The organism is Methylobacterium isbiliense (assembly GCF_022179325.1).
Classification (GTDB): domain Bacteria; phylum Pseudomonadota; class Alphaproteobacteria; order Rhizobiales; family Beijerinckiaceae; genus Methylobacterium; species Methylobacterium isbiliense.
This window is the reverse complement of record NZ_BPQQ01000070.1, coordinates 1-55057: the sequence shown is the minus strand read 5'-3', so window position 1 is coordinate 55057 and position 55057 is coordinate 1. Positions and strand designations below refer to the sequence as shown.

The following is a 55057-nucleotide window of genomic DNA, read 5'->3' as shown; positions in this document are numbered from 1 at the left end:
TGGCCGTCCTCCTCCAGCCAGCGCAGCATCCGGTTGTTCGGGATGTCGCTCCACAGGAGGTAGCCGCCGTCCCGGAAATAGACCGGCCCTTCCGCCCAGCGGAATCCGGTGGCGATCCGCTCGATGCCCGCATTGCCGATCTTGGCCTTGAAGCGGGGGTCGAGCGCCTCGATGCGCGGGTCGGGGTAGCGGGTGCCCGGCAGGGGGCCGAGCGGCAGCCCGCCGCCGAGGGCCTCCGGGCCGCCGGCCGCGAACGCGCCGGCTCCCGTCAGTACGTCGCGTCGGTTCATCGCTTCGCTCCCCTTGCGTGACGAAGGGGAATCTAGGACGACGGGCCCGGACGTCCCGCGGCCCGGGACCGCGCCGGGGCGGGCGACGCGCGCGGCCCCGGCTTGGTCCAGGATGAAGTCCACCGTGCTGCGCTGCGTGGCCATCCGTCCCTCCTGCCGTGACGCCGATCCCTCACAGGAGCCCGAGCGCGACGAGTTCCCGCCGCATCGCCTCGGGCATCGCCGCGAGATCCGCACCCGTCTGGCGGCCGAGATCGCGCGGGGCGTCCGCCGCCGCGAGATAGCGCCAGCCCTGGAACGGGCGGCAGGGGCGCGGCTCGACCGGGATCACGCCGGGGTCGAGGACCAGCCGGCAGCGGCCGATCCCCTCCGGATCCGTGAAGGAGCGGATCGCCAGGATCGGCTGGCGGCAGGCCACCAGCCCCTTGATCACCCAGTAGAGCGAGCCCGTCCCGGCGATCTCGTCGGCGCGCTTGGGGACCATCCGGGTGGTGTGGACCTGCTCGAAGGCCGCGCCCTCCCGCTCGGCCGCCTCCCGGCGCGCGGCGATCCACGTCTCCAGGTCGCCGATGGACTCGCAGCCGACGCAGAGCTTCAGGAGATGGAGGGGCATGGCGCGCGGTCTCTGGGGCCGCCGCTCTGTCGCGCGATCGTGGCGCGCGCGAGGCGGAGGATCAGCTGAACCGGCTCATCCGCTCCTGCACGCTGAGCCCGTCGAGGTCGGAGAAGACGCTCCCGAGCGGGATCGTCTCGCCTTCCCAGGCCTCTCCCTCGCAGGCCTCTCCCTCGCAAGCCTCTCCCTCGCAAGCCTCGCCCTCCGGGGTCTCGTCCGCGGCCTCGGCGGCCGGCACGAAGGCGAGGTCGTCGACCGGCAGCACCGGCTCGACCAGCGCGAGCCGGGGCGGACGCGGCTCGGCCTCCGCCGCGCTCGTCGCGATCATCGCGTCGACGTCGCTCTGGGCGAGGTCGGGGGTTGGCAGCACCGGGCCGGGGGACGGCGCCGGCTCGGCGGCGTCCGCGCCCCAGATCTCGATCATCGCCGTCAGGCGCTGTTCGAGGTAGCGCAGCGTGTGGACGATGCGGCTCGTGCGCTGGGCCGTCAGGTCCTGGAACGAGCAGGCGGTGTAGATCTGGGTGGCGTTGTGGTCGAGCGTGTCGCAGACGCGCGGGTCGGCCCCGCCCTCGCGCAGGGTCCAGGCGACCTCCTGCACCTCTTCGGCCGCCTGCAGGATGTCCGAGGTGGCGCGCTCGGTGGTGCGCACGATGGCGTCGAGCGCCTCGGAGGCGGCCTCCAGCCGGCTCTGGTCCTGGTCCGGGGCCTGGATCGCCGCGATCTCGGACTTGGTGCGGCTGATCGCCCTGACCATCTCCACGAGATCGACCCGCATCCGGTCGATCTCCGGCACCGGGCGCTCGGCCGTGAGCGTGGTCTCCAGCTTGGCGATCGCCCCGAGCAGCCGCTCGGTGTCGTCGCCCCGCTGGCGCCGGGCGAACTCGGACAGGAACCAGCGGCCCCGCCCCGTCTCCAGCAGGGCGGTCTCGATCGCCTCGTACTCGTCGATGCCGGTCGGCGTGAGCGGATGGAACTCTGCCATGGTCGCACGGTCCCGGGCTTGCGGACGCAGAACACTGAGAACGGCTTGACAGACCGGCGTTAACGTCGGCTTACGCGCGGTCCGGTCGATTCGGCGCCAGGTCGACGCAGCCCTGCCGACCCAGCTCCGTCGACCCAGCCCCGCCAGCCCAGCCCCATGTCCCCACCCGCCGCCTCTCCGGCCCTTCGCCTCGGCCTGCTCTACGCGGTGATCTTCGCCGGCATCGGCATCGCCATGCCGTTCATGCCGCTCTGGCTCGCCAGCCTGTCGCTGGAGCCGGGGCTGATCGGCGCCCTGGTGGCGCTGCCGATCGCCGTGAGGATCCTCGCCACCGCCCCGCTCACCGGCCTGATCGACCGCGGCGTCGGCCCCCGCACGCTGCTCGTGGCGGGCAGCCTCGGGCTCGCCCTCACGTACGCCCTGATGCCGGCGGCGGCGAGCCTCGGCTGGCCGCTGCTCGCCCTCGTCATCGCGCTGAACGCGGTGGCGGGCGCGCCGCTCGTGCCGGCGGTGGACGTGCTGAGCCTCGCGGCGGTGCGGCGCGATCCCCGCCTCGCCTATGCGCGCATCCGGCTCGGCGGCTCGCTGGGCTTCCTGGCGGCGGCGCTGAGCGGCGGCTGGCTGCTCGGCCTCGTCGGCGAGCGGGCGGGCGCCACCGCCTTCCTGGCCGGGCTCGGCCTCGTCTCGGCGGCGGGCTGCGCCGTGCTGGCGGCCCGCGAGCCGCAGCGCGACGCCGCCCCCGTCCGCGCCTCCGCCCGCCTTCCCCTGCCGGCGGCCCTGTGGCTCGCCATGGCGGCGGCGGCCCTGGTGCAGGCGAGCCACGCGGCGGTCTACGCCTTCGGCAGCATCCACTGGGCCGCCCTCGGGCTCTCGCCCGGGGCGATCGGCCTCGCCTGGGCGGTGGGGGTGGTGGCGGAGATCGCCTTCTTCGCCCTGGTGCCGCGGCTGTCGTCCTGGCGCGACGCGCCCTTCCGCCTCCTGGCGCTCGGGGCCGGCGCCGCGCTCCTGCGCTGGGCCGGGCTCGTCGCCCTGGCGGACCTGCCGGCGGCGGTGCTGCCGCTGCAGGTGCTGCACGGGCTCACCTTCGGGGCGACGCAGCTCGGCGCGATGGCGGCCCTGTCGCGCCTCGCCCCCGAGGGCGCGCGCGGGCGGGCCCAGGGCACCTACGGGGCGGTCGCGGCGCTGGGCTCCGCGGTCGCGACGCTCGCCTGCGGCGCGGCGGTCCGGGCCGGCGGCCCGGTGCTCGCCTTCGCGCTGATGCTGCCGCTCGCCGGAATCGGCCTCGCCCTCGTCGTGGCGGCCGCCCGCCGCGCCCGGCCCCCCACGGTCGGCTCCCAATGACGTGGAGGGCCGCTAGGACCGCGGTGGGCCGCGGCGCGAGCAATCGTTCACGTGGGAGTCTGGCCCATGAACTGGCCTTGATAGACCTTGTCCGGCATTCCCAAGGTCTGCTCGAAGATAAGCTGGCAGATGGGCATCCCCGGGGTAAGTTTTATCGGCAGAGGGCCGTGATTGACGATCTCAAGCTGTATCGAAGGCGCCTTGAATCCGGCGTGAATCGTCGGAGCGGTGACATGGACGGCCAGTCCGATCCGAGCCAGGGAGCTTTTGCCCTCCACCCGAGCTGCCACACGCCCGCGATCGTGCAGGGCAACGGCCTCCCTCGTCCAGCCCAGGATGAGGGTCTTCCCGGGGAGGACGTATCCGCTTTGCGAGAGATCCAGGGCATCGGTCTCGCGCTCGATCAGCCTCACCACGCTGTATCCCGGAACCATCGGGTCGATGGCTGAAGTCACGCCACCGTCTGCGGCTTGAACACCCTGATGATCGGGGCCAAAGTCAAATCGACGGAGGTCGAGGAGTACGACTCGGGTGCCGGCGTCGGGCTGATGTCGATCAGCCCGCTTGCCAGAGAATTCTTTATCTCACGATCGGTGAGGATCACGCCACGGCTCTTGCATCTCCGCCGGACGAATTCACGTCGCCCTTGGGTACCCAGACACGCCAGAATCCCCTGAACGTCTCGTTGGGTAGCTCCACGAGATAGTGCGTCTCGTCTTGGCCCACGGGCCATCCTATCTCAAGGGAAGAGCCTTGCGAAGAGTCTTGCGAAGAATCTTGCAAGGAGCGTCCGTCGACGGACAGCTCTTCCCGTCCGGTTTTCGTCTCTACGGCAACGACGACCTCGCTCGGATGCAGGCCGCCTCCGACTCGCTCGACCTTCACGCGCATCATCGTCGTGTCTCCGCTCTTCCACGTCCGTTAGACGCCACCGCCGTATCGGGGTTCCAGCGGCAAACGCCCTACGGCAGAGCTTATCCCCTGCGGACGCCGCCCGGCAGGACCATGTATGATCCGGGGCCGTATCGGGAACAAGCGGCGGGCCGAGGGCTTGCGGTCCGCTTCGACGGCGTGCGCGACGCGAGAGGGACCGCGGGTTTGCCGCCGGCCCGGCTCCGGCGCTATAAGCGCGCGTCAAGGGACGCTTCGCGAAGGATGGAGGGCCGGCCCGTGTCGACCGAGTCCGGCGTGCGGCTCGTGCCCGAGGATGCCTTGCCCGCAGGCGCCCTGCCCGAGAGCACCCTGCCCGAGAGCGCCTCCGCCACCCTGGTGCGCTTCCGCGACGGCGTGCAGGCGCGCCTGTCGGGGCGCTGGGTCGCCGCACACGCCCCCGCCGTCGAGGCGGCGGCCGGGCAGATCGCGGGCGCGGCGCGCGAGGGCGGGCGGGTGCAGATCGATCTGTCGGGCCTCGCCCGCCTCGACACGCTCGGGGCCTGGGTCCTGGAGCGCACGCGGGCCGAGATCGAGGCCGCGGGCCGGGCCGTGGACTACGCGGGCGCGCTCCCGGAGCACCGCATCCTGCTGCGCGAGGTCGCCTACCGGGAGACCGCTCCGGCGGGCGCGCGCCGCCGCGCCGGCCCCCTGGACGCCGTCGCGGCCCTCGGCGCGGGCGTGCGCCGGCTCGGGCGCGAGGTCGTGGCCTGGGTCGGCTTCCTCGGCGAGACCGTCGCCGCCTGCCTGCGGGTGCTGGCGCGCCCGCGCTCCTTCCGGGGCGCGGCCCTGGTCAACCAGATGGAGCAGATCGCCTTCCGGGGCGCGCCGATCATCATGCTGATCGCCTTCCTGGTCGGCTGCATCGTGACGCAGCAGGGCATCATCCAGCTGCAGCGCTTCGGGGCGCAGTCCTACGTCGTCAACATGATCGGCATCCTGACCCTGCGGGAACTCGGGGTGCTGCTCACCGCCATCATGGTGGCGGGCCGCTCGGGCTCGGCCTTCACGGCCGAGATCGGCTCGATGCGCATGCGCGAGGAGGTGGACGCGCTGCGCGTCATGGGCCTCGACCCGATCGAGATCCTGATCGTGCCGCGCATCCTCGCCCTGATGCTGGCGCTGCCGCTCCTCGCCTTCCTGGCCGACCTCGCGGCGCTGGCGGGCGGGGCGCTCACCTCCCTCCTCTACGGGGGCATGTCGATCGACGCCTTCCTGTCGCGGCTGCAGACCGCGGTCTCCTACCGCCACGCCGCCATCGGCCTCATCAAGGCCCCGTTCATGGCCCTGATCATCGGCGTCATCGCGACGAGCGAGGGCTTCGCCGTGGAGGGCTCGGCGGAATCGCTCGGCCGCCACGTCACCGCCTCAGTCGTCAAGTCAATCTTCATGGTCATCGTGCTGGATGGCGTCTTCGCCATCTTCTTCGCAGCCATCGACCTGTAGAGACGGCTTCCCGTGCCAGGCCAGAACCAGGGTCAGACGTCCGAGCGACGCGACGCGATCATCCGCGTGCGCGACCTCGTGGTCGGCTTCGGCGACCGCACGGTCCTCAAGGGGCTGAACCTCGACATCCGGCGCGGCGAGATCCTGGGCTTCGTCGGCCCCTCGGGCCAGGGCAAGTCGGTGCTCACCCGCACGCTGCTCGGCCTCGTGCCCAAGCGCGCCGGCAGCATCGAGGTCTTCGGCGAGGACGTCGATGCCCTCACCCCGGCCCGCCGCCGGGTGATCGAGCGGCGCTGGGGCGTGCTGTTCCAGCAGGGCGCGCTCTTCTCCGCGCTGACCGTCAAGCAGAACATCCAGGTGCCGATGCGCGAGCACCTGAACCTGTCCGAGCGGCTGCTCGACGAGTTCGCCCGGCTCAAGATCGAACTCGTCTGCCTGAAACCCGACGCCGCCGACAAGCTCCCCTCGGAACTCTCCGGCGGCATGATCAAGCGCGCGGCGCTGGCCCGGGCGCTGGCCCTCGACCCGGAGGTGCTCTTCCTCGACGAGCCGACCTCGGGCCTCGACCCGATCGGCGCGGGCGAGTTCGACGAACTCGTCGCCACGCTCCAGCGCACGCTGGGGCTCACCGTGTTCATGGTCACGCACGACCTCGACAGCCTCTACACCGCCTGCGACCGCATCGCGGCGCTCGGCGACGGCCAGATCATCGCGCACGGCCCGATCGAGGAGATGCTCGCCTCCGACCATCCCTGGCTGCGCTCCTACTTCCACGGCAAGCGCGCCCGGGCGATCGTCCCCGGCGAGGCACGGGCGGCCGCCCGATGATGTGCGCCGCCGCACCCTCCGCGCGCAGCGTGGCCGTTAAGCAGGGCCCCTGGGTCCGGGCCGCGCAGCCCCGTCCCGATGCCGGCGCCGCATCGGTCCCTTCGCCGGATGGCCGGACGTCCCGCCGCGGGTCGCCCCTGCGGCGCGCGACGACCCGCCGTCCCCCCGCCAGAGGAGCCGGTTGAGAGGCATGGAAACCCGCGCCAACAACGTGCTGATCGGGGCCTTCACGCTCGCGGTGATCGCGGCCGGCTTCCTGTTCGCCTACTGGATGCGCGGCAGCGTCTCCAACGAGGGCCGGCTGCCCCTGCGCATCGTGTTCTCGGGCGGCGTCGGCGGCCTCGCCAAGGGCTCGCTGGTGACCTTCAACGGCATCCGGGTCGGCGAGGCGGTGGACGTGCAGCTCCTGCCGCAGGACCCGCGCCGGGTGATGGCGGTGGTCGAGGTCGAGCGCACCACGCCTCTGCGCGCCGACACCCGGGCGCGCCTCGACATGACCATGCTCACCGGCGTCGCCTCGATCGCGCTCGTCGGCGGCAGCGCCGACGCGCCGGCCCTCAAGGCCCCGGAGGGGGACCGGATGGCGACGATCTTCGCCGATTCCTCCGACATCCAGGACCTGATGCAGAGCGCGCGCATGATCGCGCAGCGCGCCGACGACATGCTGCAGCGCCTCGACCGCGTGGTGGCCGGCAACGAGGGGGCGATCAACCGGACGCTCGCCAACGTCGAGCGCTTCTCCAAGACCCTCGGCGACAGCGCGCCGGCCCTCGACGCCCTGGTCAAGGCCGTGGACGGGCGCAAGCTCGGCAGCCTGATCGACAATGCCGACCGCTTCTCCGCCGCGCTCGCCTCCGCCTCCCCCGACATCGAGGCGGGCCTGCGCGACGCGCGGGCGCTCGCCGCCAAGCTCAACGCCTCCGCCGACCGCATCGACGCGGTGCTCAAGGGCGCCGAAGGCTTCCTCGGCTCCGCCTCGGGCGAGGAGGGCAGGAGCACCTTCGGGGAGATCCGCGAGGCGGCGGTGTCGATCCGCGAGGCCGGCCGCGCCTTCCGGACGATGTCGGAGAACCTCGACAAGCGCACCGCCAGCATCACCACCCAGTTCGGCCGCCTCTCGGGTGCCGGCCGGCGCGAGGTGCAGACCCTCTCGACGGAAGGCCAGCGCACCCTCAACAGCCTCAACAGCGCCGCCCGGACCCTGGAGCGCGACCCCTCGCAGGTGATCTTCGGCGGCAAGCCGACGTTGCCCGAATACAACGGGCGCTAGCTTTGTTGCGCCGCAACCCCAGACGGTGTGCGCTGCCGGGCGCCGGGCGGGCCGCCCGGAGGATGTCCCGTCAAGCTTCGGGGCCTATGTGTTGGCTCATCTCCCGGCTCGTGCCCGGGTCTCGCGCCTCCCGCTCCGCATCCCGCATGCCGACCCGTCCCCGCCTCCTCGCCGGCATCCCGCTCCTCGCCCTCGCCCTCGGGGCCTGCGGCGGCGCGGTGCCGACGACCTTCGATCTCACCGCCCTGCCGGGCGCGGCGCGCAGCGGCCCGGCGCGCCGCGCGCTGGTGGTCGCCGAGCCGGTCGGGCTGCAGCCCTTCGAGGCCGACCGCATCATCGTGCGCGAGCCCGGGGGCTCCCTGTCGTTCCTGGGCGGCGGCCAATGGGCCGACCGCCTGCCGCGCCTGATCCAGGCCCGCCTGCTTCAGAGCCTGGAGAATACCGGGCGCCTGCGCTCGGTGAGCCGCCCCGGCGACAAGGTCGCGGCCGACACGCTGCTCGTGACCGAGATCCGCGCCTTCGACATCGCGGCGGGCTCGCGCGAGGCGGTGGTGGACATCTCGGCCAAGCTCGTCGCCGACGCCACCGGCACGGTGGTGGCCGCCCGGGTGTTCCAGGCCCGCGTGCCGGTGGCCGAGGTCAATGCCGGGAGCGCCGCCAACGGGCTCGACCGGGCCCTGTCGGCGGTGCTCGCCGACATCGTGCGCTGGGTCGGCGCGGCGGCGTGACGGGCGGAGCGCCCTACTCCATCACCGCCGCCTTCATGATCACCACCATCGTGGCCCGCCCCGGCGCGGTGCCGGTGCAGCGCACGGTGTGGGGCCGGTCGCAGCGGTAGCGCAGGGTCTCGCCCGCCCTGGCGCGCTGGATCTCCCCGGCCACGTCGACCTCGAACTCGCCCTCCAGCACCGACAGGCACTCGACCGAGCCGCGCTGGTGGGCATCCGAATCGAGTTCGCCGCCCGGCTCGGCCGACAGGTCGTACCATTGCAGCCACTCGACGGTCTTGATCCAGCCGATGATCGCAAGCCGCATGCGGCCGTCGTCGGAGACCAGGATCGGCGTGTCGGCCCGGGACGACTTCTCGATGAACGGTTCCTCGTCGCCCGTTGCCAGCACCCGCTCGATCGAGACGTCGAGGGCCTGGCTCAGGCGCCAGATCGTGGCCAGCGTCGGGTTGGTCTCGTTGCGCTCGATCTGGCTGATGATCGACTTCGCCACCCCGGACTGCTCGGCCAGCTCCGAGAGCGACAGGTTGTAGGCCTTGCGCAGCCGCTGGATGGTCTTGCCGAGCTGCCCCGACAGCACCTGCGCGCCGGTCATCATGTCCTTGGCCCGCTCACGCCCCCGCTCGACACCCATCGCCCGCCCGCGCACTGTTTCGGATGAAGCCACGTCGTTCCGCATTCCGAACGACCGTACGCTCCATCAAACGCAATCGGCCCGGGCTGGCAAGCGGAAAGGCCGCCGCGGCGGCGGTTTCGTCGTCGGGGCGCGGCGGGTCGGCGATCGGCCGCGACGCCGAGCGCACGCCCGATATCTGCCGGGCGGCCTGCGAACCATCGGGCGAACGGGCTGCGTCCGCGCGCATCGGAGGCCGCGATGATCTCCGTGCGGTAGCGCCGCGCCCTCACCACACCGCGTGGAAATGGTGCACCGGCCCGTGTCCGTGCCCGATCGTCAGCCGCTCGGACGCGGCGAGCGCCGCCGCGAGGTAGTGTTTCGCGGCGCGGGCCGCCTCCTCCAGGGGCATCCCGCGGGCGAGGCCGGCGGCGAGGGCCGAGGACAGGGTGCAGCCGGTGCCGTGGGTGTTGCGGGTGGCGAGGCGCGGCCCGGGCAGGCGCAGCACCGCCTCGCCCGGGCCGACGAGCAGGTCGACGCTCTCGGGGCCGCCGGCATGCCCGCCCTTCATCAGCACGGCCCCCGGCCCGAGCGCGAGGAGGCGGCGCCCCTGCGCCAGCATCGCGGCCTCGTCGCGGGCCTCCGGCTCGCCGAGCAGCACCGCGGCCTCCGGCAGGTTCGGGGTGAGGACGCCGGCACGCGGCAGCAGGCGCTCGCGCAGGGCCGCCACCGCCGCGTCGGCGAGCAGCCGGTCGCCGCTCGTCGCCACCATCACCGGATCGAGCACCAGCGGCAGGCCCGGGGCGTGGGCGGCGAGCCCCTCCGCCACCGCCGCGATGGTGGCGGCGCGCGACAGCATCCCGACCTTCACGGCGCGCACCGCGAGGTCGGTGAAGACGCTGGCGATCTGCTGCGCCACGAAGTCCGGCGGCACGTCGTGCACGCCCTGGACGCCGCGCGTGTTCTGGGCGGTGAGCGCCGTGACCACGCTCGCCCCGTAGACGCCGAGCGCCGAGAAGGTCTTGAGGTCGGCCTGGATGCCGGCGCCGCCGCCCGAATCCGACCCCGCGATCGTGACGGCGATCGGGGTCACGCCGCCCCCCGGGCGGCCAGCGCCGCATCCACCACCCCGCGCAGGTCGCGCGCCCGCGCCTCCACCGCGTCGGGCGCCCCGAACAGGGCCGAGATCAGCGCGACGCCGTCCGCCCCAGCCCCGATCGCCGCCGCTGCGTTGCTGCGGTCGATCCCGGCGATCGCCCCGAGCGGCAGGCCGGCCCCGCGGGCGAGCCGCCCCCGGAAGACGATGCGGGCGAGCCCGTCGAGGCCCACCGGCGGGTCCGGGTTGTCCTTGCTCGTGGTGGCGAACACGCCGCCGATGCAGGCGTAGTCCACCGGCAGCCGGTAGAGCTCGTCGGCCTGCGCGCCGGTCTTGAGGGTGAGGCCGATGATCGCCGTCGGGCCGAGGATCCGGCGCGCATCGGCCGGGTGCAGGTCCTCCTGGCCGAGATGCACGCCCTCCACGCCGGCCGCCAGCGCGAGGTCCGCCCGGTCGTTGACGAGGAGCGGCACCCCGGTGCCGCGGAGCGCCGCATGGATCGCCCGCAGCCGCGCCACGCTCGCGCGGGCGTTGGCGATGCTCTTCTCGCGGTATTGCAGCAGGGTGCAGCCGCCGGCGGCCGCCTCGCGCGCCATCCGGGCGAGGCGATCGGGGTCGGGGCCGCTGAAGCCGATGTCGAGGATGCCGTAGAGCCGCAGGTCGACCGGCACGGTCGCGCAGGTGTCCACGGGCATGCGGGGTCTCCGGGCCGGACCGTCCGGCGCCCCCGAGTAAGCGCGCCCGCGCGCGGGCGTCAACAGGGGCACCGACAGGCAGGAGGCGCCGCCTCCCGCCCCGGAAGGGCCTGCGTTGAAGGGCCTTCGGGATCCCTGGGGCTCAGCCCGCCCGCGCGCCGCCGGCCGCCGCCTCCCGGGCGCGCTCCAGCACGAGGCGGCGCTCGCGCCAGACCGTGAACACGCCCGCCGCCGCCACGATCACGCCCCCGAGCGCCACCGCGGCCTGCGGCAGCTGCCCGAACACGAACCAGCCGATCAGCAGCGACCACAGCATCGTGGTGTACTCGAAGGGCGCGACCAGCGAGGCGTCGCCGTAGCGGTAGCTCTCGGTGAGCAGGATCTGGCCGATGCCGCCGAGGATGCCGACGAGGACGAACAGGCCGAATTCGGGCAGCGTCGGCATCCGCCAGCCCAGCACCAGGGTGGACAGGCCGAGCAGCGCCGTGAACAGGAAGAAGTAGAGCACGATCGCGCCGGTGCGCTCCGTCTGGGTCAGCCGCCGCACCTGAATGGTCGCCGCCGCCGTGCAGACCGCCGCCAGGCACGCGAACAGCACGCCGACCGAGCCCGAGGCCCCGCCCGATCCGAGATCGAGATGGGGCGCCAGCATGATCAGCACGCCGACGAAGCCCACCACCACGGCGGCCCAGCGGTAGCCCTGCACCCGCTCGCGCAGCACCAGGGCGGCCAGCACCACCACGAGGAGCGGCGAGGCGTAGCCGATCGCCACCGCGTCCGAGAGCGGCAGGAAGGACAGGCCGGCGAAGCCCGCGAACATGCCGGCCGCCCCGATGATGCTGCGCAGCACGTGCCCGCGCAGGTTGCGCGTGCGCACCGCCGCCGCCACCCCGCCCTGCCAGCCGAGCCAGAGGAGCAGCGGCAGGATCGCGAAGGCCGAGCGGAAGAAGACGATCTCGCCGGTGGGGAAGCGGTCCGCGAGGCTCTTCACCCCCGCCGACATCAGCGTGAAGGTCAGCGCCGACAGGACCTTGAGCCCGATGCCGAGATACGGCCGGCCCGCCGAGGCCGCGCACGCTCCCTCCCGGGGAGCGGGCCGCTGGGTGAGAACGCCGGGGGCTGGCATGATCTGCGCCGGATGACTGGGAGGACACGGCCCGGACGGGTCGCCGGAGAGGCACCAAGCACGCCCGCCACGGCCGAGCCAGCGGCCCCGGCGAGATGCTGCCCTGCAGCATCCGCATGCTCCGATTAACCGCCCCCTAACGACCGGCTGCCGATCCGGCCGGCGTCATCAAAGTGATACGCGAATGAGGTTTGGCTGGCGGGCGACGACGCCAAGGAGATGCCCGTGGCCGACGACGCCGACGCGCTTCGCGTGCGCACGCTCTTCCTGTCCGACATCCATCTCGGCACGAAGGGCTGCCAGGCCGAGCTGCTGCTCGACTTCCTGCGCGAGGTCGATGCCGACGAGATCTACCTCGTCGGCGACATCGTCGACGGCTGGAAGCTGCGCTCGGGCTGGTACTGGCCGCAGGCCCACAACGACGTGGTGCAGAAGCTGCTGCGCAAGGTCCGCAAGGGCTCGCGCCTCATCTACGTGCCGGGCAACCACGACGAGTTCCTGCGCGACTTCCTCGACATGCATTTCGGCGGCATCGAGGTGCAGGACCAAGTGCTGCACGAGGCCGCGGACGGGAGGCGCTACCTCGTCATCCACGGCGACCAGTTCGACCTCGTGATGCGGCACGCCAAGTGGCTGGCCTTCCTGGGCGACGGCGCCTACGAGGCGGCCCTGTTCGTGAACACCCATCTCAACCGGGTGCGCCGCCGGCTCGGCCTGACCTACTGGTCGCTCTCCGCCTGGGCCAAGCTCCGGGTCAAGAACGCCGTCAACTTCATCAGCCGCTTCGAGGAACTGCTCGCCGCCGAGGCCCGGCGGCTCGGGGCCGACGGGGTGATCTGCGGCCACATCCACCACGCGGCGAGCCGCGACATCGACGGACTGCACTACCTCAACACGGGCGACTGGGTGGAATCCTGCACCGCCATCGTCGAGCATTACGACGGGCGCATGGAGGTGATCCGCTTCACCGATCGGGCCGCCGCGGCGCCGCCCGTGCCGGCCGGAGCGCCCGAGCCGGCCGGGGCACGCGGCGCCCCCCCGGTGCTCGGCGCCCCCGCGGGCCGGCGGGCCGTGGCGTGAGGCTCCTCGTCGCCACCGACGCGTGGCACCCACAGGTGAACGGGGTGGTGCGCTCCCTGGAGCACATGGCGGAGGCGGGCCCGCACCTCGGCTGCACCCCGACGCTGCTCACCCCGCGCGCCTTCCGCTCGGTGCCGCTGCCCTTCTACCCCGAGATCCGGCTCTCGCTGGTGACCGCCCGGGGTGTGGCGGCGCGTTGGCCGGACCTCGCGCCCACCCATGTGCACATCGCCACCGAGGGACCGATCGGGCTCGCCACCCGCCGGGTCTGCCTCGCCCGCGGGCAGCCCTTCACCACGAGCTACCACACCCGCTTCCCCGAATACCTCGCCGCCCGGGCGCCGGTGCCGCCCGCATGGTCCTACGCCTGGCTGCGCCGCTTCCACGGAGCGGCGAGCGGCACGATGGTGAGCACGCCCTCCCTGGAGCGGGAACTCGCCGGCCGGGGCTTCTCGAACCTGATGCGCTGGACGCGCGGCGTCGACACCGAGCTGTTCCGGCCCCGCGACGAGCCGGTGGCGGCGCTCGCCGGCCTGCCCCGCCCGCTGTTCCTGTTCGTCGGGCGGCTGGCGGTGGAGAAGAACGTCGCGGCCTTCCTCAGCCTCGACCTGCCGGGCACCAAGGTGGTGGTCGGCGACGGTCCCGACCGGGCGCGGCTCGAAGCCCTCGCGCCGGCCGCGCGCTTCCTCGGCACCCGCACGGGCGAGGATCTGGCACGGATCTACGCGGCCTGCGACGCCTTCGTGTTCCCGAGCCTCACCGACACCTTCGGCATCGTGCTCCTCGAAGCCCTCGCCTGCGGCCTGCCGGTGGCGGCCTACCCGGTCACCGGTCCCCTCGACGTGGTGGGGGGCACCGGCGCGGGCGTGCTCGACGCCGACCTGCGCGCCGCGGCCCTCGCCAGCCTCGCGATCCCGCGCGAGGCGTGCCGGCAGGAGGCCCTGCGCTACACCTGGGCGGAGAGCGCCCGGCAGTTCTACGCCAACATCGAGACCGCCCACGCGCAGGCCGGCGTGCCGCGCCCGGTGCGTCGGTTCGGCCGCGCCCCCCTCGGCGTCGGCGCAGAGCCCCTCACGCGAACAGATCCACGATCCTGAACCCCCGCGCCGCCATCCGCTCGGCCAGCACCCGCCGGTGGCAGCGCTCCGGATCGCGCTCGAAGCACAGCAGGCAGGTCGGTGCGCGCGCGGCGAGCGCCGCGAGGCCGTCGAGGGCCTGCGCGCCCGTGCCCGTCTCCAGCACCTCCTCGCAGTAGATCCGGCGCATCAGCGCCGCATCGTCGGCCCGGGCCGCCTCGCGCCCGGCCTTCGGGGTGCCGAGCGCCCGCAGGTGCTCGTAGCAGATCCCCGCCTCCGCCAGCCGGTCGCGCAGGGCGCTCTTCGAGAAGCCGCGCTTGCGCGACAGCGCCACCGCCCGCACGTCCGCCAGCGTGGCCACGCCCGCACCCGCGAGCGCCGCCGCGAACCGCTCCGAATCCGCGCCTTCGTACCCGATGGTGAACAGAACCTTCTCCACATCGCCTCCCGGCCAAAGCCAAGCTGGTGCCGCCGCTTAGGCCTGACGGCCGAGGCCTTGCGCGCGGCCGCGGCCGCGCTCATGTGTCCCTGCCGCAACGCCTTCCGGAATTCGGCGCCGTTACCGTCAAGCCTTCATTAACCGGCCCCGCCGCATCGCTTAGCCATAGTGTTCTGCGTCTATTCAGGTCGCGCGTCGATGCCGCTGGAGCCGAAGTCCCTCCCCCTCGCCATGCGCGGTCTCGTCTGGGCGCGCCGCTCCGCCGCGGCCGCGAGCCTCGCCCTGCTCGCCGCCTGCGCGGGCACCGCCGACTTCTACCCCACCAAGGGCGACGTGAAGCCCCATCCGGGCGTCGCCCGCGCCAAGCAGCACCCGATCCACGGTATCGACGTGTCGAAGTGGCAGGGGCCGATCGACTGGGCCTCGGTGCGCAGCGCCGGCACGCAGTTCGCCTACATCAAGGCCACCGAGGGCGGCGACCATCTCGACGAGCGCTTCCACGAGAACTGGCACGGGGCGGGCCGGGCCGGCGTGCCGCGGGGCGCCTACCACTTCGTGTTCTGGTGCCGCTCCGCCCAGGAGCAGATGGACTGGTTCAAGCGCAACGTCCCGAACGACCCGACCGCGCTGCCCCCCGTCCTCGACGTCGAGTGGAACGGCCACTCGGCCAAGTGCCCCAAGAAGCTGCCGAAGGCCCAGGCGCTGGCGATGACGCAGTACATGCTGCGCGAGATGGAGGCCTACACGGGCAAGCGCCCGATCATCTACACCGACATCACCTTCCACAAGGACGTGCTGGAGGGCGAGCTGGAGGATTACCCGCACTGGGTCCGCTCCACGGCGGCCGAGCCGGAGCAGCGCTACGCCAACCGGCGCTGGATGCTCTGGCAGTTCACCTCCACCGGCCGCGTGCCCGGCGTGCGCGGCGACGTCGACCGCAACGCCTTCTACGGCACCAAGGCCGAGTGGGCCTCGTTCCTGGCCACCGACTGCGACCCGCGCCACCACCGCCAGCTCTCCGCCGCGGGCTTGTGCAGCGACAAGTGACCGGGCCCTTCGACCCGGCCGAGGCCGCCCGCTACCCGGTGGTGACCGGCTGCGACGAGGTCGGCCGCGGGGCGCTCTGCGGCCCCGTCATCGTGGCGGCGGTGCATTTCGATCCCGCCGCCCTGCCCCCGGACCTGCTCGCGGCCCTCGACGACAGCAAGCGCCTCGACGCCGCGACGCGCACGGCGCTGGCGCCGCGCATCCGCGCCTGCGCGGCCTACGCCTATGCGGGGGCCTCGCGGGGGCTGATCGACCGCATCAACGTGCGCGCCGCCACCCTCGACGCGATGCGCCGCAGTGTGCGCCGGCTCGGGCTCGGCGCGCCCGTGGCGGTGGACGGGCGCGACGTGCCGCCGGGCCTCGACGGGCCGGTGCGCGCGGTGATCGGCGGCGAGCGCCTCGTGCCCCAGATCGCCGCCGCCTCGATCCTCGCCAAGGTGCTGCGCGACCGGCTGATGGCCGTGCTGGCGGCCCGCCACCCGGCCTATGCCTGGGAGCGCAACGCCGGCTACGGCACCGCCCTGCACCGGGAGGCGATGCGCCGCCAGGGGCTCTCGCCCCACCACCGCCGCAGCTTCCGCCTCGCCGGCGGCGGGTGAGCCGGATCGTTTTCGGCCGGCGGGCCGTGGCGCGCCCTGCGTGAGCTGCGGTAAGCCTGCGCGCACGCGGCGCCGGCCGCGGCCCACACCAGCAACCGCCAACCGGGAGGCGCCCCCGATGACCCCGATGTCCCGCCGGGTGATGAACCTCGCCCATGCGCTCACGCAGGCGGCCGCGCGCCATCCCGACCGCATCGCCATCGACTGGGGCGGCCGGACCTGGACCTGGCGGGCGTTCGACGCGCGCGTGTCCCGGCTCGCCGGCGCGCTCGAGGCCCGCGGCATCGCCAAGGGCGACCGGCTCCTCGTGCATGCCCGCAACGGCAACCCGATCCTCGAGATCATGTACGCGGCCTTCCGGCTCGGCGCCGTGTTCGTGCCGACCAATCACCGCCTGATGCCGGACGACGTCGCCTACCTGGCGCAGCAATCGGGCGCCCGCGCCTTCCTGTGCCAGGCGGACAACCCGGCCCATGTGGCGGCGGTGCGGGCGGCCTGCCCGGATCTCGGCCTCGTCGTGACGCTCGGCGAGGGGCCGGCCGAGGGCGAGCCCTACGAGGGGCTGTTTGCCGGAGAGGGCGGGCCCGTGCCGAACGCCGCGGTCGAGTACGACGACCCGTGCTGGTTCTTCTACACCTCCGGCACCACCGGCAAGCCGAAGGCCGCGGTGCTCACCCACGGCCAGATGGCCTTCGTGATCACCAACCACCTCTGCGACCTGATGCCCGGCACGACCCCGGAGGGCGACGTCTCGCTCGTGGTGGCGCCGCTCTCGCACGGGGCGGGCATCCACGCGCTCACGCAGGTCGCCCGCGCGGTGACGACGGTGCTGCCGGAGGGCGAGCGCTTCGATGCCGGCGAGGTCTGGGCGCTGATCGAGCGGCACCGCGTCACCAACCTGTTCACGGTGCCCACCATCCTGAAGATGATGGTCGAGCATCCCGCCGTGGCGCGGCACGACCACGCCTCCCTGCGCTACGTGATCTATGCCGGGGCGCCGATGTACCGGGAGGACCAGAAGCGGGCGCTGCGCACGCTCGGCCCGGTGCTGGTGCAGTATTTCGGCCTCGGCGAGGTCACCGGGAACATCACGGTGCTGCCGCCCGCGCTGCACGACCCGGAGGACGGCCCGGGCGTGCGGGTCGGCACCTGCGGGATCGAGCGCACCGGCATGGAGGTGCAGATCCAGGATGCGGAGGGCCGCGAGGTCCCGGCCGGCACCCAGGGCGAGATCTGCGTCTGCGGCCCGGCCGTGTTCGCGGGCTACTGGAACAACCCCAAGGCCAATGCGGAGGCGTTCCGCGACGGCTGGTTCCGCACCGGCGACCTCGGCGTCCTCGACGACCAGCGCTTCCTCACCATCACGGGCCGCGCCTCCGACATGTACATCTCGGGCGGCTCGAACATCTACCCGCGGGAGATCGAGGAGAAGATCCTCACCCATCCGGCGGTGGCCGAGACGGCGGTGCTGGGCGTGTCCGATCCGACCTGGGGCGAGATCGGGATCGCGGTCCTCGTCCTGCGCGAGGGCGCGGCGCTGAGCGAGGAGGACCTGCTCGCCTACCTCGCCGACAAGGTCGCCCGCTACAAGCTGCCGCGGCGGGTCTTCCTGCGCCCCGCCCTGCCGAAATCCGGCTACGGCAAGATCACCAAGACAATGGTGCGCGAGGATCTGGAGGCGGCGGGCCTCCTGCCTCTCGCCTCTCCGCCCCTCGCCGGGAGGCCGTGAGCATGGGCCGCGCGCCGAGCCGCCTCGCCCAGCCCGGTCCGGCGCGGGCCGAGCGCTGGCTGTCCGCCGGGGGCGCGCCGGCGCGCCTCGCCTTCGCGCTGGCCGAGGGGCGCACCCTGCTCGATGCGGTGGCCGAGCCCCTGCGGGCGGCCGGCCTGCGCGGCGGCGTGGTGGAGCTCGCGGGCGGATCCTTCCGGCCCTTCGCCTACGTGATGCCGGCCCTCTCGGCCGACCCGCGCTTCGCCGCGTACTACAGCGAGACCTTCCGGCCCGCGGGCGAGACCCGGCTGGAGCGGGCGAGCGTCACCTACGGCGAGCGCGACGGCGCGCCGTTCCTGCACGTGCACGGGATCTGGACCGAGGCCGACGGGCGCCGCCGCGCCGGCCACCTGCTGCCCGCCGAGGTGGTGGTGCGCGCTCCCGCCCGGGCCGAGGCCTTCGCCACCCCCGACGCCGCGTGGCGGGTCGAGCCGGACGCCGAGACCAACTTCGCGCTCTTCACCCCGGCCGGCGGCCGGGAAGCGGGGCCGGGCTGCCTCCTCCTCAAGCTCCAGCCCAACCAGGAGGTCTTCGCCGCCATCGAGGCGGCCTGCCGGACGCACGGCCTTCCGGCCGCGCGCGTGCGCGGCCTCGGCAGCATCGTGCGCCCGGTCTTCGCCGACGGACGGGTGATCCCGACCGACGCCAGCGAGGTGCTGATCCGCGACGGCGCGGTGCGGCCCGGGCCGGACGGGGCGCCGGTGGCCCGGCTCGACATCGCGGTGGTGGACGTCGACGGCGTCATCCACGAGGGCGTGCTCGCGCGCGGCGCCAACGCGGCCTGCATCACCTTCGAGCTGTGCCTGGAGGCGGTGCCGGCCTGAGGCGCGCGGCGCGGTCGAACCCGTCGCGCCCTCAGCAGAGTGCGCAGACGCGGTGGCCGGTTCCGCGACGAGATTCTGCGCCACGACAAGGGTTCCAAACGGACTCAGAAGAGGCAGCCCTGCGCCCCCTCCCGCCCCGGCACCGCGAAGAGGTCGGTGCGCAGGGCCGGGCGCGCCTCTTCGAAGCCGAGGCGTCGCGCGGTCTGCCGGACGCGGTCGGAGAGCAGGGTCGCGTAGGGGCCGGTGCCGGTGAAGCGGGTGCCGAAGGCGGCGTCGTAGACCCGGCCCCCGCGGGTCTCGGCAAGGAGCGCGAAGGCGCGGGCGGCGCGCGCGGGGTAGTGCTCGGAGAACCAGTCGCGCATCAGGTCCGCGAGTTCGTGCGGCAGGCGCAGGAGCACGCTGCCGGCCGCGCCCGCGCCGGCCTCCCGGGCGCGGGCGAGCACCGCCTCGATCTCGTGGTCGTTGAGGCCCGGGATCACCGGCGCCATCAGCACCATCGCGGGCACGCCGGCCGCCGTCAGGCCCCGGATCGCCGCGAGGCGCTTCTCGGGCCGCGGCGCGCGCGGCTCCATGCGGCGCGCCAGCACGGGATCGAGGGTCGTGACCGACACCGCGACCTGCACGAGGCCCCGCGCCGCCATCGGCGCCAGCAGGTCGAGGTCGCGCAGCACGAGGTCGGACTTGGTGACGATCCCGACCGGGTGGTTGAAGCGGGCGAGCACCTCCAGCACCGCCCGGGTGAGGCGGTGGCGCCGCTCGATCGGCTGGTAGGGATCGGTGGCGGTGCCGAGCGCGATCACCCGCGGGCGGTAGCCCTTCGCCGAGAGTTCGCGCTCCAGGAGCGCGGCGGCGTTCGGCTTGGCAAACAGCTTCGTCTCGAAGTCGAGCCCCGGCGACAGCCCCGCATAGGCGTGGTTCGGCCGGGCGAAGCAGTAGACGCAGCCGTGCTCGCAGCCGCGATAGGGATTGATCGAGCGGTCGAAGCCGATGTCGGGCGAGTCGTTGCGGGTGATGATGCGGCGGGCCTGCTCCGCCGTCACCTCCGTGCGCAGGGGCGGCAGATCCTCCTCGCGCTCCCAGCCGTCCGCGAAGGCTTCGCGGCGGGCCGTCTCGAAGCGACCGCTCGGGTTGGCGGTGGCCCCGCGTCCGCGGCGGCGCTCGGGGCGCGGGGTGGCGGCCGCGAGGCGCGGACCGGTGCCGTCCGTGTCCTTGGCTGCCACCAAACCCCCTCCCCGCCCTGGAAACGGCGGCGAAGCTTGGAACAAAATAGGAACATTGGCAAGTGCCGCCGATCGAGGCAGGACGGACTGTCCCGCTTGCGCTAAGGGCGCCGCATGATCACGGCGGTCGTGCACGTCACGGGAGCGGAGGCACCCGGCGCCATCGAGGCGCTGGCCGACACCCTGTCGGCCCTGGTGGCCGGCGTTGCGGCCGGATTGGTGGGCGATGCGGTGATCGTGGCCGCCGATCCCGCCGATCCGGAACTCGCCGTGATGGCCGACAGCACCGGGGCGGCGCTGGCGGCGCGGGGAGCGGACCCCTGGGCCTCCGCCGCGGCCCTGGCGCGGCGGCCCTGGCTCTTCTGCCTGGAGGCCGGCGACGTGCCGGCCGAGGGCTGGATCCGCACCCTCGACCGCTTCACCGGGACCGCACCGCCCGAGGTGGCGCTGGGCCGCCTGCCGCGCCCGCACGCGCCCTGGACCGCCCGCCTCGCCGCCCGGGTCGAGGCCGCGCGCGGCAGCACCCGGCGGGTGCGGCCCGGGGACGTGGTGCGGCGCGAGGCCCTGGTCGGCTTTTCGCCGGGGCGGGCGCTGCGGGTCCGGCGGCTCGGCGGCACTCTCGCCTGCGCGTGAGCCGCGGGCCGGGTCCGCCGCGGCGTCAGGCGCCCCGCTTCAGGTGCTCGTCGAGGCGCGGCATGATCTCGACGAAATTGCAGGGGCGGTGGCGGTAGTCGAGCTGGGCCGCCAGGATGCCGTCCCAGGCGTCGCGGCAGGCGCCCGGCGAGCCCGGCAGCACGAAGACGTAGGTCGCCCCCGCGACGCCCGCGGTCGCCCGCGACTGCAGGGTCGAGGTGCCGATCTTGTCGTAGGAGATGCGGTGGAAGATCGCCGAGAAGCCGTCCATGCGCTTCTCGAACAGCGGCTCCAGCGCCTCGGGCGTCACGTCGCGTCCGGTGAAGCCGGTGCCGCCGGTGGTGATCACCACGTCGATGCCGGGATCCGCGATCCAGGCCTGCACCTGCCCGCGGATCGCCGCGACCTCGTCCGGCACGATCGCGCGCGCGGCGAGCGCGTGGCCCGCCTCGCTCAGGCGCGCGGCCAGCGTGTCGCCCGAGCGGTCGTCCGCGAGCGTGCGGGTGTCCGAGACGGTGAGCACCGCGATCCTGAGCGGGATGAAGGGGCGGGCGGTGTCGAGGGGCATGATGGGCTCCTTGGCGGGCGCCTTACAGCTGCGCCGCCCGGAACGTGTCGCAGGACTGCGTCTGGCCGCTGCGGTAGCCGGTCTGGAACCAGCGCATGCGCTGGGCCGAGGAGCCGTGGGTGAAGGAATCCGGCACGGCGTAGCCCTGGCTCTGCTTCTGCAGCCGGTCGTCGCCGATGGCGCTCGCGGCCTGCATGGCCTCCTCGATGTCGCCGGGTTCGAGGGCGTTGAAGCGCTCATCCGAGTTCTTGGCCCAGACGCCCGCGAGACAATCGGCCATCAGCTCGACCCGCACCGAGAGGCGGTTCGACTCGCGCTCGTCTACCTGCTGCTGGCGCCGCTGCACCTTGGGCAGGATGCCGAGTACGTCCTGGATGTGGTGGCCGACCTCGTGGGCGATCACGTACGCGTAGGCGAAGTCACCCTTGACCTTGAACTTCTGCTCCATCTCCTTGAAGAAGGAGGTGTCGAGATAGACCTTCTTGTCGAGCGGGCAGTAGAACGGACCCATCGCGGCCCGCGCCATGCCGCAGCCGCTGCGGGTGCCGCCCTGGTAGAGCACCATGGTGGTCGGCGTGTACTGGCGCCCGGTCTGGTTCGGCAGCACCTGCTTCCACACGTCCTCGGTGTTGCCGAGGATCGCGGCGGCGAATCGCCCCGACTGGTCGGTGGGCGGGCCGGTGCGGCGCTGCGCCCCGTCCGGGGCCTGCCGCTCCTCCTGGCGGGGACGGTTCACCATCTCGGCGCCGCCGATCAGGATCGCCGGGTTGATGCCCGTGACCCAGCCGATGATGCACAGGATCACGATGGTGCCGATGCCGAGGCCGCCCGCCCCGCCGCCCGGAAAGCCGAAGCCGCCGCCGCCCTCGCCGCGCCGGTCTTCCACGTTCTCGGAGGCCCGAAAGTCTTCCCAGCGCATCGTCGTCCACCCGTCTCACACGCCCACGGCTACGCGCGCCGCCCCGCGGGCTCAAGAGTAATCGACGCCGCCCCGCACGGTTCCGCTTGGAGCGGGGATCCTGGAGCGGGGACGAGGAACGGCCTCGCCGGGGGCGGTCCCGCTTCAGGCCCCCGCGTCCAGCGCCGCCCGCAGCGCCCGGAAGTCGCGCCACGCGAGGCGCTTCTGCAGGGGCTGGCGCAGCAGGTAGGCCGGATGCAGCGTGGCCAGGAGCCGGATCTCGCGCGTGCCCGTCCGGTAGGGGAAGAACCGCCCGCGCGACTTCAGGATGCCGTCCTTGGTGCCGGCGAGCGCCTGGGTCGCCACGCCGCCGAGGCAGACCAGGATGTCGGGGTCGGCGAGCGCGATCTGCCGCTCGATGAACGGCTTGCAGATCGCGATCTCCTGGGGCGTCGGGCTGCGGTTGCCCGGCGGGCGCCAGGGCACGACGTTGCCCACGTAGGCGTTGGTCCGGTCGAGGCCGATCGCCGCCATCATCCGGTCGAGGAGCTGCCCCGAGCGGCCCATGAAGGGCTTGCCGACCCGGTCCTCGTCGGCGCCGGGCGCTTCCCCGACGAACATCACCCGGGCCTCGGGGTTGCCGTCCGCAAAGACGAGGTTCTTGGCGGTGAAGCGCAGCGGGCAGCTCTCGAAGCGCGCGAGCAGCGCCTCCAGCGCATCGAGGGAGGCGGCCGTGCGGGCGAGGTCGCGGGCATCCCCGGCCGCCTCGTCGGGCGCGGCGGCGGCGGAGCGGCCGAAGGTGCTGGCGCGCGCGGCCGGCGCGGGCTGGGAGGGCGCGGGCCGCGCGAGCGGCGGCCGCGCGGAGTCCGGCCGCCGCAGGGGCTCGGGCGCGGCGGGCTCGGGCGTGGGCTCCTGCGCGGCCGGCGCCGGCCGCAGGCTCTCGGCGAAGCGGTCGTGCGGGGCCTCATCGAGCACCGCGTCCACGCCGGCCGCGACGTGGAAGTCGAGGTAGGAGAGCAGGTCGCGGCGGTCGGTCTCGTCGGTCATGGGGGTGATGTGGCGAGGATCGGGCCTGTGGACAATCGCCGGGCGGGTCCGCGCGCTGCGGCACGGGCGCCCGGCGGCCCGTTCGGGGTGCTTGCGCCCGGGGACATGCCGTCGCACGGTCGCCAGATGGGAACCGCTTGAGCGTGCCCTAGATCGTTTATATGTGAACGATCGGGATCGGCCATCGGGGCCCGGCACGGGCGCGGCGTCAGGGAGGAAGCGGATGGAGTTGCCGGAACGCGAGGCGATGGACTTCGACGTGGTCGTCGTCGGGGCAGGACCGGCCGGGCTCGCGGCCGCCATCCACCTGAAGCAGCTCGCCGCGGAGGCCGGCGCCGAGGTCTCGGTGGTCGTGGTGGAGAAGGGCGGCGAGGTCGGCGCGCACATCCTGTCGGGCGCGGTCATCGACCCGATCGGCCTCGACAGGCTGATGCCGGAGTGGCGCCAGGATCCCGACCGTCCGCTGAAGACCGAGGTGGTCAAGGACGAGTTCATGTTCCTCGGCCCGGCCGGGGGCATCGCCCTCCCCAACGTCGCCTTCCCGCGGCTGATGTCGAACCACGGCAACTTCGTGGGCTCGCTCTCGAACGTGACGAAGTATCTCGGCCGCAAGGCGGAGGAGCTCGGGGTCGAGATCTATCCGGGCTTCCCGGCCGCGGAGGTGCTCTACCGCGAGGACGGCGCGGTGGCGGGCGTGGCCACCGGCGACCTCGGCGTCGCGCGCAGCGGCGAGCCGCGCGACGACTTCACCCGCGGCATGGAGCTGCGCGCCCGCTACACGGTGTTCGCCGAGGGCGCGCGCGGCTCGCTGACCAAGCGCGTCATCGACCGCTACAAGCTCAACCAGTACTCCGACCACCAGAAGTACGGGCTCGGCGTCAAGGAGCTGTGGCAGGTCAAGCCGGACAAGTTCCGGCCCGGGCTGGTGCAGCACACGATGGGCTGGCCGCTGCCGAACAAGGCCGGCGGCGGCTCCTGGCTCTACCACTTCGACGACCACCTCGTGTCGGTGGGCTTCGTCACGCACCTGAACTACGAGAACCCGACCCTGTCGCCGTTCGAGGAGTTCCAGCGCTTCAAGACCCACCCGATGATCCGCGAGGTGTTCGAGGGGGCCAAGCGCATCGGCTACGGCGCGCGGGCGATCATGGAGGGCGGCTGGCAGTCGGTGCCCAAGGTCGTCTTCCCGGGCGGCTGCCTCGTGGGCGATTCCGCCGGCTTCCTGAACGTGCCCCGCATCAAGGGCTCGCACAACGCGGTGCTGTCGGGGATGCTTGCCGCCAAGGCCATCCATGCCGCGCTGGGCGCGGGGCGCGGCCACGACGAGGTCGCCGAGTACGAGGCGGGCTGGCGCGACAGCGAGATCGGCTACGACCTCAAGCGCGTGCGCAACGTCAAGCCGCTGTGGTCGCGCTACGGCACGCTGGTCGGCGTGGGCCTGGGCGGCATCGACATGTGGCTCAACGAGCTCGCCGGCCTGTCGCTGTTCGGCACCCTGAAGCACGGCAAGCCGGACTACGCCTGCACCAAGCCCCTCAAGGACGTGACGCCGATCAAATACCCCAAGCCCGACGGGGTGCTCACCTTCGACCGGCTCTCCTCGGTCTACCTGTCGAACACCAACCACGAGGAGGACCAGCCGGTCCACCTGCAGGTGAAGGACCCGGACCTGCAGAAGCGCTCGGAGCACGACGTGTTCGGCGGTCCCTCCGCCCGCTACTGCCCGGCCGGCGTCTACGAGTGGATCGAGGACGGGGGCGCCCCGCGCTACCAGATCAACGCGCAGAACTGCGTCCACTGCAAGACCTGCGACATCAAGGATCCCAACCAGAACATCAACTGGGTGACCCCGGAGGGGCCGGGCGGTCCGAACTACGTCAACATGTGACCCGCGGCGCCGCCCTCAGGCGGCGCGCACCCCCGCCAGGAACCGCGCCACCTCGTCGGTCAGCCGCGCGGAATGTCTGGGCGACGCGGATCGATACGAGGGCGATCGATGCTGTCGGGGTGATCGGGCGCGGCGGCCGGCGTGAGCGCCGGCGCACCGACCGGGCTTCTCCCGCGTGCCGCGAGGGGCGCGGCCACATCACCGCCCCTGTTTGGTCTTGCCGCTGCCCCCGGCCCGGTCCAATGTCGCGGCCGATTGCCCGCCGGCCGGCTCGATTGGCCGTAGGGCCGATGGAGCCGTCGCTTTGGTGCCCACGACCCGATTCCACCCGCTCCGCCGCGGGGCCGTCCTCCCGCTCCGCCGCGGCGCTGCCCTTCCGCTCCGTCGCGGGGCGCTCCTCGCCCTCGCCCTGCTCGTCGCGGCACCCACCCCCGTGCTCGCGGCCCGGCTGTCGCCCCGCGACGTCGCCACGCCCGCCTACGAGCCGGCGGATTCCCTCGAAGGCAACTTCCTGGCCGCCTACATCGCGGGCGCGTCCCGCGACACCGCCGCCGCCGCCACCTACTACCGCGAGGCGGTGAAGGGCGATCCTCGCAATGCCGAGTTGCTGGAGCGCTCCTTCGTGGCGCTGCTCGCGGACGGCGCGGTGCAGGAGGCGTTCCGGGCCGCCGAGCGGCTGACCGCCCGCGACGCCTCGAACGGCCTCGCCCAGCTCACCCTCGGCGTGCAGAAGCTCAAGGCCAAGCAATACGCCGCCGCGCGCCAGAACCTGCAGCGCGGCGGGCGCGGCGCGGCCGCCGACCTGACCTCGACGCTGCTCACCGCGTGGTCGTACGCGGGCGAGAACCAGGGGCGGAAGGCGTTCGAGACCATCAACCGGCTGCGCGGCGAGCGCTACTACAACGTCTTCCGCGACTACCATGCCGGCCTGATCGCCGTGCTGGTCGGGGACAAGGCGGAGGCCGAGCGCCGGCTCAAGGCCGCCTACGAGGCGGACCGCAACACCCTGCGCATCGTCGACGCCTATGCGCGCTTCGAGGCCGATTCCGGCCGGCCCGACCTCGCGGTCGCGGCCTACGAGGCCTTCGACGCGATCCTGCCCCGCCACCCGATCGTGCGCGACGCCCTCGACAAGCTCAAGGCCGGCAAGACGCTCGGCCCGCTCATCGCGACCGCCCAGGAGGGCGCCGCCGAGGTGCTGTACGGCCTCGGCTCGGCCGGGACCTCGCAGGGCGACGAGTTGCCCGCCGTGGTCTACCTGCGGCTCGCCCTTTATCTCGCCCCCGAACACCCGCTGGCGATCCTGACGCTCGCCGACACGCTGGAGCGCATGAAGCGGCCCGAGCGCGCCAATGAGATCTTCGCGCGCATGCCGGCCGGGTCGCCCCTCAAGCTCAACGCCGACATCCAGATCGGCCTCAACCTCGAGCAGATGGGCAAGGGCGACGAGGCCATCGCGCATCTCGACCAAGTCGCCAAGACCTACCCGAACGACATCGACGTGGTCTCGGCGCTGGGCAGCGTGCAGCGCTCGCGCAAGAAATACGCGGAATCGGCCGAGACCTACTCCAAGGCGATCTCGCTGATCGGCAAGGAGCCCGAGCGCAACCACTGGACGCTCTACTACTATCGCGGCACCGCCTACGAGCGGGCCAAGCAGTGGCCGAAGGCCGAGGCCGACTTGAAGAAGGCCCTCGACCTGGTGCCGGCGACCCAGCCCAACGGCCGCGCCCAGGTGCTGAACTACCTCGCGTATTCCTGGGTCGACCAGAACGCCAACATCGACGAGGCGTTCCGCATGCTCAAGCAGGCGGTGGACCTCCAGCCCCGCGACGGCATGATCATCGACAGCCTCGGCTGGGCCTATTACCGGCTCGGCCGCTGGGACGACGCGGTGCGCGAACTGGAGAAGGCGGTCGACCTGAAGCCGGGCGATCCCACCATCAACGACCATCTCGGCGACGCCTACTGGCGCAGCGGCCGGCGGCTCGAAGCGAAGTTCCAGTGGCAGCACGCCAAGGACCTCAACCCCGAGCCGGAAGACCTCGCCAAGATCGACGAGAAGCTCAAGAGCGGCCTGCCCGAGCCCGACAAGCCCGCCGCCACCGCGGAGGGCCGCCCGACCCCCGACCAGCCCGAGATGCCCAAGGGCGCCCCGGCGCCGAGCGATCCGCCGGCGATGGGAACGGAGTCGAAGGGCGGGGGCTAAAGCGGCCCGGAGCAGCCCGCGCGCGCTTTGTGAACCCCTTGCAAGCCCCTCTCCGGCCCGGGAGAGGGGCTTTCGTCCGTCTGACAGAACCAGGTCTCCGGTGTCTCCCCTCGTCACCCGCGCGCCCGCCAAGATCAACCTGACCCTGCACGTCCTCGGCCGGCGGTCCGGGGACGGCTACCATGCCCTCGAGAGCCTCGTGGTGTTCGCGGGCGTCGGCGACAGCCTGCGCCTCGACCCCGGCCCCGCCCTCGACCTCGCGGTCTCGGGGCCGACCGCCGGTCCGGCCGGCCCGGCCGGCGACAACCTCGTGCTCAAGGCCGCCTGCCGCCTCGCGGAGGCCGTGCCGGGCCTCGCGGTGGGGCGCTTCTCGCTCCACAAGCGCCTGCCGGTGGCGGCCGGCATCGGCGGCGGCTCGTCGGATGCGGCCGGCGCGCTGCGGCTGCTTGCGCGCCTCAACGCGCTCGCCCCCGACCACCCGGCCCTGCTCGCGGCCGCGCGCGCCACCGGGGCGGACGTGCCGGTCTGCCTCGACCCCCGCGCCCGGATGATGCGCGGCGCGGGCGAGGCTGTGGGGCCGGCGCTCCCGCTGCCCGCCCTGCCCGCCGTGCTGATCAACCCGGGCGTGCCGGTCGAGACGGCGCCGGTGTTCCGGGCGCTCGGCCTCGCGGTCGGCGAGACGAACCCGGCTGCCGCCGTGCCGCATCCCGAGGTCGAGGGCGTGCGCGATCCGTCCGACCTCCTCGACCGGATCGGCCCGGCCCGCAACGACCTCGAAGCCCCGGCCCTCACGGTGGCGCCGGTGATCGGTGAGACTCTGGCGGCGCTGCGCGCGCAGGCGGGCTGCCGGCTCGCCCGGATGTCGGGCTCGGGCGCCACCGTGTTCGGGCTCTTCGGCCATCGCAGCCAAGCCGCCCGCGCCGCCCGCGCCATCGCGGCCGCCTCGCCCGGCTGGTGGGTGCGCGCGACGATGCTGCGGTGAGGCGGTGCAGGATGTGGTGGACGGCGGCTTGATGTCGGGGCACCCGTGCCCTTAGTATAGCGTGAAGACTCGGCCGTTCCCCTTGGGCGAGTTCTCTTGGGCGAGCCACTCTGGAAGGTAGGGACCATCATGTCGGGCTGGACCATCATCATCAAGTGACATCCACGGCGCCGTGCGTGGCGCCGGCCGGTTCGGTCCTTACAGTTCGGCTTTCAGCTGCATCGCCAGTCCCTGCAGCTCGTCCTGAAGGTCGAACGGAATTCTCACGATCGCCAGCTTCTTGGTGTACGGCAGGGACGTGAAGTCCTCGGTCCGCATGTAGGCGACGACATCGTCGATCAGCCGCGATCGCGCGTCGAACATGATGATGCGGCGAGCCACGTACGGATCGATGTACGAAATGTCGTCCGTCAAGTTGCCAATGACGACATGCTCACCCGACGAGAAGATCGTTACCCTGTAGTTCGCATCCCTCTTGATGGCTTCTTCGAGGAATCTGCGCGTGTCCTGAGTGTAGGTTCTGGCGTGCATGTCGGAAGTCAGCGTGACTTCGATCTTCAGTGCACTTCTCAGTCGCCGTCTCTTGCGATAGGAATTCCAGATCGCGACCGCGACTGCGGACGCGATGGCGACTTCGATCTTGACGATGGCGTCCGCGCTCAGGATCTTCTCGGGGAGACCGAAGAGGAAGCTGGGATCGAGCTGTGCAAGTTGCATGAGATGCCGGAGCTGACCGCAGAGCGCAGCGGCATCCCACCTTAAATTTTACATGACCTTGGGGCAAGTGCGGGACGGGGGCCGGCGGTTTGCTGTGCCGCCGCTCCGGCCCGCCTCAGCCGATCCGCCCGCCCCCCTTGCGGGTGAGCGCCACCACGGCCGGACGCGGCGGGCGGCCTTCCGCGAAGTCGGGCCAGCGGGTCGCGGGCGTCTCGTAGGTCGAGGGCGCGGCGGGGTCGTCCGACTCGCCGGGATGCTGCACGGCGACGAACAGGGTCTCGTCGTCGGGCGTGAAGCAGGGCCCGCACAGCTCGGCCCCCACCGGCACCCGGAAGAAGTGCCGCGAGGTGCCCCGGCGCGGTCCCTCGGTCTCGATCGCCCACAGCCCGTCCGCCCGGCCGGTGGAGCGGCGGGAATTGCCGTCGGTGCTGATCCAGAGCCGGCCGCGGGCATCGACCGCGCAATTGTCCGGCATGCCGAAATAACCGTCCGGCGTGGTCGCGGCCGAGAAGGTGGCGCCGGATTCCGGCAGGCCGCAGCGCACCAGCACCTCCCAGCGGAAGCGGGCCTGCGCGTGGTCGCCGCCCTCGGGGGCGATCTCGATGATGTGCCCGAACAGGTTCCTGGCCCGCGGGTTGGCCGGGTCGGTCTCCTCGGGCTTGCGGCCCGGATTGCCGGTGAGCATGACGTAGACGCGGTTCGTCGCCGGGTTCGCCTCGATGTCCTCCGGGCGGTCCATCCGGGTCGCGCCGACGCGGCGCGCCGCGCGGCGGGTCTCGATCAGCACGTCGGCCTGGCTCGCGAAGCCCGCGGCCGCGTCGAGCCCGCCCTCGCCGTGCACCAGCGGCAGCCAGCACCCGGTGCCGTCCGCGTCGAAGCGGGCGACCGACAGGGTGCCGGTATCGAGCAGGTCGCGGTTGGCGGCCCGGTCCGCCGGATCGACCCGCCCCTCGCTCACGAAGCGGTAGACGTGCTCGAAGCGCTCGTCGTCGCCGAGATAGACCACGTAGCGCCCGTCGCGGTTGACGAGGCCGGCCGCGCCCTCGTGCTTCATCCGCCCGAGCGCCGTGCGCTTCTTCGGCACCGAGAGCGGGTCGTGGGGATCGATCTCCACCACCCAGCCGAAGCGGTTCGGCTCGTGGGGCGTGCGCGCGAGATCGAAGCGGGGATGCTCGCGGCCCCAGCCGTAGAGCGGGGTGCCCATGCCGTAGAGCGCGGCGTTGCGGGCCTCGGCATGGCCCTCGGGCAGCTGGCCGAGGAAGTAGTAGTGGATGTTCTCCTCGCCCGAGAGCCACGTGCCCCACGGGGTGACGCCGCCCGAGCAGTTGTTGATCATGCCGCGCACCTGCCGGCCGCTCGGGTCCTCAGCCGTCTGCAGGCGCGGGTGGCCGGCGGCCGGGCCGGTGAGCGTCATCGGGGTCTCGGCGGTGATGCGCCGCGTGTAGGGCGAGCCGAGGATCGGGCGCCAGCGCCCGCCCTCGCGCACGATCTCGACCACGCTGCCGCCGTGGGCGGCCATCTCCACCGCCACCTGCGCGGGGCTGAGCGCCACCGGCCCGGACCGGCGGTTGATCGCCCCGAGGCCAGGGAACATCAGTTCGACGTTCGTGTATTCGTGGTTCACCACGAGCAGCCCCCGCCCCTCGCCGAGCGGGATGAAGCCCACGAAGTCGTTGTTGTAGCCGAATTGCCGTGCCTGGGCGGCGGCGCTCTGGTTCTGCGGGTCGAAGGGCGGGCTGTCGGGAAACAGCGGGTCGCCCCAGCGCAGCAGGATCTCGGCCGCGTAGCCCTCCGCGACGTGGTGCGTGGCATCGACGCCCGCCGCGAGTTCAGGGAAGTCGAAGGCGCCGGCCGCCGGGGTGTCGGCCTGCGCGGGGGACAGCCCGAGGGCCGAGAGCGCGGCGGCGGCGAGCGGCCCGCGCATCAGGTCGCGGCGGCTCAGGCGCCGGGCGATGATCTCGCCCATGGTCGGGCCGGGTGACGGGTCGGACATGGCGGGCAAGCCCTCGGACGATCGCACGCGGCAGGCCGGGCGGCCCGCCCGCTCGGGCGAGGCCGCGTCACGGGGCGACGCCGCGCCGCCCTGCATAGCCGGCTTTGGTGGCGTCCGCGTGACGGCGCGTCAATGTGCCCGGGCGATGCAGAAATCCACCGCCTGGAGCAGCGCCCGCTTCATCGGCGCGTCGGGAAACAGGGCCAGCGCGTCGCGGGCGATCGCCCCGTAATGGCGGGCGCGCTCGATCGTGTCCTCCAGCGCCCGGTGGCGGCGCATGATGCCGATGGCCGTGTCGAGGTCGCGGGCCTCGTCGATCTCGCCCCGCTCCAGGGTGCGGCGCCAGAACTCCCGCTCCTCGGCGGTGCCGCGGCGGAAGGACAGCACGATCGGCAGGGTGATCTTGCCCTCGCGAAAATCGTCGCCGACGTTCTTGCCGAGGTCGGCGCTGGTGCCGCCGTAATCGAGGGCGTCGTCCACGAGCTGGAAGGCGATGCCGAGGTTCATGCCGTAGCTGCGGCAGGCGGCGGCCTCGGATTTCGGGCGCCCGGCCAGCACCGGCCCGACCTCGCAGGCGGCGGCGAACAGTTCGGCCGTCTTGGCGCGGATCACCGCGAGGTACTCGTCCTCGGTCGTCTCGGTGTTCTTGGCCGCGCCGAGCTGCATCACCTCGCCCTCGGCGATCACGGCGGCGGCCGAGGAGAGGATGTCGAGGGCGCGCAGGGACCCCACCTCGACCATCATCTTGAAGGCTTGGCCGAGCAGGAAGTCGCCGACGAGCACGCTCGCCTGGTTGCCCCACTTGATGCGGGCCGCCACCCGGCCGCGGCGCATGTCGCTCTCGTCCACCACGTCGTCGTGGAGCAGCGTCGCCGTGTGCATGAACTCGACGCTCGCCGCGAGCTTCACGTCGCCGTCCCGGCCGCTCTCCGCGGCGCGGCCGCCCTCCGCCGCGGCGTAGCCGCAGAGCTGCGCGGTGGCGAGGGTCAGGATCGGCCGCAGGCGCTTGCCGCCCGAGGCGATGAGGTGGTTGGCGACCTCCGGGATCATCGCGACCTCGGAGCCGGTGCGCGACAGGATCATCGCGTTCACCCGGTCCATGCCGCCCGCCACCAGCGCGACGAGGTCGTTGAGGCTCGCCTCCGGGTCGGAGGGTTTCTCTTCGAAGGGAAGGACGACGCCCACGCGCGCGCTCTCTCCTGGTTGCCAGCGGCCGCCGGCCACGATCCGGGGCGTGAGGCCCCCTTTGCACGCGTTCCGCTGCCGCGGCAACACGCAAGCTTGCCGCAAGGACGAGAGGTCTCAAGCCGCCCGCAGGCCCGCGAGCAGGAAGGCGGTCATCTGCTCGAGGGTGGGACCGGCCTCGTCGGCGCATTGGGCGATCAGGGCCGGATGGCAGAAGCGCACGATCGCCGCGTGGACGCAGCGCGCGGCCACCATCGGGTCCTCCACGGCGAACTCGCCGGACTGCGCCCCCTCGGCCACGAGGCGGCAGAGCAGGCGGTCGACGCCCTCGATGTGGCGGTGGATCACCTCCCAGCTCTCCGCCATCGCCACCTCCACCATCTCGTGCATGCGGCGGTTGGCGGTGAATTGCTGTTCGCTCATCCGGTGGAGGGCGGCCACGAAGGTGCGCAGGCGCTCGGCCGCCGGCACGTCGGCCTGCGCGACGATCCGCTCCAGCTCCGCCTCGATGTCGCCGAGCAGCCGGTCGGCCACCGCCTCGTTGAGCGCCTTCTTCGAGGGGAAGAACCGGTAGACGTTGCCGGGGCTCATGCGCAGCACCGAGGCGATGTCCGCCACGGTGGTCTTGCGGTAGCCCATGTCGCGAAAAAGGCGCTCCGCGATGGCGAGGATGCGGCAGCGCAGGTCGCTGCCGGCGGAGGCCGTCGTGTCCCGGGTGGGGGTCTGCATCGTCATGGCCAACGAACCATTCGGCAGGGCAACGGCTGGGCGGGTCGATGCGTCGTCATTCGGCTGCGATCGCCAACGGCACCACAGTGTGACGCACCTCCTCAGGTTGTCCACCCTCGTCCAGGCGGCGGCGATACCACCACGCGTAGAGTGCCGGGAAGAAGAACAGGGTCAGGAAGGTCGCGACGAACAGGCCCCCCATGATGGTGATCGCCATCGGCCCCCAGAAGGCCGAGCGGGTGAGCGGGATCATCGCCAGGATCGCGGCGAGCGCGGTGAGCACCACGGGCCGCGCGCGCCGCACGGTGGCCTCCACGATCGCCTCGCCGCGCGCGTGATGGCCGGCGGCGACGTCGGCCTCGATCTGGTCGACGAGGATCACGGCGTTGCGCATGATCATGCCGGCGAGCGCGATCAGGCCGAGCAGCGCCACGAAGCCGAAGGGCATCCCCGCGAGGTTGAGGCCGAGCGAGGCGCCGATCAGCCCGAGCGGGGCGGTCAGGAAGACGAGGATCAGGCGCGAGAAGCTCTGGAGCTGGATCATCAGGAGCGTCAGCATCGCCAGGATCATCACCGGGAAGAGGATGAACAGCGAGGCGTTGGCCTTGGTGGATTCCTCCACCGCGCCGCCGATCTCCAGGCGGTAGCCGGGCGCCAGCCCGTCCCGGATCGGCTTGAGGGTGGGCCAGATCGCCCCCGTCACGTCGGGCGGCTGCACGCCGTCGACCACGTCCGCCCGCACGGTGATGGCCATGTCGCGGTTGCGCCGCCACAGGATCGGCTCCTCGTGCGTGGTGTCGAGGCGCGCCACCTGCGCCACCGGCACCGCCACGCCGCCGCGGGCGAGCACCGTGAGATCCCCGATGCGGCCGAGGTCGAGCCGCTCGCCCGGCACCGCGCGGGCCACGACGCCCACCTGCTCGATCCCGTCGCGCACCGTCGTCACGGTGACGCCCGAGAGCAGCGTCTGGAGCGTCTGCGACACGTCCTGCACGTTGAGCCCGAAGGCCCGCGCCCGCTCCTGGTCGACGACGAGGCGCAGCGACGGCGTCATCTCGTTCCAGTCGAGCTGCGCCTCCACGATCGAGCCGTTGCGCCGCACCGCGTCGCGGACCTGATAGGCGATCTCGCGCACCCGCATCGGGTCGGGGCCGACGACGCGGAACTGCACGGGGAAGCCCACCGGCGGGCCGAAGTTGAACCGGTCGACCCGCACCCGCGCCTGGGACAGCGCGCCCGCGGCCACCGCCTTCTCGATCCGCGCCTTGACCCGCTCGCGCGCGGCGACGCCGCGGGCGACGATCACGATCTCCGCATAGGCCTCGTTCGGCAGTTCCGGGTTGAGGCCGAGCCAGAAGCGGGGGCTCCCCTGCCCGACATAGGCCGTGTAGGTGGCGATGTCGGGATCGTCCCGGCCGAGCAGCGCCTCGGCCTCGCGCACCACCGCCCCCGTCGTGCCGATGGCGCTGCCTTGCGGTAGCCGCAGCTGCAGGAAGAGTTCGGGCCGCTCGGAGAGCGGGAAGAACTGCTGCTGCACGTGGCCGAAGCCCACCACCGCCGCCGCGAAGATGCCCAGGGTGGCCCCGATGGTGGCGAGCCGCCGCCGCGTGCAGGCGCGGATCAGGCGGCGCAGGATCCGGTAGGTGCGGGTGTCGTAGAGCGCGTCCGGATCGGCGTGCGCGCCGTGCCCCTTCGCGTGCCCTCTGGCGAGGTCCTTCGGCAGCAGCAGCACGCCGAGGTACGGGGTGAAGATCACCGCCACGAACCACGAGGCGACGAGCGCGATCGCCACCACCCAGAAGATGCCGCCCGCATACTCGCCCACCGCCGAGTTGGCGAAGCCCACCGGCAGGAAGCCCGCCACCGTCACGAGCGTGCCGGTGAGCATCGGGAAGGCGGTGGAGTCCCAGGCGAAGGCCGCGGCGCGCAGGCGGTCGACGCCCTGCTCCATCTTCACCACCATCATCTCCACGGCGATGATCGCGTCGTCGACGAGGAGCCCGAGCGCGATGATGAGCGCGCCCAGCGTGATGCGGTGGAGGTCGATGCCGAGCGCCTGCATCACCACGAAGGTCAGCGCCAGCACGAGCGGAACCGACAGCGCCACCACGATGCCGGTGCGCCAGCCGAGCGACAGGAAGCTCACCGCGAGCACGATCACCAGCGCTTCGAGGAACGAGCGCTCGAACTCGGACAGGGCCTCCGCCACCACCTTCGGCTGGTCGGCGATCTGCGTCAGGTCGATGCCCTGCGGCACCGCCCCCATGAACTCGCGCGCGGCCGCCCCCACCTCCGCGCCGAAGGCCGTGATGTTGGCGCCCCGCGCCATGACGACGCCGACGCCGAGCGCCGGACGGCCCGTCTGGCGCACGAGGAAGTCCGGCGGGTCGACGAAGCCGCGGGTCACGCGCGCGACGTCCCCGAGCCGGAAGGTGCGCCCGCCCGCCTCCACGGGCGTCTCGGCCACCGCCCGCACGCCGTCGAGGGCGCCGGTGACGCGCAGCGGAATGCGCTGCGCCGCCGTCTCGACGGTGCCGGCCGGCGTCACGGCGTTCTGCCGCGCGAGCGCCTCGAACAGGGTCTGGGGCGTGATGCCGAGCGTCGCCAGCTTGGCGTGGCTGAACTCGACGAAGATGCGCTCGTCCTGCACCCCGTAGAGGTTCACCTTGACGACGCCGTCGGCCTTGAGCAGGCGCTGGCGCAGGCCCTCCGCCACCTTCTTCAGCTGCGCGTAGTCGGCCCCCTCCCCGGTCAGCATGTAGAGGATCGAATCGACGTCCCCGTACTCGTCGTTGACGTTCGGGCCGATCAGACCGGCGGGCAACTCGCCGCGCACGTCGTCGATCTTCTTGCGGATCTGGTAGAACAGGGCCGGCACCTGCCCGGCCGGGGTGTTGTCCCGGAAGGTGACCTGCATCGCCGCGAAGCTCGGCTTGGAGAAGGTGACGACCTTCTCGAAGTAGGGCAGCGTCTGGAGCTTCTTCTCGATGCGGTCGGCGACCTGATCCTGCATCTCGCGGGCGGTGGCGCCCGGCCAGATCGCCGTCACCACCGCGACCTTGATGGTGAAGTTCGGGTCCTCCGCCCGGCCGAGCCGCAGGAACGCCAGGGTGCCGCTCGCGGCCACCGCCAGGATCAGGAACAGCACCACGGCCCGGTGACGGACGGCCCATTCGGAGAGGTTGAGGCGCTTCATCGGACCGTCCTCCCGGCACTCATCAGAACTGGAGTGCGTCGACGACCCGCACGCGCTGGGCGGCGTCGAGCTTCTGCACGCCGAGGCGCACGATGCGCTCGCCCTCTGCGAGGCCGCCGCTCACCAGCGCGTCCTGCGCCTCGTAGGCCGCCACCGTCACGGGTTTGAGCGTCAGGGCGCCCTCCCCGTCCACGGTCCAGACCGAGGCGCCGCCGCCCTGGTTGAACAGGGCCGAGAGCGGCACCCGCACCACCCGTTCGGTCTTCGCGCCGGTCAGCGTCACGGTCGCGGTCATGCCGAGCTGGACCGATGCGTCCGCCTGCGGCAGCGAGAAGCGCGCCAGATAGGTGCGGGTCATGGCGTCGGCCGCGGGCGCGAGTTCGCGCAGGGTGGCGCGGTAGCGCACCCCCGGCTGCGACCACAGCCCGACGCTCGCCTCGCCCTCGCGGGCCTGCGCCACCAGGGATTCGGGGATGGCGATCACCGCCTCCTTCTCGGCGGTGCGCGCGAGCCGGATCGCCGCCTGCCCCGGGGCCACGACCTGGCCGGGCTCGACGAGGGCGGCGGTCACGACGCCGTCGGCATCCGCGGCGAGCACCGCGTACGAGACGGCATTGCGCGCGAGCAGCAGCGCCCGCTCGGCCCGCAGCAGGCGCCCGCGCGCCTCCTCCGCCACGGCCTTCTGGCGATCCACCGTGGAGGCCGCGCTCCAGCCCTGGCCGGCGAGCGTCAGGGTGCGCTTGAGGTCGGCGTCGGCCTGGGCGAGGGAGGCGGTGGCGGCGCTCAGCTCGGCCTCCGCCTGCTCGGTCTGGAGGCGCAGGTCGACCACGTCGAGGGTCGCGAGCGGCTGGCCCGCCGTCACCGCATCGCCCACGTTGACGAGGCGCTTCTCCACCTTGCCCTGGACCCGGAAGCCGAGGTCGCTCTCGATGCGCGGCCGGATGGTTCCGACGAAGCTGCGCGCCGGCACCCGATCCTCGAAGGCGACGCGCTGCACCAGCACGGGCCGGCCCGCCACCTCGCCTGGGCCGGCGGCGGGCTCCTCCTTGCAACCAGCGGCGAGGAGTGACGCTGCGATCACCAGCGTTGCGTTAACCGGGAGTGAGGACTTGCGTGCCATCAGATCGGCTCCGGCCGGATCGAGCGCCGCCGCCGGGGCTGCCCCCGACCGTCGCATCTCCACGATAACCGGAAATTGACGATTGTCAACAATCGTCAATTTCAAGGATTCGACGATGGCCGCGGACTGGCGCGGCGGCCCGCCCCGGGGCATGACGGGGCATGGTCGAGATCCTCCGCACCAACGACATCGTGCTGATCGGCTTCGCGCAGTCTCTCCTCGAGGTGGCTGCGATCCCGGTCCTCGTCGCCGATGCGCATATCAGCGCGCTGGAGGGCATGATCGGCGCCTTCCCGCGCCGCCTCCTGGTGCCCGGCGATCATGCCGCGCAGGCGCGGCGCCTCCTCACGGATGCGGGCTTGGCCCACGAGCTGCGCGATGCCGCCGGCTCCTGAGACGGCACCGTCCCCCGGGACGGCACCGGCCCTTGGGCCGGCACCGGCCCTTGGGCCGGCGCAGGAGTGGCTCGGCGGTCGGCTGCGCCTGCATCACCCGGCCCGCGGGGCGCATCGGGCGGGGACGGACGCGGTCCTGCTCGCGGCGGCGGCGGGGGCGCCGGAGGGCCTCGTCTACGACCTCGGGGCCGGCACCGGGGCGGTGGGGCTCGCGGTGGCGCAGGCCGCCCCGCGGAGCCGGGTCGTCCTCGTGGAGCGCGATCCCGAGGCCGCGGCGCTGGCGCGCGCCAACGCCGCGCTGAACGGGCTCGCCGACCGGACCTGCGTGCTGGAGGCCGACGTCACGGCGCCCGCCGCCCTGCGGCGCGCGCAAGGGCTGCTGCCGGACGGGGCCGATCTCGTGCTCACCAACCCGCCCTTCTTCGAGGGAGCCGGCCACCGCCCCTCGCCGGTGGCCGCGCGGGCGGCCGCCCACGCCCTGCCGGAGGGCGGGCTGGAGGCGTGGCTGCGCACCTGCGCCGACCTCCTGCGCCCGCGGGGCCGGCTGGTCCTGATCCACCGGGCGGATGCCCTGCCGGCCTGCCTCGCGGCCGTGCGCGGCCGCTTCGGCGGGCTCGCGGTGCGGCCCGTCCACGCCCGGGCGGAGGCGCCGGCGATCCGGGTGCTGATCGAGGGCGTGCGCGGCAGCCGCGCGGCCTTCGCCTTGCGCCCGGCCCTGGTGCTGCACGGTCCGGACGGGCGCTTCACGCCTCAGGCCGAGGCGCTGCATCGCGGCGCGACGGGGCTGTGACGCGAAACGGGCGCCCCGAGGGCGCCCGCAGCGAGCCGGATCCGGCCGGTCAGAAGCCGATGTAGAACCGCGGCCGGTAGTACGGGCGGCGGTAGTACGGGCGGTAGTAGTAGCGGCGGTAGGGGCGGTAGCCGTAGTAGCGCCGGTAAGGCCGGTAGCCGTAAGAGCGATAGGGCCGGTAGTAGCGGCGGCGGTAGTAGTACTGAGCCTGCTCCGCGATGAGCTCGCGCACGATGTCGCCGGCCGCCGTCGCGCCCGCGGTCGGCAGCGCCGCCGCCTCGCTGCGCGTGACGCCGAGGCCGAGCCCGGCGACGAACACTGTCAGGACCACCGTAACCCAACGAAGGACACGCATCCACGCTCTCCCTTCCGTCGCTCCGGGGCACGCTGTCCGGCATGCCGCGGGACCAGAGACCAAGACCTGAGCGCCCGCTTGAGGCACCCGCGAGACGGCCGCCCCGGACCGTCCGAGACCGCAACAGCCAAAACTAGGTTCGGCCGGATCCGGTTCAATCGATGCGACTGAGAAAGTCCCGGAAAACTCTGCGGAAGAGAACGTAGACTCGCGCCCGCCGGGCCCCGGCTTGCCGCCGGCCGCGGCGGCGGCTACGTCCCGGCCGTTCACGGGAGATCCCCATCCGCATGCCGCTCGCGTTCCGGACCGCCTCGCGTGCCCTCTGGCGCAGCCTCCTGCCCGAGCGGTACCGCCGCACGCACCCGGTGGTGCCCGTCGTGCGCCTCAGCGGCCCGATCGGGGCGGTCTCGCCCCTGCGCCAGGGCCTGTCGCTCGGGGCCTGCGCGCCCGCGCTGGAGCGCGCCTTCACGATGAAGGAGATCGCCGCGGTGGCGCTGGTGATCAACTCGCCGGGCGGCTCGGCGGCGCAGTCGCACCTGATCCACCGTCGCATTCGTGCGCTCGCGGCCGAGGCCAAGGTGCCGGTGATCGCCTTCGTGGAGGACGTGGCGGCGTCCGGCGGCTACATGATCGCCTGTGCGGCCGACGAGATCGTGGCCGACCCCTCCTCCCTGGTGGGCTCGATCGGGGTCGTCTCGGCCGGGTTCGGCTTCCAGGGGCTGCTCGAGCGCCTGGGCGTCGAGCGGCGCGTCTACACGACCGGCCCGGCCAAGGCGATGCTCGATCCCTTCCGTCCCGAGAATCCGGCCGACATCGCCCGGCTGAAGGACATCCAGAGCGACATCCAGGCGCTGTTCACCGAGCTCGTGCGCAGCCGCCGGCCGCGCCTGTCGGGGGACCCGGACGACCTGTTCTCCGGGGCGGTGTGGAGCGGGCGCCAGGGCCTCGCGCTCGGCCTCGTCGACGCGCTCGGGGACGTGCGCGGCACGCTGCGGGCGCGCTTCGGCGACACGGTGAAGATCCAGCTCGTCGAGCAGGTCCGCGGCGGGCTGCTCGCCCGGCTGCTGCGCCGCAAGGAGCCCGGCATCGAGGCGCTGGCGGCGCTGGAGGGCGCGGTCGCCCTCTTGGAGGAGCGGGCGGCCTGGGCGCGCTTCGGGCTTTGAGTCTCGCCTTCGGGAGGGCGGCACCGGGGCTCCACCGCGCGGGCCTGCCGGTCAGAGGCGGACGAGCTGGAGCGTCGCGGCGAGGCTCGCGAACTCTGCCGGACGCTCGACGCCCGCCTTCGCCAGGATCCGGCGCATGTGGGTCTTGACCGTGTTGATGCTGATCCCGAGCGAGCCGGCGATGGCCGCGTAGGAGCGCCCCTGCGCGAGTTCCGCCGCGACCCGGGCCTCCGCGGGCGTGAGGTCGTAGAGGCGCATCATCGTCCGGGGGTCGGCGGGCGGGGGCGGACCGGCGCTCACGAACACCGCCGCGGCGGCGCAGCGCAGGCCCTCGTCATCCAGGATCCCGGCCATGCGCCCGCGCAGCGGCGCGACCAGCGCGAAGGCCGTGCGGGCGCCGCCGGGATCGGTCAGCCGCACCGCGCCGCCCGCGCGGCCCTCCGCCACCGCGCGCAGCCGGGCGTGCAGCGCCGCCGCGTCCCCCGGCACGAGGGCGGTGAGGGTGCCGTCCTTGAGCAGGATCGGCCCGCCCGCCGCGTGGAGCGCGCGGGCGGCCTCGTTGGCGAACAGCACCGCACCGGTGCGGTCGAGCACCACGACCCCCATGGCGAGGCAGTCCAGCACCGCGAACTGCGCCCCGGCCAGCGCCTCGTGCGCCTCGACGCGCAGCTGCAGCTGCATCGCGCGCTTGAGATGCGGCACGATCCACCCCAGCACCGCGCGGTCGCGCTCCGCGAACGGCCCCTGCCCGGGGGTGCGCAGGATGTTGAAGGCGCTCTGGAAATGACCGGACCGGGTGACCGGCACCATCGCGTTCCGGATCAGGCCCTGCGGGCGCAGGATGTCGTGCCGGAATTCGGTGCCGACGAGGTCCGCCTCCGGCAGGATCTCGTCCGAGAACACGATGCTGCCCGCCGGCTTGTGCATCATCACCCGCGACCAGACGTTCTGGATGTGGCGCTGCTCGTGCACGCGATGGCTCTCGGGATCGAGCCGTGCGTCATAGGTGAAGTGCACGCGTTTGCGGGCGATCGAGAGGCCGAACAGCACGCCGCCCTCGCTGCCCAGCAAGTCGGCGATCGCCGCGATCACCCGGGGCCACAGCGCCGCCTCCGTGGCGGCGTCGTAGATCAGGTCGATCAGGGTGTCCGGAACCGGCTGCGGCACCGCGCTCCCCTCCCCGCCGCTCAGCCGGACGCCCGCGGCGCGGCGGCGCATCGGCGGCGGTGCAGCGTCAGCAGCACCACGGCGACACAGAAGGCCGTGTTGAGGGCGAAGATGGCGCTCATGGCCGCGTCGCCGAGCACCAGCAGCGCGTAGAACACCGTCGAGGCGTTCGAGACCGTGAACAGCACCCAGGTGGCGCAGGAGATCCCGGCCGCGCCGCTGCGGTCCTGCACCAGCGTCAGGATCTGCGGCAGATAGGCGAAGATCCGCGCGCCGTTGCACAGGGTGAACAAGGTCAGGGCGATATCGGCGGGCGTTGCGAAGGGCATGCCTGACTCCCGTGCCGGTTCTCGTGCAGGAAGACGTGCGTGACGGGTCCGGATCGATGACGAACTCTCGGCTCGTCTGTGGAGGAACGGACGGAATGACCGTCTACATCGGATGCTGGACTGCGACGTCATCCGAACGCATGAGGCGTCTGCACGCAATGCGTGCATCGGCGCGGCAGGCCCTGCGGTTGACTGGCGCGGGGGCCCGCGTAAACGGGCCGGGCTTCCCCACGAGACCCGCCATGTCCGTCCCCAGCATGTCCGTCCCCAGCATGTCCGCCCCCAGCCTGACCGCCGCCGACGACGCCCTGCGGCCGACGCGCTCCTTCCAGGGGCTGATCCTGACGCTGCAGCGGTTCTGGGCGGCCCAGGGCTGCGTGATCCTGCAGCCCTACGACATGGAGGTCGGCGCCGGCACCTTCCATCCCGCCACCACGCTGCGGGCGCTCGGGCCGAAGCCGTGGAAGGCCGCCTACGTGCAGCCCTCGCGCCGGCCCAAGGACGGGCGCTACGGCGAGAACCCGAACCGGCTCCAGCACTACTACCAGTTCCAGGTCATCCTGAAGCCGAACCCGCCGAACCTGCAGGAGCTCTACCTCGCCTCGCTCGCCGCGATCGGCGTCGACCTCGCGCTCCACGACATCCGCTTCGTCGAGGACGACTGGGAGAGCCCGACGCTGGGTGCCTGGGGCCTGGGCTGGGAGTGCTGGTGCGACGGCATGGAGGTGAGCCAGTTCACCTATTTCCAGCAGGTCGCGGGCTTCGAATGCGCCCCGGTCGCGGGCGAGCTGACCTACGGGCTGGAGCGCCTCGCCATGTACGTGCAGGGCGTCGAGAACGTCTACGATCTGAACTTCAACGGCCGCGAGGGCGACGAGAAGGTCACCTACGGCGACGTCTTCCTGCAGGCCGAGCAGGAGTATTCCCGCCACAACTTCGAGGCGGCCGACACCGAGATGCTGTTCCGCCACTTCCGCGACGCGGAGGCCGCCTGCCGCCGCTACCTGGAGGCGGGCGAGGCCGGCGCCGGCGCGCGCCACCGCATGGTGCAGCCGGCCTACGACCAGTGCATCAAGGCGAGCCACGTCTTCAACCTGCTCGACGCGCGCGGGGTGATCTCGGTGACCGAGCGCCAGAGCTACATCCTGCGGGTGCGCGACCTCGCCAAGGCCTGCGGCGCGGCGTGGCTGCGCACGGAGGCCGGCGGGGCCTGAGCCTCGACTCGCGTCGGGCGCGACCTTAGCCTGGTGCGGCCCGCGCGGCAGACGCGGGGACCAGGAGGGATGCCATGAGATCCGCCATTCCGCTCGCCGCCGCTGCGGCGGGCCTTTTCGCCCTGGCCGGTGCGGCGGGCGCCCAGCCGGCGCCGACCGAGATCCCGGTCTCGCGCTGGGGCGCGGAGGACGAGATCGGCGCCGCCAACCACCTCTCGCCCGCCAAGGTGCTGGAGGCGATGCGGCTCGTCACCACCGGCAAGACCTACGCGCTCGGCATCCCGGTCGACCGCGGGACCCCCGCCTTCCCGCCGCGCAGCATCGCCGTGACCGTGATGGCGCCCAACCAGCCCGAGGGCGTCACCTTCGGGTCGAACAAGATGAGCTACCTCGACGACATGGTGACGGGCTGGCTCGGGGTCGGCACCCAGATCGACGGGCTCGCGCATCTCGGCACGGATTCGACCTTCTACAACCGCAACCGGATGAAGGACATCTTCGACACCACCGGCGTGAAGAAGCTCGGGGTACACAAGATCCCGCCGATCGTCACGCGCGGCGTCCTCCTCGACGTGGCCAAGGCCAAGGGCAAGGAGCGGCTCGTCGAGGGCGACCTCGTCACCGTCGACGACATCAAGGCCGCCGAGACAGCCGCGGGCGTGAGCCCGGGCAAGGGCGACGTGGTGGTGCTGCACACCGGCTGGCTCTCGATGCTGGGCGAGGACGCCAAGCGCTTCGGGGCCGGCGAGCCCGGCATCGACGCCGAGGGCGCACGCTATCTCGCCTCCAAGGAGGTGGTCGCGGTCGGGGCCGACACCTGGGGCATCGAGGCGGTGCCGTTCCGCGGCGACCGGGTCTGGGAGGGCCACCAGATCCTGCTCGCCCATAACGGCATCTACATCCTGGAGACCCTCGACACCCGGGGGCTGATCCGCGACGGGGTGAGGGAGTTCCTGTTCGTGCTCGGCGCGCCCCGCTACACCGGGTCGATCCAGGCGATCGTCAACCCGGTGGCGATCCGGTAGCGGCGGGCTTCGGGCCGGTAGCGCTCGGCGCCCGCGGGCGCTACACCCGCGCCTCGCCGAACCGCACACGGGTCCTCCGGCCGGAGGACCCTCAAGGCCGCCCGATGCCCGATCTCCTGCTCGAACTCTTCTCCGAGGAAATCCCCGCGCGCATGCAGCGCCGGGCCGCGGAGGACCTGCGCAAGCTCGTGACCGACGCCCTGGTGGAGCGCGGCTTCCTGTACGAAGGCGCCAAGGCCTTCTCGACCCCGCGCCGCCTCGCGCTCCACGTCGCGGGCCTGCCGCCGCGGGGCAAGGACGTGCGCGAGGAGCGCAAGGGCCCGCGCGTCGGCGCGCCGGACGCCGCCGTGCAGGGCTTCCTCAAGAGCGCGGGGCTCGCGAGCCTCGACGCGGCGAGGATCGTCTCCGACCCGAAGAAGGGCGAGTTCTACGTCGCGGTGATCGAGCGGCCGGGCCGCGACACCCTCGACGTGCTGGCCGAGATCCTGCCCGCGATCATCCGCGGCTTCCCCTGGCCGAAATCGATGCGCTGGGGCTCCGCCTCGGCGGAGCCGGGCTCCCTGCGCTGGGTGCGCCCGCTCCACGCCATCGTGGCGAGCTTCGGCCCGGAGACCGAGACGCCCGAGCGGGTGCCCTTCGCGGTGGACGGCATCGCGGCCGGATTCACCACCTACGGCCACCGCTTCCTCAGCCCCGGCCCGATCGAGGTGCGCCGCTTTGCCGACTACCTGCCGGCCCTGGAGCGCGCGGGTGTCGTGCTCGACCCGGACCGGCGCCGCGACATCATCCTGCACGACGCGCGCGACCTCGCCTTCGCGCGCGGCCTCGACCTCGTGGAGGACGAGGGGTTGCTGGAGGAGGTGGCGGGCCTCGTCGAATGGCCCGTGACCCTGCTGGGCTCCTTCGACGAGAGCTTCCTTGCCATCCCGCCCGAGGTGATCCGCGCGACCATCCGGGCGAACCAGAAGTGCTTCGTGCTGCGCGCGCCCGCCGCGGACGGTACCGAGCGGCTCGCCAACGCCTTCATCCTGGTCTCGAACCTCGTCGCCTCGGACGGCGGCGCGGCGATCGTGGCGGGCAACGAGCGGGTGGTCCGCGCCCGGCTCTCGGACGCCAAGTTCTTCTGGGAGACGGACCGGAAGGTGAAGCTGGAGGAGCGGCTGCCGAAGCTCGACAGCATCGTCTTCCACGAGAGGCTCGGCACGCAGGGTGAGCGCGTCGCGCGCCTCGCCGCGCTGGCGCGGGACCTCGCGCCGATCGTCGGCGCCGACCCGGATCTGGCCGCGCGCGCCGCGCGCCTCGCCAAGGCCGACCTCGTCACCGAGATGGTGGGCGAGTTCCCCGAGCTGCAGGGCCTGATGGGCCGCTACTACGCCGCGCTCCAGGGCGAGCCGGCGGAGGTCGCCGCGGCGATCGAGGAGCATTACAAGCCGCTCGGCCCGGGCGACCGGGTGCCGACCGCGCCGGTCTCGGTGGCGGTGGCGCTCGCCGACAAGCTCGACACGCTGGTGGGGTTCTGGTCGATCGACGAGACGCCCACGGGGAGCAAGGATCCGTACGCGCTGCGGCGGGCGGCGCTCGGGGTGATCCGGCTCGTCCTGTCGAGCGAGGCGCGCCTGCCCCTGCTCGGGCCGGTCGGGCGGGCCGCGGCCGGCCACGGCGTCGGGGCCGATGCCTTCGCGCCCGACCTCCTCGCCTTCTTCGCCGACCGCCTGAAGGTCTACCTGCGCGACCAGGGCGCCCGCCACGACCTGATCGACGCGGTCTTCGCCCTGCCCGGCCAGGACGACCTGCTGATGGTGGTGCGCCGGGTCGAGGCGCTCGGGCGCTTCCTCGACACCGAGGACGGACGGAACCTGCTCGCGGGCTACCGGCGCGCGGCCAACATCCTGCGCATCGAGGAGAAGAAGGACGGGCGCGCCCACGACGCCGCCCCCGACCCCGCCCTGTTCGCGCTGCCCGAGGAGACGGCGCTGGCGCGCGCCCTCGATGCGGCGGCGGCCGAGGCCGCCCGCGCCGTCGCGGCGGAGGATTTCGAGGGGGCGATGCGGGCGCTGGCATCCCTGCGCGCGCCGGTGGACGCCTTCTTCGACACGGTCACGGTCAACGCCGAGGAGCCGGCCCTGCGCGCCAACCGCCTCGCCCTCCTCAACGCCCTGCGCAGCGCCACCCGGACGGTGGCCGACTTCTCGCGCATCGAGGGCTGAGCGGGATGGCACGATGCGAGTCCGCGTGTTCGCCGCCGGACCGGTGGCCGCGTCGAGCGGTGTCCCGATCACCGGCAGCGCTACCGCGGCCTGCAGCGCGAAGGCGGTGCCGGCGGGCGGCCCGGCTGATCTGGCCGCGGCGCGGACCGAGATCGGCATCGTGGTGAAGAAGCCCGAGAACCAGCCGCAGCCCGCGTACCGACCGGCGCTGGTCACCGTGAGGTCGTGCTGCCATTAGCGCCGGCCCGCAGGGCAACGGCGCCAGGGGCCAGAGCAGCACCGGCACGCAGGGCGGGTCGCTCCGGTTGTGGAACGGCGGCGGCACGCCAGGGTCTGCCCGTGCGGTGATGAGGTCGCGCCCGATCGGGCGGCCCGTGATCCAGCGGCCGCCGCGCGGCCCGGTTCAGGCCGCGCTCGGCAGCCGCATCTCGGCCGGCCGGCCGGCGGGCAAGGTCTCGTGCCCCGAGGTCTCATGCCCCCAGGCCAGAAACAGGTAGAAGCCGTTCCAGCGCGACGATTGCCGCGCGGCATCCGCCAGGAAGCCCTTCGGCATGCCGGCCTCGCTCAGGACATCGACGAAGCGCCACGCGGGCATCCGGACGAACGACGGGACCGGCGCGCATACCTGCACTGCACAATAAAGATCTTCTTTATGTGCATTGCGGAATAGATTGTACGGGACTGATACTTGTGACACGTCCCCCTCCCGCCCCCCGTTCTTGACCGCTTCGTACTTTGGTCGAATGGGCGATGTCAAGAAATTCTGGGGCGGATCTTGGCCACTGCTTCGGAATCGCGCGCCGGGAGGCGGGCGGGGCGCATCGGAGGAGGCGCGCGCGCGATTCGGAGTGACGCGAGTCCGGCGCGGGGCCGTGGCCCGCCCCGGCACGGGAGGCGGGCCGCCCCGGTCTCGGCGGCTCTCAGCGCCGCGGCACCGTGAGCTCGACCACCCGCGCCGCACCCGCGCGGTAGCTGACGGGCCGGATCCCTTCGGCCGGCCGGGCCGTGTCGCTGCGCCTGCCGGAGCCGGCGGGGTCCCTGCCGATTCGCCGGGCCGGCGGCGCGGCCCGCTCGGACTCCACGCCGTGGATGACGTAGACCACCGGGTCGGCCCGCGGCGGGGCCGGGATGCCGGCAACCGTCGGGATGCCGTAGGTGCCGTAGCCCCAGGCCGCCGGAACCAGCTCCTCCGGGCTCGGCAGGGTCAGGAAGGGCTCGACGGGCGCTGCGGCCGCGGGTGCGCCCGCGACCACGCCGGCATAGCCGAGCGGCAGGCCGTAGCCGTAGCCGTAGCCGGAGTGCCGGCGGAAGCCGGCGCGGTGGCCGGGATGGTGCGGGCCGCGGGGATAGCCGGCGACGGCCCCCCGGGCGGGCGCGGGCCTGAAGCCCCCATGCGGGGCCCCCGCCTGCGGGGCGCCGACCGGTCCGGCGGCGGCCGGGACGGTGCACAGGGCCAGGGCGCCGAGCCCGAGGCCGATCAGGTCGCGACGCATGGGTCTCTTTCGCCTCCGGACGGGATCCTGAGCATCATTCGCCGACGGGGTCGCCGATTCGGCGACGACGCAGCGGACGCACGATTCTCGGCGGAGCTGCGCCAAGCAGAGCCGCCGAGCGTCGAACGCCCACGGTTCATCCTCGTTCCCGGCCGGATCGGGCGCCAGCCGGGGCAGACTGCGCAGGCGCGGCCCCGCGCGCAGGCGCGGCCCCGCGCCCTGGCGCGGCCCTACGGAAGTCTCACGACCTAAGTCGGACGACGAATTGAGAATTGGGTCTCGCCCGGGCGTGGATTAACCGTTGGGCTGCGCTCGTGTCGGGAGACGCCGCGGCGGCCGGAGAACCGGCCCCGACCCCTCCCGCACGGCGGCGATCGTGCGGCGGCCTGCGGGCGGCCGCCCGGTCCGGCGAGGCGGAACGGCGCCCAGCGGACCGCGAGAAGGCCCGCACAACGGAGGAACGCCATCATGGCATCAGGAACCGCAGTCGGCCGGGCGATGGAAGCGCCGCGCCCGATGACCGGGGAGGAGAAGCGGGTGATTCTCGCCTCCTCGCTCGGCACCGTCTTCGAGTGGTACGACTTCTACCTCTACGGCTCGCTCGCGGTGATCATCGGGGCGCAGTTCTTCTCCGCCTTCGATCCGGCGACCCGCAACGTCTTCGCGCTCCTCGCCTTCGCGGCGGGCTTCCTGGTGCGCCCGTTCGGCGCGCTGGTGTTCGGCCGCATCGGCGACCTCGTCGGGCGCAAGTACACCTTCCTGATCACCATCCTGATCATGGGCCTGTCGACCTTCTGCGTCGGCCTGCTGCCCTCCTACGACCAGATCGGCTGGATCGCCCCGGTCATCCTGATCGTGCTGCGCATGGCGCAGGGCCTCGCGCTCGGCGGCGAGTACGGCGGCGCCGCGGTCTACGTGGCCGAGCACGCGCCGGTCGGGCGCCGCGGCTTCTACACCAGTTGGATCCAGACCACCGCCACGGTGGGCCTGCTGCTCTCGCTGGTCGTGATCCTGTCCCTGCGCCTGTGGATGGGCGAGGCCGGTTTCCAGCGCGGCGAGGGCTACCCGATCGCGGGCTGGCGCATTCCCTTCCTGATCTCGGTCGTGCTGCTCGGCATCTCGGTCTGGATCCGGCTGCAGATGAATGAGAGCCCCGCCTTCAAGAAGATGAAGGAGGAAGGCACGCAGTCGAAGGCGCCGCTGTCCGAGGCATTCGGCCAGTGGAAGAACGCCAAGATGGTCATCATCGCCCTGCTCGGCCTCGTGGCGGGCCAGGCGGTGGTCTGGTACACGGGACAGTTCTACGCGCTGTTCTTCATCCAGAACATCCTCAAGGTGGATCTCTTCACCGCGAACGTGCTGATCGCCTGGTCGCTGATCCTGGGCACCGGCGGGTTCATCTTCTTCGGCTCGCTCTCCGACCGGATCGGCCGCAAGCCGGTGATCCTGGCGGGCTGCCTCGTCGCGGCGATCACCTACTTCCCGCTCTTCCAGGCCCTGACCAGCATCGGCAACCCGAAGCTCGCCTCGGCCCTGGAGAACGCCAAGGTGCAGGTCGTCGCCGACCCGGCCACCTGCGGCTCGGTGTTCGACCCCGTCGGCATCCGCACCTTCACGGCGCCCTGCGACGTCGCCCGCGTGGCGCTCGCCCGCTCGGCCATCAAGTACGAGCTGGTGCCGGCCCCGGCGGGCACCCCCGCCAAGGTCACGTTCAACGGCACCGAGGCGCCGATCGACGCGGCGGTGGCCAAGAGCATGACCACCTTCGCCACCGCGGCCACCGCGGTCGGCTACGCCCCGGCGGGCGACCCCAGCATCGTCAAGGTGAACGGCTTCTTCTCGGCGCTCGGCAACGTGGCGGCGCTCAAGATGATCGGCATCCTGACGATCCTCGTCCTCTACGTGACGGCGGTCTACGGCCCGATCGCGGCGGCGCTGGTCGAATTCTTCCCGACCCGCATCCGCTACACCGCGATGTCCCTGCCCTACCACATCGGCAACGGCTGGTTCGGCGGCTTCCTGCCCCCGACCGCCTTCGCGATGGTGGCCTCCACGGGCGACATCTACTTCGGCCTCTGGTACCCGATCGTGATCGCGCTCATGACCTTCGCGCTCGGCCTCCTGCTGGTGCCGGAGACCAAGGACCGCGACATCACCACCTTCGAGGGACCGGCCCGCTGAGGGCCGGACCACCCTGACGGCCCGACCACAAACGAGCGCCCCGCCTGGACCCAGGCGGGGCGCTCTCGCATTCGGGGTTTGCCAGGACCGCCGAACCGGGCGGCCGGGGCGGTCAGCGGCAGGTGGTGACGCGGCGCACGATCCAGCCCTCGCCGTCGACGAAGAGGCGCTTGCGGGCGGTGGTGCAGTTGGCGTCCTCGGCCGGGTCCTCCGGGACGGTCGCGGTCGCCGTCACGTCGCGCACCGCCGTGCCGCGGCTCGCCGCCTTGGCGGGCGTCTTGTCGACGGCCGGGGCCGCCTCCGCCGCGAGGCCGCCCGAGAGCGCCAGCAGGAGAGCGAGCAGGGACAGGCGGGCGCCGGATCGCGCGCACATGGAGGACATCCTGGTCGTTGGGGGTGAGGGGCGTTCGGCCGTGGAGGTTCGGCTCGCCGTCTTGCCAGAGATAAGTCGCGAAGCGAAGAACGGTTGCGCCGAAACCCGTTGAGCGGTTCGAAAATCGGTAAACACCAGCGCGAGCCGCGGCGCTGTGAGGTTTCGCACGCGCCGGCTGCCCGGCCTTCCATTCGGCATGACCTGCGCGGACAGTTCACCGGCCGGCAGAGATGCTCACCGAACGGGCCGCCCGACCCGCGGTTCCCGTTGTTCCGGCGGATCTGCGGGAGCGTCCCTCTGCGGGGCGCGGCCGAGGAGGCGGCGCGTCACACCAGCCGCAGGCCCTGGCGGGCGATCCGGTCCGGCACCCCGCGGCGCACCAGCCGCTGCCGGCGCTCCTGCTGGGTGTGCCACTCCCGATAGCTGTCCTGAGCCCGCAGGATCGGCCGGATCCAGGCGTCGAGCCATGCGAGGTGAATCGCGAGACCCAGGAGCAGCGATTGCTCCGCGAGCGCCAGGGAGGCGGCCAGCACGCGCTGCACCTGCTGGTCCACCTGCAACGCCGTCACCTCGTCCTGCATCGTCCAACCTCCGCACCGGTTCGGGCCGCTGGTTCAGACCCGGCCCGGGCCCCGCCACACCCGCGATCGACCTCACTTGAGGGTACGTCCCGTCGGGACGGTGTCAGCGGCCGCGCCGCAGGAACATGCGGGCGCGTGCCGAGATTATGTCCCCGGAGCACTCGGTTTGGTCGAGTTCTTCACACTATACACTTCATGCGTTTATCCGGAGTCCGCCCATGCAGCGCCGTGAGTTTCTCCTCGGGATGATGTCCGCGACCGCGGCCCTCGCCGTGACCCGCACCGCCGTCGCGCAGCCGACGCCGGCCGGCGCGATCCCGACCCCGGTCTACCTCGACATGGCCACCCGCGGCGGCGTGTTCCTGGAGAACACGGCCCGCGACGCGTTCAACAAGACCGACAACCCGCGCGTGAAGCGGTTCGCGCGCGCCGAGGTGGTCGAACAGGTCGACCTCGCCAACCGGATCGACGCGGCGACGGGTGGGGCGCCGATGATGGCCGGGCGCCCGCCGGGGCCGGGCGGCGTGGTCGGCGGGCTGGTGGCCGCGCCCTTCGCGGTGGCGGGTGCGGCCGCCGGGGCGGCGGCCGGCGTGGTCGGCGGCGTGCTCGGCGCGCCGGGCGCGATGACGAGCGACGAGCAGAAGGCGGCGATCCTCTCGCAGCTCTCCGGACTCCAGCCCGGTCCGCAATACGACGCCACCTTCGTCAACGCGTCCCTCCAGGGTCACCGCGAGGCCCTCGCGATCCACGGCACCTATGCGGAGAGCGGCGAGGATCCGGCCCTGCGCCGGATCGCCCGCGGCGCCCTGCCGCTGATCCGGCTGCACATCTCGCAGCTCACGCAGATGCAGCGGATGATGGGCGGCCCGCAGGGCTGACCGCATCCGGGCGGCGGCGCCGGTTTCGGCTCCGCCGCCCGGACGGCTCTTTGCGAGCCGCGCCGGCCCGTCCGGATCAGCCCTTCAGGTCGTCCTCGATGTCGGCCAGGAGCACCAGGTGTTCCTTGATCTGGCCGCGCGCGAGCTTGGCGACGGCCAGGGTCTCGCGGTCCTTGCCCGAGGAGAGATACGCTTCCTGGATCTGCAGCAGGGCGCGATGTCCCTCGATCTGGCCGCGGATGTACTCGCGGTCGAACGCGCTGCCGGCCTTGGCGCTCTCGAGCGCCTCGATCATCGCCTTGCCCTTGGCGTCGAGCTGCCCCGTCACCTCCGCCTCGGAGGGAGGCTTGACCTGTCCGCTCGGCGCGACGGTCTGGTCGCGCATCGCCTTGAGGATGTCGGCGATGGTCTCCTGCTCGGCGACCTCGAAGCCGGCGAATTCCTTGACGTCGTCGTCCTTGCCCTTCTTGAGCGCGAGCCGGCTCGCCGCGAGGGCGAGCGCGCCCGCGGCCAGGGTGTCGGCGGCGTAGCGGGCCTCCGCTTCGCCCATGCGGGCGCCGGTGTTGCCGGTCCTGTCGGCGGTGGGGCTCGGCGTGTTCTGCGCGACGGCGGGGCCGAGGAGGGCGGGAACGGCCAGGGCCGAGACCAGGCCCAGAAACGCGTGGCGACGATGCATGGGAGGCTCCACGGAAGGGTGCTCCACGTCGGGATGGTGGAACGGACCCCACCAACGTGCCCTCGCGCGCGCGGTTTCAGCGTCGCCTTATACTGCAGTCGAGTATTGGAGCATGGTCCGACGACGTGGATGCCGGTTCGTCGCAGACGATGCGGCAAAACCCAAAACCGAGAGCAGGCTTGACGGTTCGATCCGATCGAAGCCTGCTCCAAGCAGGGGATCTCAGCGATCGATGCCGGTCCAGGGTGGTCCCTCCTCGGCGCAGCCGGCGCGGCAGCGCATCTGGTCCACCCGGATCCCGTAGGGCTGGCTGCCGACGGTCTCCACCTCGATCTGCGTCGCGTTCTTCTTCCAGAGGAACAGGCAGCGCGACGGCGTCGTGCGCTGGCAGGTGACGGCCTCCGCGAAGGTCTCGCAGATCCGGGTCCGGCCGCTCGTGCAGGTGGGCCCCGTCCTGGCGTCGCGACCGGGCTTCCAGCCCTGAAGGGCGAGGCTGATCCGGAACTCGGAATAGGCCGCGCGCGCATCGGGCGCGGGCAGCGCCTCCGTCGCCCGGGCGCTGGCGGCGCAGAGCCCGACCGCCAGCAGCATCGCGATGCGCATCGCCGCCTCTCCCCAAGCGCAGCCATTCGCTTATCGGGACGCCCTGCGGCACGGTCAAGCCCGGCCTTGCGCGCGGTCCGGGCGCCGGCCCGCGAACGGGCCGGCCCGGCGGCCCCGCCGGGGCTACTCCGCGGCGGCCTTCTCGGCGGCGGCCTTCTCGGCGGCCTTGGCGCCGCGCCCCCGCCGCGCCGGCTTCTCGGAGGCACTCGCCTTCTCGGCCGGGGCTTCGACGGGCGGCGCCTCCGCGGCGGGCGCCTGCGAGGCGGTCTGCGCCTTGGCGGCGCGGTCGCGCCGGATCTGGCCGAGGCCGAGGCTCTTGGCGAGTTCCGAGCGCTGCTTGGCGTAGCTCTCGGCCACCATCGGGTAATCCCGCGGCAGCCCGAACTTGGTCCGGTATTCGTCCGGCGTCAGGCCGTGCTTGGTGAGGTGGCGCTTCAGGGACTTGTAGGGCTTGCCGTCCACGAAACTGATGAGGTGGTCGGGCGTGACCGACTTGCGGACCTGCGCGGGTGTCAGCCTGGGCGCTTCCTCAGCGGTGGGGGCGGCCGGCTTGCCGATGTTGCTGAGAACCTCGTAGACGCTGCGGATGAGCGCGGGCAGCTCCCCGGACGGCACGTTGTTCTTCGAGACGTAGGCAGACACGATATCGCTGGTGAGGCCGCTGAGGTCGGCGGAGGATGCTTCAGTTTCGCTCATTTATGTGTCCCTGTGCTTCAGATGGCACAGGAGTGTAATGTCCGGCGCGACGCGTCAATGAAAATCGTCGTATGTGCACAGCAAAACCGGCGGGATGATGGGCTCTGGGCCGGGCCAGCGGCGTGAACGGCAGGTCTCGCGCCAGTCGAGGCGTGCGGGGTGGCGCCTCAAACAAGACCCGGGCCGCGCTTCGGGGGCGGCCGAGACAGCGAGAACGGGGGCGGCAGCCCGGCCGAATCCTCTCTGGACCCGCCGCGGAGCGTGTTCGTCCCTGCGTCCGTCCCGGATGTCGGGCCGCCGGGACCGGGTCAGCAGCTCCGGTTGAGCTTGTAGCCGTGCGGGCCGGTGGTGCCGAAGTAGCGGCAGCCGCCGAACGTGCCCCGGAAGCCGTAGGCGTCCCGGCCGGTCTTCCAGGTCGCGCCCTGACCGCCCGCGTAGCGCGCCGCGCGATAGCGGTCGGGCCGCGCGGCACGGCGCGGCTGCGCCCAGACCGGGGCCGCGGGTGCCGCGACGGTCTCGGCGGCCGGCGCCGCGGCGGGTTCCGGCGGCGCGGCCTCGGCCGCGGGCGCCGGTGCGGCGGGCTCGCCGCCGGCCACGGCCAGGGCAGCCTGGGCGCTGGTGGCGGCGGTGAGCGCGAGGGCGGCGGCGAGGCTGACGAGACGCGTCTTCATGATCATCCCCCTGGGAGGGTGCGGCCGGCGCGGAGCGTGCCGCTTCGGGTCGCGGGCATCCTCGCCGCGTCCGCGCCCGGCCGCGGTGCCGCCCGGCACATCGGGGATCGTCCGGTGCCGTCGCGCGCCGTGCCGCTCCGGCGCGGGTGCAGCGGTCGCGGCCGTCGTGGAGCCGGACCGCGATCGGCGGTCGCGGAGGATCTCGGGCCGGCCGGGTCCGTTTCCGATTGATCAACCCCGCGCGATCGATCCTGCTTGCCAATTCGGCCCGGCACTCTGTAATGGTATCGACCCCCGCCCGTCGCCGCCGGATTCCGTCGCGGCCCGCGGGCCTGCCCGATCCCGTCGAGGGGGCCGGGCGCTCAAGGCCCGTCGCCGGCTCACCGCCAGACGGTCGGCTTCTCCGAGCCGGGCAGGTGTCGTTTTAGCCAGCGGCGGCGCTTCTCAAGCGCGTCGTCGCCCCGTTCTATCGCCGGCCGGCGACACCCTGCCGGCCCGTCGTTTCGAGAGGTCGGTGGGAGAATGCGCGGACGCACAGCTTCGGTCTCCGTCGCTGCCGGTCCCAGCGCACGCATCCGGCGTCGCGCCTGTCCGCGCCCCCTGCCCCCGGCCGTGGTCAACCCCTCGCGCGCACGCTCGCGCGCAGCGGCGATTGACGGCAAACCCAGCGCGATATCAACCGCCGCGGCCCCCCGGCTTCGGCACCTGAGAGCCTCCCGGAGGCCGGCGTCACCGCCCGGCCGGCTCGGTCGAGCTTTGCTGCCGTCACTCGCCATGCCGAAAGTTCGTCATGGCCAACAAGATGCTCATCGATGCCGCCCACCCGGAAGAGACCCGGGTGGTGACGGTCAAGGGGTCGAAGGTCGAGGAGTTCGATTTCGAATCCGCTAGCCGCCGCCAGCTGCGCGGCAACATCTACCTCGCCAAGGTCACGCGGGTCGAACCGTCGCTGCAGGCCGCCTTCGTCGAGTACGGGGGCAACCGGCACGGCTTCCTCGCCTTCAGCGAGATCCACCCCGACTACTACCAGATCCCGATCGCCGACCGGCTCGCCCTCCTGGAGGAGGATGCCCGGGCCGAGCGC

Annotated in this window: 55 protein-coding genes and 1 pseudogene (1 of these 56 cut by a window edge); 25 read left to right on the top strand and 31 right to left on the bottom strand. The window is 72.8% G+C overall.

The annotated features are described in order from the left end of the window. The 3 genes from MFF61_RS26160 to MFF61_RS26150 all read right to left on the bottom strand — a co-directional run. Positions 1-290 carry the beginning of an SMP-30/gluconolactonase/LRE family protein gene (locus MFF61_RS26160; RefSeq protein WP_238240626.1) on the bottom strand. Its footprint begins 733 nt before the window's first position, so 290 of the gene's 1023 nt are visible here — the first part of the coding sequence; the start codon lies at positions 288-290; the stop codon falls past the left edge of the window. Positions 291-462: 172 nt separating this feature from the next. Continuing rightward, entirely contained in the window at positions 463-903 is a 441-nt protein-coding gene (locus MFF61_RS26155) for a DUF1489 family protein (protein WP_238240625.1), read from the bottom strand. Between the two features lie 61 nt (positions 904-964). Further along, positions 965-1885, bottom strand: coding sequence for a hypothetical protein (locus MFF61_RS26150; protein WP_238240624.1), 921 nt, complete (start codon positions 1883-1885; stop codon positions 965-967). Between the two features lie 156 nt (positions 1886-2041). Between MFF61_RS26150 and MFF61_RS26145 the strand changes: the two genes are divergently transcribed. After that, positions 2042-3226: an MFS transporter gene (locus MFF61_RS26145; RefSeq protein ID WP_238240623.1), complete on the top strand. Its 1185-nt coding sequence runs from the start codon at positions 2042-2044 to the stop codon at positions 3224-3226. A gap of 47 nt (positions 3227-3273) precedes the next feature. Here MFF61_RS26145 and MFF61_RS26140 read toward each other — a convergent pair whose 3' ends face one another. Together MFF61_RS26140 and MFF61_RS26135 are read right to left on the bottom strand one after the other, a co-directional pair. Next, the gene (locus MFF61_RS26140; RefSeq protein WP_238240622.1) at positions 3274-3639 is read right to left on the bottom strand and encodes a dCTP deaminase; all 366 of its coding nucleotides are present in this window, start codon (positions 3637-3639) and stop codon (positions 3274-3276) included. Positions 3640-3677: 38 nt separating this feature from the next. Continuing rightward, the gene (locus MFF61_RS26135; protein ID WP_238240621.1) at positions 3678-3830 is read right to left on the bottom strand and encodes a hypothetical protein; all 153 of its coding nucleotides are present in this window, start codon (positions 3828-3830) and stop codon (positions 3678-3680) included. A gap of 638 nt (positions 3831-4468) precedes the next feature. Here MFF61_RS26135 and MFF61_RS26130 point away from each other — a divergent pair. From MFF61_RS26130 to MFF61_RS26115, 4 genes are all read left to right on the top strand, one after another. Further along, positions 4469-5602, top strand: a complete 1134-nt coding sequence (locus tag MFF61_RS26130; protein ID WP_238240631.1) for an ABC transporter permease — start codon at positions 4469-4471, stop codon at positions 5600-5602. 12 nt (positions 5603-5614) lie between these two features. Beyond that, positions 5615-6430, top strand: a complete 816-nt coding sequence (locus tag MFF61_RS26125; protein WP_238240620.1) for an ABC transporter ATP-binding protein — start codon at positions 5615-5617, stop codon at positions 6428-6430. Positions 6431-6620: 190 nt separating this feature from the next. Next, complete coding sequence (locus MFF61_RS26120; protein ID WP_238240619.1) at positions 6621-7700, top strand: MlaD family protein; 1080 nt, start codon at positions 6621-6623, stop codon at positions 7698-7700. A 146-nt stretch (positions 7701-7846) separates the two neighbouring features. Then, complete coding sequence (locus tag MFF61_RS26115; RefSeq protein ID WP_238240618.1) at positions 7847-8428, top strand: ABC-type transport auxiliary lipoprotein family protein; 582 nt, start codon at positions 7847-7849, stop codon at positions 8426-8428. Between the two features lie 13 nt (positions 8429-8441). Here the strand turns inward: MFF61_RS26115 and MFF61_RS26110 are convergent, their stop codons facing one another. The 4 genes from MFF61_RS26110 to MFF61_RS26095 form a co-directional block, all read right to left on the bottom strand. Further along, positions 8442-9062, bottom strand: coding sequence for a helix-turn-helix domain-containing protein (locus MFF61_RS26110; protein WP_238240630.1), 621 nt, complete (start codon positions 9060-9062; stop codon positions 8442-8444). Positions 9063-9330: 268 nt separating this feature from the next. After that, a complete protein-coding gene (thiD, locus tag MFF61_RS26105) occupies positions 9331-10134 on the bottom strand; it encodes a bifunctional hydroxymethylpyrimidine kinase/phosphomethylpyrimidine kinase (protein ID WP_238240617.1) in 804 nt (267 codons plus the stop codon). Next, entirely contained in the window at positions 10131-10832 is a 702-nt protein-coding gene (gene thiE / locus MFF61_RS26100; protein WP_238240616.1) for a thiamine phosphate synthase, read from the bottom strand. The genes thiD and thiE overlap by 4 nt, the downstream gene beginning before the upstream one ends. A gap of 142 nt (positions 10833-10974) precedes the next feature. Then, entirely contained in the window at positions 10975-11958 is a 984-nt protein-coding gene (locus MFF61_RS26095; RefSeq protein ID WP_238240615.1) for a DMT family transporter, read from the bottom strand. Between the two features lie 219 nt (positions 11959-12177). On the opposite strand from MFF61_RS26095, the gene MFF61_RS26090 reads away from it, so the two are divergent. Together MFF61_RS26090 and MFF61_RS26085 are read left to right on the top strand one after the other, a co-directional pair. Beyond that, positions 12178-13038, top strand: coding sequence for a UDP-2,3-diacylglucosamine diphosphatase (locus MFF61_RS26090; protein WP_238240614.1), 861 nt, complete (start codon positions 12178-12180; stop codon positions 13036-13038). Next, positions 13035-14135: a glycosyltransferase family 4 protein gene (locus MFF61_RS26085; RefSeq protein WP_238240613.1), complete on the top strand. Its 1101-nt coding sequence runs from the start codon at positions 13035-13037 to the stop codon at positions 14133-14135. Before MFF61_RS26090 ends, MFF61_RS26085 begins: the two co-directional genes overlap by 4 nt. Here the strand turns inward: MFF61_RS26085 and MFF61_RS26080 are convergent. Then, positions 14110-14553, bottom strand: a complete 444-nt coding sequence (locus MFF61_RS26080; protein WP_238240612.1) for a DUF488 domain-containing protein — start codon at positions 14551-14553, stop codon at positions 14110-14112. The two genes, MFF61_RS26085 and MFF61_RS26080, sit on opposite strands and share 26 nt — an antisense overlap. Before the next feature lie 198 nt (positions 14554-14751). Here MFF61_RS26080 and MFF61_RS26075 point away from each other — a divergent pair, with 198 nt between their 5' ends. The 4 genes from MFF61_RS26075 to MFF61_RS26060 all read left to right on the top strand — a co-directional run bounded on the left by MFF61_RS26075 (position 14752) and on the right by MFF61_RS26060 (position 18791). After that, positions 14752-15600 (top strand): glycoside hydrolase family 25 protein, encoded by an 849-nt coding sequence (locus MFF61_RS26075; protein ID WP_238240611.1) that lies wholly within the window; start codon positions 14752-14754, stop codon positions 15598-15600. Then, positions 15597-16199, top strand: coding sequence for a ribonuclease HII (gene rnhB / locus MFF61_RS26070; RefSeq protein ID WP_238240610.1), 603 nt, complete (start codon positions 15597-15599; stop codon positions 16197-16199). The genes MFF61_RS26075 and rnhB overlap by 4 nt, the downstream gene beginning before the upstream one ends. Positions 16200-16317: 118 nt before the next feature. Next, positions 16318-17928, top strand: a complete 1611-nt coding sequence (locus MFF61_RS26065; protein WP_238240609.1) for an acyl-CoA synthetase — start codon at positions 16318-16320, stop codon at positions 17926-17928. Positions 17929-17930: 2 nt separating this feature from the next. Then, positions 17931-18791: a PCC domain-containing protein gene (locus MFF61_RS26060; protein WP_238240608.1), complete on the top strand. Its 861-nt coding sequence runs from the start codon at positions 17931-17933 to the stop codon at positions 18789-18791. Between the two features lie 104 nt (positions 18792-18895). On the opposite strand, the gene MFF61_RS26055 is transcribed toward MFF61_RS26060, so the two are convergent. Next, positions 18896-20011, bottom strand: a complete 1116-nt coding sequence (locus tag MFF61_RS26055) for a PA0069 family radical SAM protein (protein WP_238240607.1) — start codon at positions 20009-20011, stop codon at positions 18896-18898. Positions 20012-20125: 114 nt separating this feature from the next. Here MFF61_RS26055 and MFF61_RS26050 point away from each other — a divergent pair, with 114 nt between their 5' ends. After that, positions 20126-20644, top strand: a complete 519-nt coding sequence (locus tag MFF61_RS26050; protein ID WP_238240606.1) for a hypothetical protein — start codon at positions 20126-20128, stop codon at positions 20642-20644. Between the two features lie 25 nt (positions 20645-20669). Here the strand turns inward: MFF61_RS26050 and moaB are convergent, their stop codons facing one another. The 3 genes from moaB to MFF61_RS26035 all read right to left on the bottom strand — a co-directional run bounded on the left by moaB (position 20670) and on the right by MFF61_RS26035 (position 23157). Then, positions 20670-21212: a molybdenum cofactor biosynthesis protein B gene (gene moaB / locus MFF61_RS26045; protein ID WP_238240605.1), complete on the bottom strand. Its 543-nt coding sequence runs from the start codon at positions 21210-21212 to the stop codon at positions 20670-20672. Between the two features lie 22 nt (positions 21213-21234). Then, positions 21235-22131: a KPN_02809 family neutral zinc metallopeptidase gene (gene ypfJ, locus MFF61_RS26040; RefSeq protein ID WP_238240604.1), complete on the bottom strand. Its 897-nt coding sequence runs from the start codon at positions 22129-22131 to the stop codon at positions 21235-21237. Positions 22132-22275: 144 nt separating this feature from the next. After that, positions 22276-23157, bottom strand: coding sequence for a uracil-DNA glycosylase (locus MFF61_RS26035; protein ID WP_238240603.1), 882 nt, complete (start codon positions 23155-23157; stop codon positions 22276-22278). 223 nt (positions 23158-23380) lie between these two features. Between MFF61_RS26035 and MFF61_RS26030 the strand changes: the two genes are divergently transcribed. From MFF61_RS26030 to MFF61_RS26020, 3 genes are all read left to right on the top strand, one after another. Beyond that, entirely contained in the window at positions 23381-25045 is a 1665-nt protein-coding gene (locus MFF61_RS26030; RefSeq protein ID WP_238240602.1) for an electron transfer flavoprotein-ubiquinone oxidoreductase, read from the top strand. Between the two features lie 409 nt (positions 25046-25454). Continuing rightward, on the top strand, positions 25455-27254 hold the full coding sequence (locus tag MFF61_RS26025; RefSeq protein WP_373324802.1) for a tetratricopeptide repeat protein: 1800 nt from the start codon (positions 25455-25457) through the stop codon (positions 27252-27254). Positions 27255-27354: 100 nt separating this feature from the next. Next, positions 27355-28236: a 4-(cytidine 5'-diphospho)-2-C-methyl-D-erythritol kinase gene (locus tag MFF61_RS26020; RefSeq protein ID WP_238240601.1), complete on the top strand. Its 882-nt coding sequence runs from the start codon at positions 27355-27357 to the stop codon at positions 28234-28236. Between the two features lie 198 nt (positions 28237-28434). On the opposite strand, the gene MFF61_RS26015 is transcribed toward MFF61_RS26020, so the two are convergent. The 6 genes from MFF61_RS26015 to MFF61_RS25990 form a co-directional block, all read right to left on the bottom strand. Next, complete coding sequence (locus MFF61_RS26015; RefSeq protein ID WP_238240600.1) at positions 28435-28953, bottom strand: hypothetical protein; 519 nt, start codon at positions 28951-28953, stop codon at positions 28435-28437. 115 nt (positions 28954-29068) lie between these two features. Then, complete coding sequence (locus MFF61_RS26010; RefSeq protein ID WP_238240599.1) at positions 29069-30946, bottom strand: PhoX family protein; 1878 nt, start codon at positions 30944-30946, stop codon at positions 29069-29071. 129 nt (positions 30947-31075) lie between these two features. Beyond that, positions 31076-32131 carry a polyprenyl synthetase family protein gene (locus MFF61_RS26005; RefSeq protein WP_238240598.1) on the bottom strand — a complete coding sequence of 352 codons (1056 nt, stop codon included), beginning with the start codon at positions 32129-32131 and terminating at the stop codon, positions 31076-31078. Positions 32132-32248: 117 nt separating this feature from the next. Further along, a complete protein-coding gene (locus tag MFF61_RS26000) occupies positions 32249-32866 on the bottom strand; it encodes a TetR/AcrR family transcriptional regulator (protein ID WP_238240597.1) in 618 nt (205 codons plus the stop codon). Positions 32867-32915: 49 nt separating this feature from the next. After that, positions 32916-36056: an efflux RND transporter permease subunit gene (locus MFF61_RS25995; RefSeq protein ID WP_238240596.1), complete on the bottom strand. Its 3141-nt coding sequence runs from the start codon at positions 36054-36056 to the stop codon at positions 32916-32918. Between the two features lie 22 nt (positions 36057-36078). Beyond that, on the bottom strand, positions 36079-37176 hold the full coding sequence (locus tag MFF61_RS25990; protein WP_238240595.1) for an efflux RND transporter periplasmic adaptor subunit: 1098 nt from the start codon (positions 37174-37176) through the stop codon (positions 36079-36081). Positions 37177-37337: 161 nt separating this feature from the next. On the opposite strand from MFF61_RS25990, the gene MFF61_RS25985 reads away from it, so the two are divergent. Both MFF61_RS25985 and MFF61_RS25980 read left to right on the top strand, forming a co-directional pair. Then, positions 37338-37571: a putative signal transducing protein gene (locus MFF61_RS25985; protein WP_238240594.1), complete on the top strand. Its 234-nt coding sequence runs from the start codon at positions 37338-37340 to the stop codon at positions 37569-37571. Continuing rightward, complete coding sequence (locus MFF61_RS25980) at positions 37555-38361, top strand: tRNA1(Val) (adenine(37)-N6)-methyltransferase (protein ID WP_238240593.1); 807 nt, start codon at positions 37555-37557, stop codon at positions 38359-38361. Before MFF61_RS25985 ends, MFF61_RS25980 begins: the two co-directional genes overlap by 17 nt. Positions 38362-38410: 49 nt before the next feature. Here the strand turns inward: MFF61_RS25980 and MFF61_RS25975 are convergent, their stop codons facing one another. Further along, complete coding sequence (locus tag MFF61_RS25975) at positions 38411-38716, bottom strand: hypothetical protein (RefSeq protein ID WP_238240592.1); 306 nt, start codon at positions 38714-38716, stop codon at positions 38411-38413. A gap of 287 nt (positions 38717-39003) precedes the next feature. Here MFF61_RS25975 and MFF61_RS25970 point away from each other — a divergent pair, with 287 nt between their 5' ends. After that, positions 39004-39879: a S49 family peptidase gene (locus tag MFF61_RS25970; protein WP_238240591.1), complete on the top strand. Its 876-nt coding sequence runs from the start codon at positions 39004-39006 to the stop codon at positions 39877-39879. A 51-nt stretch (positions 39880-39930) separates the two neighbouring features. Here MFF61_RS25970 and MFF61_RS25965 read toward each other — a convergent pair whose 3' ends face one another. Both MFF61_RS25965 and MFF61_RS25960 read right to left on the bottom strand, forming a co-directional pair. Then, the gene (locus MFF61_RS25965) at positions 39931-41046 is read right to left on the bottom strand and encodes a helix-turn-helix transcriptional regulator (RefSeq protein WP_238240590.1); all 1116 of its coding nucleotides are present in this window, start codon (positions 41044-41046) and stop codon (positions 39931-39933) included. A gap of 20 nt (positions 41047-41066) precedes the next feature. Then, positions 41067-41375: a hypothetical protein gene (locus MFF61_RS25960; RefSeq protein WP_238240589.1), complete on the bottom strand. Its 309-nt coding sequence runs from the start codon at positions 41373-41375 to the stop codon at positions 41067-41069. A gap of 272 nt (positions 41376-41647) precedes the next feature. Here MFF61_RS25960 and MFF61_RS25955 point away from each other — a divergent pair, with 272 nt between their 5' ends. The 4 genes from MFF61_RS25955 (at position 41648) to MFF61_RS25940 (ending at position 46059) form a co-directional block, all read left to right on the top strand. Further along, entirely contained in the window at positions 41648-42589 is a 942-nt protein-coding gene (locus MFF61_RS25955; protein WP_373324801.1) for a glycine--tRNA ligase subunit alpha, read from the top strand. 74 nt (positions 42590-42663) lie between these two features. Then, positions 42664-43614 (top strand): cyclase family protein, encoded by a 951-nt coding sequence (locus tag MFF61_RS25950; RefSeq protein ID WP_238240588.1) that lies wholly within the window; start codon positions 42664-42666, stop codon positions 43612-43614. Positions 43615-43718: 104 nt separating this feature from the next. Continuing rightward, complete coding sequence (glyS, locus tag MFF61_RS25945) at positions 43719-45821, top strand: glycine--tRNA ligase subunit beta (protein ID WP_238240587.1); 2103 nt, start codon at positions 43719-43721, stop codon at positions 45819-45821. A 13-nt stretch (positions 45822-45834) separates the two neighbouring features. Further along, a complete protein-coding gene (locus MFF61_RS25940; RefSeq protein ID WP_238240586.1) occupies positions 45835-46059 on the top strand; it encodes a hypothetical protein in 225 nt (74 codons plus the stop codon). Between the two features lie 165 nt (positions 46060-46224). Here the strand turns inward: MFF61_RS25940 and MFF61_RS25935 are convergent, their stop codons facing one another. Next, positions 46225-46374 carry a hypothetical protein gene (locus MFF61_RS25935; protein ID WP_238240585.1) on the bottom strand — a complete coding sequence of 50 codons (150 nt, stop codon included), beginning with the start codon at positions 46372-46374 and terminating at the stop codon, positions 46225-46227. Positions 46375-46741: 367 nt separating this feature from the next. Then, a complete protein-coding gene (locus tag MFF61_RS25930; protein ID WP_238240584.1) occupies positions 46742-47314 on the bottom strand; it encodes a hypothetical protein in 573 nt (190 codons plus the stop codon). Between the two features lie 468 nt (positions 47315-47782). Here MFF61_RS25930 and MFF61_RS25925 point away from each other — a divergent pair, with 468 nt between their 5' ends. After that, positions 47783-49495 carry an MFS transporter gene (locus MFF61_RS25925; protein ID WP_238240583.1) on the top strand — a complete coding sequence of 571 codons (1713 nt, stop codon included), beginning with the start codon at positions 47783-47785 and terminating at the stop codon, positions 49493-49495. Positions 49496-49607: 112 nt separating this feature from the next. Here MFF61_RS25925 and MFF61_RS25920 read toward each other — a convergent pair whose 3' ends face one another. Together MFF61_RS25920 and MFF61_RS25915 are read right to left on the bottom strand one after the other, a co-directional pair. Beyond that, positions 49608-49868 (bottom strand): hypothetical protein, encoded by a 261-nt coding sequence (locus MFF61_RS25920; RefSeq protein WP_238240582.1) that lies wholly within the window; start codon positions 49866-49868, stop codon positions 49608-49610. 326 nt (positions 49869-50194) lie between these two features. Continuing rightward, entirely contained in the window at positions 50195-50449 is a 255-nt protein-coding gene (locus MFF61_RS25915; RefSeq protein WP_238240581.1) for a hypothetical protein, read from the bottom strand. A 218-nt stretch (positions 50450-50667) separates the two neighbouring features. Here MFF61_RS25915 and MFF61_RS25910 point away from each other — a divergent pair, with 218 nt between their 5' ends. Next, a complete protein-coding gene (locus tag MFF61_RS25910; protein ID WP_238240580.1) occupies positions 50668-51327 on the top strand; it encodes a DUF4142 domain-containing protein in 660 nt (219 codons plus the stop codon). Positions 51328-51403: 76 nt separating this feature from the next. On the opposite strand, the gene MFF61_RS25905 is transcribed toward MFF61_RS25910, so the two are convergent. From MFF61_RS25905 to MFF61_RS25890, 4 genes are all read right to left on the bottom strand, one after another. Next, the gene (locus MFF61_RS25905) at positions 51404-52003 is read right to left on the bottom strand and encodes a DUF4142 domain-containing protein (protein ID WP_238240579.1); all 600 of its coding nucleotides are present in this window, start codon (positions 52001-52003) and stop codon (positions 51404-51406) included. 222 nt (positions 52004-52225) lie between these two features. Further along, on the bottom strand, positions 52226-52606 hold the full coding sequence (locus MFF61_RS25900) for a hypothetical protein (protein ID WP_238240578.1): 381 nt from the start codon (positions 52604-52606) through the stop codon (positions 52226-52228). A gap of 123 nt (positions 52607-52729) precedes the next feature. After that, positions 52730-53302, bottom strand: coding sequence for a Ros/MucR family transcriptional regulator (locus MFF61_RS25895; RefSeq protein WP_238240577.1), 573 nt, complete (start codon positions 53300-53302; stop codon positions 52730-52732). Positions 53303-53610: 308 nt separating this feature from the next. After that, complete coding sequence (locus tag MFF61_RS25890; protein ID WP_238240576.1) at positions 53611-53973, bottom strand: translation initiation factor IF-2; 363 nt, start codon at positions 53971-53973, stop codon at positions 53611-53613. A gap of 790 nt (positions 53974-54763) precedes the next feature. On the opposite strand from MFF61_RS25890, the pseudogene MFF61_RS25885 reads away from it, so the two are divergent. Then, a pseudogene (locus MFF61_RS25885) lies at positions 54764-55057 on the top strand (S1 RNA-binding domain-containing protein); the annotation flags it as partial.

Excerpts from the sequence above, each read along its gene's own strand:
- ypfJ (WP_238240604.1), bottom strand. The coding sequence starts at position 22,131 with ATGCGCTGGGAAGACTTTCGGGCCTCCGAGAACGTGGAAGACCGGCGC.
- MFF61_RS26120 (WP_238240619.1), top strand. The coding sequence starts at position 6,621 with ATGGAAACCCGCGCCAACAACGTGCTGATCGGGGCCTTCACGCTCGCG.
- glyS (WP_238240587.1), top strand. The coding sequence starts at position 43,719 with ATGCCCGATCTCCTGCTCGAACTCTTCTCCGAGGAAATCCCCGCGCGC.
- MFF61_RS25900 (WP_238240578.1), bottom strand. The coding sequence starts at position 52,606 with ATGCGCATCGCGATGCTGCTGGCGGTCGGGCTCTGCGCCGCCAGCGCC.
- MFF61_RS25950 (WP_238240588.1), top strand. The coding sequence starts at position 42,664 with ATGAGATCCGCCATTCCGCTCGCCGCCGCTGCGGCGGGCCTTTTCGCC.
- MFF61_RS25935 (WP_238240585.1), bottom strand. The coding sequence starts at position 46,374 with ATGCCGAAGGGCTTCCTGGCGGATGCCGCGCGGCAATCGTCGCGCTGG.
- MFF61_RS25910 (WP_238240580.1), top strand. The coding sequence starts at position 50,668 with ATGCAGCGCCGTGAGTTTCTCCTCGGGATGATGTCCGCGACCGCGGCC.
- MFF61_RS25890 (WP_238240576.1), bottom strand. The coding sequence starts at position 53,973 with ATGAAGACGCGTCTCGTCAGCCTCGCCGCCGCCCTCGCGCTCACCGCC.
- MFF61_RS25970 (WP_238240591.1), top strand. The coding sequence starts at position 39,004 with ATGCCGCTCGCGTTCCGGACCGCCTCGCGTGCCCTCTGGCGCAGCCTC.
- MFF61_RS26035 (WP_238240603.1), bottom strand. The coding sequence starts at position 23,157 with ATGACCGACGAGACCGACCGCCGCGACCTGCTCTCCTACCTCGACTTC.
- MFF61_RS25960 (WP_238240589.1), bottom strand. The coding sequence starts at position 41,375 with ATGCCCTTCGCAACGCCCGCCGATATCGCCCTGACCTTGTTCACCCTG.
- thiE (WP_238240616.1), bottom strand. The coding sequence starts at position 10,832 with ATGCCCGTGGACACCTGCGCGACCGTGCCGGTCGACCTGCGGCTCTAC.
- MFF61_RS25905 (WP_238240579.1), bottom strand. The coding sequence starts at position 52,003 with ATGCATCGTCGCCACGCGTTTCTGGGCCTGGTCTCGGCCCTGGCCGTT.
- MFF61_RS25915 (WP_238240581.1), bottom strand. The coding sequence starts at position 50,449 with ATGCAGGACGAGGTGACGGCGTTGCAGGTGGACCAGCAGGTGCAGCGC.
- MFF61_RS25940 (WP_238240586.1), top strand. The coding sequence starts at position 45,835 with ATGCGAGTCCGCGTGTTCGCCGCCGGACCGGTGGCCGCGTCGAGCGGT.
- MFF61_RS25930 (WP_238240584.1), bottom strand. The coding sequence starts at position 47,314 with ATGCGTCGCGACCTGATCGGCCTCGGGCTCGGCGCCCTGGCCCTGTGC.
- MFF61_RS26155 (WP_238240625.1), bottom strand. The coding sequence starts at position 903 with ATGCCCCTCCATCTCCTGAAGCTCTGCGTCGGCTGCGAGTCCATCGGC.
- MFF61_RS25920 (WP_238240582.1), bottom strand. The coding sequence starts at position 49,868 with ATGTGCGCGCGATCCGGCGCCCGCCTGTCCCTGCTCGCTCTCCTGCTG.
- MFF61_RS25975 (WP_238240592.1), bottom strand. The coding sequence starts at position 38,716 with ATGCGTGTCCTTCGTTGGGTTACGGTGGTCCTGACAGTGTTCGTCGCC.
- MFF61_RS26000 (WP_238240597.1), bottom strand. The coding sequence starts at position 32,866 with ATGACGATGCAGACCCCCACCCGGGACACGACGGCCTCCGCCGGCAGC.
- MFF61_RS26110 (WP_238240630.1), bottom strand. The coding sequence starts at position 9,062 with ATGGGTGTCGAGCGGGGGCGTGAGCGGGCCAAGGACATGATGACCGGC.
- MFF61_RS25985 (WP_238240594.1), top strand. The coding sequence starts at position 37,338 with ATGGTCGAGATCCTCCGCACCAACGACATCGTGCTGATCGGCTTCGCG.
- MFF61_RS26115 (WP_238240618.1), top strand. The coding sequence starts at position 7,847 with ATGCCGACCCGTCCCCGCCTCCTCGCCGGCATCCCGCTCCTCGCCCTC.
- MFF61_RS26015 (WP_238240600.1), bottom strand. The coding sequence starts at position 28,953 with ATGCAACTTGCACAGCTCGATCCCAGCTTCCTCTTCGGTCTCCCCGAG.
- MFF61_RS26050 (WP_238240606.1), top strand. The coding sequence starts at position 20,126 with ATGATCACGGCGGTCGTGCACGTCACGGGAGCGGAGGCACCCGGCGCC.
- MFF61_RS25980 (WP_238240593.1), top strand. The coding sequence starts at position 37,555 with ATGCCGCCGGCTCCTGAGACGGCACCGTCCCCCGGGACGGCACCGGCC.
- MFF61_RS26095 (WP_238240615.1), bottom strand. The coding sequence starts at position 11,958 with ATGCCAGCCCCCGGCGTTCTCACCCAGCGGCCCGCTCCCCGGGAGGGA.
- MFF61_RS26060 (WP_238240608.1), top strand. The coding sequence starts at position 17,931 with ATGGGCCGCGCGCCGAGCCGCCTCGCCCAGCCCGGTCCGGCGCGGGCC.
- MFF61_RS26010 (WP_238240599.1), bottom strand. The coding sequence starts at position 30,946 with ATGTCCGACCCGTCACCCGGCCCGACCATGGGCGAGATCATCGCCCGG.
- MFF61_RS26150 (WP_238240624.1), bottom strand. The coding sequence starts at position 1,885 with ATGGCAGAGTTCCATCCGCTCACGCCGACCGGCATCGACGAGTACGAG.
- moaB (WP_238240605.1), bottom strand. The coding sequence starts at position 21,212 with ATGCCCCTCGACACCGCCCGCCCCTTCATCCCGCTCAGGATCGCGGTG.
- MFF61_RS26030 (WP_238240602.1), top strand. The coding sequence starts at position 23,381 with ATGGAGTTGCCGGAACGCGAGGCGATGGACTTCGACGTGGTCGTCGTC.
- MFF61_RS26145 (WP_238240623.1), top strand. The coding sequence starts at position 2,042 with ATGTCCCCACCCGCCGCCTCTCCGGCCCTTCGCCTCGGCCTGCTCTAC.
- MFF61_RS25895 (WP_238240577.1), bottom strand. The coding sequence starts at position 53,302 with ATGAGCGAAACTGAAGCATCCTCCGCCGACCTCAGCGGCCTCACCAGC.
- MFF61_RS25995 (WP_238240596.1), bottom strand. The coding sequence starts at position 36,056 with ATGAAGCGCCTCAACCTCTCCGAATGGGCCGTCCGTCACCGGGCCGTG.
- MFF61_RS25925 (WP_238240583.1), top strand. The coding sequence starts at position 47,783 with ATGGCATCAGGAACCGCAGTCGGCCGGGCGATGGAAGCGCCGCGCCCG.
- MFF61_RS25990 (WP_238240595.1), bottom strand. The coding sequence starts at position 37,176 with ATGGCACGCAAGTCCTCACTCCCGGTTAACGCAACGCTGGTGATCGCA.
- MFF61_RS25955 (WP_373324801.1), top strand. The coding sequence starts at position 41,648 with ATGTCCGCCCCCAGCCTGACCGCCGCCGACGACGCCCTGCGGCCGACG.
- MFF61_RS26090 (WP_238240614.1), top strand. The coding sequence starts at position 12,178 with ATGCCCGTGGCCGACGACGCCGACGCGCTTCGCGTGCGCACGCTCTTC.
- MFF61_RS26065 (WP_238240609.1), top strand. The coding sequence starts at position 16,318 with ATGACCCCGATGTCCCGCCGGGTGATGAACCTCGCCCATGCGCTCACG.
- MFF61_RS26075 (WP_238240611.1), top strand. The coding sequence starts at position 14,752 with ATGCCGCTGGAGCCGAAGTCCCTCCCCCTCGCCATGCGCGGTCTCGTC.